54 protein-coding genes and 2 tRNA genes (1 of these 56 running past the window's edge) are annotated in these 57671 nt (G+C 57.3%); 19 read left to right on the forward strand and 37 right to left on the reverse strand.

The genetic code is table 11. The features are described from left to right. Positions 1–147: 147 nt before the first annotated feature. From RCH91_RS13105 to rnr, 13 genes are all read right to left on the reverse strand, one after another. Positions 148–411, reverse strand: coding sequence for a hypothetical protein (locus tag RCH91_RS13105; protein ID WP_306535411.1), 264 nt, complete (start codon positions 409–411; stop codon positions 148–150). Positions 412–417: 6 nt separating this feature from the next. Beyond that, the gene (locus RCH91_RS13110; RefSeq protein ID WP_306535412.1) at positions 418–1623 is read right to left on the reverse strand and encodes a hypothetical protein; all 1206 of its coding nucleotides are present in this window, start codon (positions 1621–1623) and stop codon (positions 418–420) included. A 5-nt stretch (positions 1624–1628) separates the two neighbouring features. Then, on the reverse strand, positions 1629–3512 hold the full coding sequence (locus RCH91_RS13115) for an amidohydrolase family protein (RefSeq protein WP_306535413.1): 1884 nt from the start codon (positions 3510–3512) through the stop codon (positions 1629–1631). Continuing rightward, on the reverse strand, positions 3509–3886 hold the full coding sequence (locus RCH91_RS13120; protein WP_306535414.1) for a hypothetical protein: 378 nt from the start codon (positions 3884–3886) through the stop codon (positions 3509–3511). The genes RCH91_RS13115 and RCH91_RS13120 overlap by 4 nt, the downstream gene beginning before the upstream one ends. Before the next feature lie 51 nt (positions 3887–3937). Further along, positions 3938–4318 (reverse strand): DUF4150 domain-containing protein, encoded by a 381-nt coding sequence (locus RCH91_RS13125; protein WP_306535415.1) that lies wholly within the window; start codon positions 4316–4318, stop codon positions 3938–3940. A gap of 40 nt (positions 4319–4358) precedes the next feature. After that, positions 4359–5402: a 3-oxoacyl-ACP synthase gene (locus RCH91_RS13130; RefSeq protein WP_306535416.1), complete on the reverse strand. Its 1044-nt coding sequence runs from the start codon at positions 5400–5402 to the stop codon at positions 4359–4361. Continuing rightward, positions 5399–6652 (reverse strand): TIGR02270 family protein, encoded by a 1254-nt coding sequence (locus RCH91_RS13135; protein ID WP_306535417.1) that lies wholly within the window; start codon positions 6650–6652, stop codon positions 5399–5401. Before RCH91_RS13135 ends, RCH91_RS13130 begins: the two co-directional genes overlap by 4 nt. A gap of 22 nt (positions 6653–6674) precedes the next feature. Beyond that, a complete protein-coding gene (locus tag RCH91_RS13140) occupies positions 6675–7175 on the reverse strand; it encodes a DUF6484 domain-containing protein (protein ID WP_306535418.1) in 501 nt (166 codons plus the stop codon). A gap of 39 nt (positions 7176–7214) precedes the next feature. Next, positions 7215–9350, reverse strand: coding sequence for a type VI secretion system Vgr family protein (locus RCH91_RS13145; RefSeq protein ID WP_306535419.1), 2136 nt, complete (start codon positions 9348–9350; stop codon positions 7215–7217). A gap of 10 nt (positions 9351–9360) precedes the next feature. Beyond that, the gene (locus RCH91_RS13150; RefSeq protein WP_306535420.1) at positions 9361–10287 is read right to left on the reverse strand and encodes a hypothetical protein; all 927 of its coding nucleotides are present in this window, start codon (positions 10285–10287) and stop codon (positions 9361–9363) included. A gap of 2 nt (positions 10288–10289) precedes the next feature. Further along, positions 10290–10712 (reverse strand): hypothetical protein, encoded by a 423-nt coding sequence (locus RCH91_RS13155; RefSeq protein WP_306535421.1) that lies wholly within the window; start codon positions 10710–10712, stop codon positions 10290–10292. A 73-nt stretch (positions 10713–10785) separates the two neighbouring features. Next, positions 10786–12510, reverse strand: coding sequence for a type VI secretion system baseplate subunit TssF (gene tssF, locus RCH91_RS13160; RefSeq protein WP_306535422.1), 1725 nt, complete (start codon positions 12508–12510; stop codon positions 10786–10788). A 119-nt stretch (positions 12511–12629) separates the two neighbouring features. Next, on the reverse strand, positions 12630–14978 hold the full coding sequence (gene rnr / locus RCH91_RS13165) for a ribonuclease R (protein ID WP_306535423.1): 2349 nt from the start codon (positions 14976–14978) through the stop codon (positions 12630–12632). Between the two features lie 300 nt (positions 14979–15278). Here rnr and RCH91_RS13170 point away from each other — a divergent pair, with 300 nt between their 5' ends. The 8 genes from RCH91_RS13170 (at position 15279) to RCH91_RS13205 (ending at position 25126) form a co-directional block, all read left to right on the forward strand. Beyond that, the gene (locus tag RCH91_RS13170) at positions 15279–16733 is read left to right on the forward strand and encodes an efflux transporter outer membrane subunit (RefSeq protein ID WP_306535424.1); all 1455 of its coding nucleotides are present in this window, start codon (positions 15279–15281) and stop codon (positions 16731–16733) included. Between the two features lie 17 nt (positions 16734–16750). Further along, a complete protein-coding gene (locus RCH91_RS13175; RefSeq protein WP_306535425.1) occupies positions 16751–17884 on the forward strand; it encodes an HlyD family secretion protein in 1134 nt (377 codons plus the stop codon). Between the two features lie 37 nt (positions 17885–17921). Beyond that, entirely contained in the window at positions 17922–19451 is a 1530-nt protein-coding gene (locus RCH91_RS13180; RefSeq protein WP_306535426.1) for a DHA2 family efflux MFS transporter permease subunit, read from the forward strand. An 11-nt stretch (positions 19452–19462) separates the two neighbouring features. After that, positions 19463–19945 carry a universal stress protein gene (locus tag RCH91_RS13185; protein ID WP_306535427.1) on the forward strand — a complete coding sequence of 161 codons (483 nt, stop codon included), beginning with the start codon at positions 19463–19465 and terminating at the stop codon, positions 19943–19945. Between the two features lie 346 nt (positions 19946–20291). Next, on the forward strand, positions 20292–20903 hold the full coding sequence (locus tag RCH91_RS13190) for a TetR/AcrR family transcriptional regulator (protein WP_306535428.1): 612 nt from the start codon (positions 20292–20294) through the stop codon (positions 20901–20903). A gap of 213 nt (positions 20904–21116) precedes the next feature. Continuing rightward, positions 21117–23276: a transglycosylase SLT domain-containing protein gene (locus tag RCH91_RS13195; RefSeq protein WP_306535429.1), complete on the forward strand. Its 2160-nt coding sequence runs from the start codon at positions 21117–21119 to the stop codon at positions 23274–23276. Between the two features lie 114 nt (positions 23277–23390). Further along, entirely contained in the window at positions 23391–23822 is a 432-nt protein-coding gene (locus tag RCH91_RS13200; protein WP_306535430.1) for a MarR family winged helix-turn-helix transcriptional regulator, read from the forward strand. Next, complete coding sequence (locus tag RCH91_RS13205; protein ID WP_306535431.1) at positions 23819–25126, forward strand: TolC family protein; 1308 nt, start codon at positions 23819–23821, stop codon at positions 25124–25126. The genes RCH91_RS13200 and RCH91_RS13205 overlap by 4 nt, the downstream gene beginning before the upstream one ends. A 188-nt stretch (positions 25127–25314) precedes the next feature. On the opposite strand, the gene RCH91_RS13210 is transcribed toward RCH91_RS13205, so the two are convergent. From RCH91_RS13210 to RCH91_RS13295, 18 genes are all read right to left on the reverse strand, one after another. Continuing rightward, complete coding sequence (locus tag RCH91_RS13210) at positions 25315–25971, reverse strand: TPM domain-containing protein (protein WP_306535474.1); 657 nt, start codon at positions 25969–25971, stop codon at positions 25315–25317. Between the two features lie 7 nt (positions 25972–25978). Then, entirely contained in the window at positions 25979–26857 is an 879-nt protein-coding gene (locus tag RCH91_RS13215; RefSeq protein WP_306535432.1) for a YgcG family protein, read from the reverse strand. A gap of 11 nt (positions 26858–26868) precedes the next feature. Beyond that, entirely contained in the window at positions 26869–27453 is a 585-nt protein-coding gene (locus RCH91_RS13220; protein WP_306535433.1) for a LemA family protein, read from the reverse strand. Then, positions 27450–27767 (reverse strand): SemiSWEET family sugar transporter, encoded by a 318-nt coding sequence (locus tag RCH91_RS13225; protein ID WP_306535434.1) that lies wholly within the window; start codon positions 27765–27767, stop codon positions 27450–27452. The genes RCH91_RS13220 and RCH91_RS13225 overlap by 4 nt, the downstream gene beginning before the upstream one ends. Continuing rightward, positions 27764–28510 carry an RNA methyltransferase gene (locus RCH91_RS13230; RefSeq protein ID WP_306535435.1) on the reverse strand — a complete coding sequence of 249 codons (747 nt, stop codon included), beginning with the start codon at positions 28508–28510 and terminating at the stop codon, positions 27764–27766. Before RCH91_RS13230 ends, RCH91_RS13225 begins: the two co-directional genes overlap by 4 nt. Positions 28511–28535: 25 nt before the next feature. Beyond that, positions 28536–29159, reverse strand: coding sequence for a DedA family protein (locus RCH91_RS13235; RefSeq protein ID WP_306535436.1), 624 nt, complete (start codon positions 29157–29159; stop codon positions 28536–28538). Positions 29160–29258: 99 nt separating this feature from the next. Next, positions 29259–29996: a hypothetical protein gene (locus RCH91_RS13240; RefSeq protein WP_306535437.1), complete on the reverse strand. Its 738-nt coding sequence runs from the start codon at positions 29994–29996 to the stop codon at positions 29259–29261. A 41-nt stretch (positions 29997–30037) separates the two neighbouring features. Then, positions 30038–30988, reverse strand: a complete 951-nt coding sequence (locus RCH91_RS13245) for a GTPase-activating protein (protein WP_306535438.1) — start codon at positions 30986–30988, stop codon at positions 30038–30040. Between the two features lie 76 nt (positions 30989–31064). Continuing rightward, positions 31065–32240 (reverse strand): HD-GYP domain-containing protein, encoded by a 1176-nt coding sequence (locus RCH91_RS13250; protein ID WP_306535439.1) that lies wholly within the window; start codon positions 32238–32240, stop codon positions 31065–31067. A gap of 148 nt (positions 32241–32388) precedes the next feature. Beyond that, positions 32389–32937: a 2-oxoacid:acceptor oxidoreductase family protein gene (locus RCH91_RS13255; protein ID WP_306535440.1), complete on the reverse strand. Its 549-nt coding sequence runs from the start codon at positions 32935–32937 to the stop codon at positions 32389–32391. 30 nt (positions 32938–32967) lie between these two features. Beyond that, positions 32968–33786, reverse strand: a complete 819-nt coding sequence (locus RCH91_RS13260; RefSeq protein ID WP_306535441.1) for a 2-oxoacid:ferredoxin oxidoreductase subunit beta — start codon at positions 33784–33786, stop codon at positions 32968–32970. A 2-nt stretch (positions 33787–33788) separates the two neighbouring features. Further along, a complete protein-coding gene (locus tag RCH91_RS13265; RefSeq protein ID WP_306535442.1) occupies positions 33789–34922 on the reverse strand; it encodes a 2-oxoacid:acceptor oxidoreductase subunit alpha in 1134 nt (377 codons plus the stop codon). Between the two features lie 24 nt (positions 34923–34946). Next, on the reverse strand, positions 34947–35141 hold the full coding sequence (locus RCH91_RS13270; protein WP_306535443.1) for a 4Fe-4S binding protein: 195 nt from the start codon (positions 35139–35141) through the stop codon (positions 34947–34949). 199 nt (positions 35142–35340) lie between these two features. Beyond that, complete coding sequence (gene mdh, locus RCH91_RS13275) at positions 35341–36294, reverse strand: malate dehydrogenase (RefSeq protein WP_306535444.1); 954 nt, start codon at positions 36292–36294, stop codon at positions 35341–35343. A 53-nt stretch (positions 36295–36347) separates the two neighbouring features. Beyond that, on the reverse strand, positions 36348–38573 hold the full coding sequence (locus RCH91_RS13280) for an NADP-dependent isocitrate dehydrogenase (RefSeq protein WP_306535445.1): 2226 nt from the start codon (positions 38571–38573) through the stop codon (positions 36348–36350). A gap of 263 nt (positions 38574–38836) precedes the next feature. Next, positions 38837–39448, reverse strand: coding sequence for a LysM peptidoglycan-binding domain-containing protein (locus RCH91_RS13285; protein WP_306535446.1), 612 nt, complete (start codon positions 39446–39448; stop codon positions 38837–38839). A 104-nt stretch (positions 39449–39552) separates the two neighbouring features. After that, on the reverse strand, positions 39553–41337 hold the full coding sequence (aspS, locus tag RCH91_RS13290; protein ID WP_306535447.1) for an aspartate--tRNA ligase: 1785 nt from the start codon (positions 41335–41337) through the stop codon (positions 39553–39555). 193 nt (positions 41338–41530) lie between these two features. Beyond that, a tRNA-Ala gene (locus RCH91_RS13295) sits at positions 41531–41606 on the reverse strand. A 126-nt stretch (positions 41607–41732) separates the two neighbouring features. Here RCH91_RS13295 and RCH91_RS13300 point away from each other — a divergent pair. From RCH91_RS13300 to RCH91_RS13345, 10 genes are all read left to right on the forward strand, one after another. Beyond that, positions 41733–41819: transfer RNA gene (locus RCH91_RS13300), tRNA-Leu, on the forward strand. Between the two features lie 178 nt (positions 41820–41997). Then, on the forward strand, positions 41998–43233 hold the full coding sequence (locus RCH91_RS13305) for an integrase arm-type DNA-binding domain-containing protein (protein ID WP_306535448.1): 1236 nt from the start codon (positions 41998–42000) through the stop codon (positions 43231–43233). 600 nt (positions 43234–43833) lie between these two features. After that, on the forward strand, positions 43834–44397 hold the full coding sequence (locus tag RCH91_RS13310; RefSeq protein ID WP_306535449.1) for a recombinase family protein: 564 nt from the start codon (positions 43834–43836) through the stop codon (positions 44395–44397). A gap of 26 nt (positions 44398–44423) precedes the next feature. Beyond that, positions 44424–44648, forward strand: a complete 225-nt coding sequence (locus RCH91_RS13315; RefSeq protein ID WP_306535450.1) for a hypothetical protein — start codon at positions 44424–44426, stop codon at positions 44646–44648. A 101-nt stretch (positions 44649–44749) separates the two neighbouring features. Further along, the gene (locus RCH91_RS13320) at positions 44750–45316 is read left to right on the forward strand and encodes a hypothetical protein (RefSeq protein WP_306535451.1); all 567 of its coding nucleotides are present in this window, start codon (positions 44750–44752) and stop codon (positions 45314–45316) included. A 99-nt stretch (positions 45317–45415) separates the two neighbouring features. Further along, positions 45416–45646 (forward strand): AlpA family transcriptional regulator, encoded by a 231-nt coding sequence (locus RCH91_RS13325; protein ID WP_306535452.1) that lies wholly within the window; start codon positions 45416–45418, stop codon positions 45644–45646. 37 nt (positions 45647–45683) lie between these two features. Next, positions 45684–45860 (forward strand): hypothetical protein, encoded by a 177-nt coding sequence (locus RCH91_RS13330; RefSeq protein WP_306535453.1) that lies wholly within the window; start codon positions 45684–45686, stop codon positions 45858–45860. A 12-nt stretch (positions 45861–45872) separates the two neighbouring features. Then, positions 45873–48329 carry a DUF3987 domain-containing protein gene (locus tag RCH91_RS13335; RefSeq protein WP_306535454.1) on the forward strand — a complete coding sequence of 819 codons (2457 nt, stop codon included), beginning with the start codon at positions 45873–45875 and terminating at the stop codon, positions 48327–48329. Then, a complete protein-coding gene (locus RCH91_RS13340; RefSeq protein WP_306535455.1) occupies positions 48326–48664 on the forward strand; it encodes a hypothetical protein in 339 nt (112 codons plus the stop codon). The genes RCH91_RS13335 and RCH91_RS13340 overlap by 4 nt, the downstream gene beginning before the upstream one ends. A gap of 13 nt (positions 48665–48677) precedes the next feature. Then, positions 48678–49532 carry a hypothetical protein gene (locus RCH91_RS13345; RefSeq protein WP_306535456.1) on the forward strand — a complete coding sequence of 285 codons (855 nt, stop codon included), beginning with the start codon at positions 48678–48680 and terminating at the stop codon, positions 49530–49532. Positions 49533–50389: 857 nt separating this feature from the next. Here RCH91_RS13345 and rlmB read toward each other — a convergent pair. From rlmB to RCH91_RS13375, 6 genes are all read right to left on the reverse strand, one after another. Continuing rightward, positions 50390–51136, reverse strand: coding sequence for a 23S rRNA (guanosine(2251)-2'-O)-methyltransferase RlmB (rlmB, locus tag RCH91_RS13350; protein ID WP_306535457.1), 747 nt, complete (start codon positions 51134–51136; stop codon positions 50390–50392). Positions 51137–51156: 20 nt separating this feature from the next. Continuing rightward, on the reverse strand, positions 51157–51876 hold the full coding sequence (pyrF, locus tag RCH91_RS13355) for an orotidine-5'-phosphate decarboxylase (protein ID WP_306535458.1): 720 nt from the start codon (positions 51874–51876) through the stop codon (positions 51157–51159). Positions 51877–51900: 24 nt separating this feature from the next. Beyond that, the gene (locus RCH91_RS13360) at positions 51901–53613 is read right to left on the reverse strand and encodes a proline--tRNA ligase (RefSeq protein WP_306535459.1); all 1713 of its coding nucleotides are present in this window, start codon (positions 53611–53613) and stop codon (positions 51901–51903) included. Positions 53614–53623: 10 nt separating this feature from the next. Next, the gene (gene ispG, locus RCH91_RS13365; protein WP_306535460.1) at positions 53624–54691 is read right to left on the reverse strand and encodes a flavodoxin-dependent (E)-4-hydroxy-3-methylbut-2-enyl-diphosphate synthase; all 1068 of its coding nucleotides are present in this window, start codon (positions 54689–54691) and stop codon (positions 53624–53626) included. A gap of 132 nt (positions 54692–54823) precedes the next feature. Next, on the reverse strand, positions 54824–56236 hold the full coding sequence (gene glnA, locus RCH91_RS13370; protein WP_306535461.1) for a type I glutamate--ammonia ligase: 1413 nt from the start codon (positions 56234–56236) through the stop codon (positions 54824–54826). Between the two features lie 48 nt (positions 56237–56284). After that, positions 56285–56623: a P-II family nitrogen regulator gene (locus RCH91_RS13375; protein ID WP_306535462.1), complete on the reverse strand. Its 339-nt coding sequence runs from the start codon at positions 56621–56623 to the stop codon at positions 56285–56287. Between the two features lie 333 nt (positions 56624–56956). Here RCH91_RS13375 and RCH91_RS13380 point away from each other — a divergent pair, with 333 nt between their 5' ends. After that, positions 56957–57671, forward strand: partial view of a M23 family metallopeptidase gene (locus RCH91_RS13380; protein ID WP_306535463.1) — the 5' portion only. The gene runs 11 nt beyond the window's last position; only the first 715 of its 726 coding nucleotides appear in the window; its start codon is at positions 56957–56959; its stop codon lies off the right edge, out of view.

A 57671-nucleotide genomic window follows, 5' to 3' on the forward strand; every position in this document is an offset into this window, starting at 1 on the left:
GATTGCATCGCCACCCTCCTGTGAAGTCAGAAAGGTAGCACCCGAAACGAATTCAAATCGAAAAAAGAACAATTATGTCAAAGAGCTATAAGAATCAGTTGGTTACAGAAGTACATTCGAACTTTACCGGACAGTAGTGAAGTGATTTTAACACAGGATATCCTTTATGATAATGGCTAGACTCAAAAGTATCCCTCTCAACCAACACAAGAAGGGTAAGCTGATCTTGAAGGTTTGTGCGGACAATGATACGGTTCTTGCTTGGTAATCTTTTTCTTCATATAAATACGTTGAATCCATTTTATTTCCTCCATGAACGCTGTCGGCAAGCACCACACCAAAGCAGGCAGCGATGGCCAGGTGGCGAAAGATGCGCCGGGCAACGCTCATGAAGTCTATTTTTATCGTCATAACAGACTACTTTCCCAGCCCCTGGCGCTTTTCTTTGGCCAGCTTTTCCAGGTCCTTCTGCACGACGTAATCGTGGAACGACATCTTGCCCTTTTGCGGGAAGTCCCGGATTTCCAGATCCCATCGGTAGATTTTGTCCAAACTCGATCCGACAAAACCCGTAGGGTTGGAGGTCCAGGCAAATTTCCCTTCATTGAAATATGTGTCTGCCAGCAGGATGGGCGAGCCCAGATAATGGGGGTATTTATCGGAGACGGGCATGAGGTAAGTCTGCTTAGGTTCAGGATAATCCTTTTGGAAGGCAACCCATTTGCCGTCAGGTGAGAATGAAACATAGTCCACGCCTCTAATTAACCAACGAGGCGCGTCGCTTCTATCTTTGTTCCAATTTATAAAGGTCGCTCCTTTCTTCCCTCCATAGAGATAGGCAAAAGGCAGATATGGATGGATGGCAATTCTTGAAAAGTCTATTTGGTCCTTGTACTTCTTTACCACAGCCTCCAGCGGATGATCAGCCGGTTCCAGCTTCATGTTGTAGACATGTAGTTTTTTTTCGTCAAATTCCCACAAAAAAACCCTGTCTTTGGTTGTTGTCCATATTGTACCAGCGGGCTTAAATACTTCCTTTATCACCTTGTGTTTGTCATCACTCAAATCAATCAATTGTAAAAAGTTGTCTGAATCGAATGGGTTTTTGGCATTACGTTTCTGCGATTCGATTTCAAACAGAAACCGTTTGCGTTCTGGATCGGCTAAAGCGATCTTTTGAATGTATTGTGTAATCGGAAAGACTATGCGGTACTCGCGGTGCAGTTTCTTTTTGAAGTCAAACAACAGGAAACGCCGAACCTGGCCGTAGCCCAAGATATCCTTTGCGGTTTGCGAAACAAACTCTCCGCTGCCGCTCATGTCGTCCGCTGCATTGCGGAAGTAGCGGTCGTAATCGATCTTCCCCTTGGGAAAGGAGATGATGGTAACGGCATTGCCCATATCGTTGCTCCCCACGGAATTGTCGAAGGGGACCGGAAACAAGGAGACATTGCGGTAACTACCGAACAGACCGCCGCTGATCTTGAATACTTGAGGTGGTAACGATGCGGCTTTTTTGATGTCTTCTTTTTCATACAAATGCGTAGATTCCATGCTGTTTCCTCCAAAAGCGTTAGCAGAAAGCAGAAGAATACAGGAAATTGTCCTGAAGATCCGTTTCATGCAGTTCATGGTGTCTCCTTATAAATGACATGGCCCTGATTGGCAGCTTTGATCCAGGCAGCCTCTTTGCGAATCTCGTCAATTTGTTCTTCATCAAAAGGCTTAAGCACTTCTCGAATCTTTTTATCCTTTGCCCGCATCTCAATGATATTCTCCGCAATCCGTCCAATCTGCTGATCCAGCCGATAGAAGCGGTAGGGGTTATACTGGGTGAAGGCGGGCCAGAGGCTTGTGTCGAAGTCATCCAGGAACTTCTTGGTCTCCGTGCAGTAGTCCCACAGATTCTTGCCCACGAAGGGAGCGCTGTAGACAAAGGTCATGTACCAGTCGGTGCCGAACAGGATGCGGTCTTTGATTTTGGGGTGTTTCTGGATAATGGCTTTGAAATCCTTGCGAAACCCGCTGTCGGCAAATGATGACGAGATGTCGGTGTAGAGGTTGGGATACTCCCCGCTTTCGATCATCTCGATGATTTGCCGGTTCCATTCCATGCCCAGGTCGGTGGGTCCGCCGAAGTGGGCCAGACAGAGGTACAGGTTATTAAACGCTACACACCCCTGTTCATCCTCCAGTTCAGCTCCTCCGTCCAGCAGCTTCTTCCAGGCCTGGGGGGAGACGAAGTGCCTGCTGAAGTAGTCCGATTTTTTGTCCTGCTTCTGTTTCCGGTCATTCTCCCCGTCGAGGGGGTGTTCAAAAGCGTAATATTCATCTCGCTCGTAGGCGGCAGCCCCTTTCGGGGTGCAGTGGTTCAGGATGGGAATGCCGCGCAGACAGCATTTGGCGTAGAAATCCTTCAGAATCGGCAACCGCGGATCCCAGGGGCGATACCCTTGGGCGGTGTACATCTTGAACCCCAGGTAGAGCCCCTTGTCTCCAACCTTGTCAAGCACCTCGGTGGCGTTTTTCTCCAGATGCCAGCGGCGGGGGTCGAAGTGGTACATGGGGAGAAGCTTCAGAGGATACTTCACGACCGCACGCTCGGTGTATTGCATCTGCTTTATCCAGTTTTCGTACAGCTCGGTTTCCTTGTCCTGCATCAGCACCGGCGCGGCGACTATTTTCAGTTCCCTGGCATTGCCTTTATCGTCCAGGTAGGCGGCGGTTATTCCCTCTATTTGTGCCTCTTCCTGGTATTTTTCAAATTCCTTCGGCATCAGGTGCTTTTCTGTGGTATCCGCCTGTTTGTCCCGCTTTACATAGACGCTTTTGTCACGCGGGGACTTCACCCACTCGCCGTGCTGCGGCGTCCAGTAAGCACAGGGCTTGTTCGCATCGATGTCTTCCCGTTTCTCGTAAAGAGGGTTGTAGACTTTGAGGCCGAAGTAGCCGTCAATGTGGCAGTATTCCATGTCCATGGTCATGACTACGCTGGTGAAGACAAGGTGGGGGACATCCTGGTAGAGGGCTTCCTTCATGAAATAGCTGGCAAGAACCTTCTCGCGCTCCAGAATGAAGTCTTCGGCAACATCGATGGTATTTTTCTTCTGCTCTGCAACCAGATCAATTACGGGCGAGGCTTGCAGGATGCCTTCATCCGGGTTTTTGGAACCATTATTGAACAACCGGGATGCCGCGCGCGCCGGTGCCCAGACAGGCTCGAACAAAAGCGTAAAGATAGCGCCAAGGGTCAGACCGCTCCATTCTATCCACCCCCGGGAAGCGGAGGTCGCCGTCTGCAGCATGGCCACGGGTTGCGGCCCCTGATCCCTGACGAACTGCAGAGGAGCGCAGCGCCCGCTCTGTATGTGCATGTGGGAATCGACAATAATGGTGGGCTTATAGATACTGATGGTGTGGACCTCGCCGCACATCATGTCGGGCTTGACGTGCTGGAGAACCTTTCCTTTGGGATCGTTTTGCTCTATTCGCTTGTTGCCGGCATTTGTCACGGGTTGTCCTCAGGGAGTTTGGTTTTCACTACTGCAGTCCGGTTGTAGAACAGGTTGTATTTGTTGTTAAGGGCGGCTTCTTCCGGTTCGAAGATGACCTCGAACTTTGCGTTGGCTTCCTGATCTACCAGTTCTAGTATTCCGTTGTCATCGGTAACCTTGTCCACGATGCTGCCATCCGGCATCTTGATTTTAAACTTTCTGCCTCCGATCGGTTTGTTATCTTCGTGACCAAGCTTGAAAGTACGGCTTTTCTCATCGTAGGTTTCCCACGAAAGATGTTCCACCACCTTAAGGCGAAAGGTATTTTTGTCGGGCACAACTTTCTGCTCGCCGGTCGACTGGCCGGCATTGGAATCGTTATTCACTCCCATGATTTGCGCTCTCCCGAAAACTGTGGCGATGCGGCCGAGGAAACCTCGTGCTTACATGGCGTTTTTATTGTTCTGCGTCATGGGGTCGGAGTTGCGGCATGCCCCTTTCCCCTCGATCTTGACATCGAATGAGTAGTTGATGAACTCGGCTTTGTCCTTTATGGTGCCGGACCTCACCCCTTTTTTGCTCCCCGGCTCATCGCCAGTGCTTGTCTTGTAGCAGCACCCGTCGATTGCGCCCATGGTACCGTCGATCTTCACCGTTTTTGTGCCATCGGCGAGACTGGCCGATCCGGCGACATTGGTATAGGGTATCGGCACTACGGAAGAGCCCATGGGGGTTAGGCAGACATCGGGGCCGCTCACAACTACCGCTCCGCTGCCTTTGTTGGTAATACCCTGCCCGTTAGCGAATACCGATGATTTTCCCATTTAGATGCTCCTCCTGCGTTATCACTCCAAGTTGCGCAGCTTACTGCCCCTTTTCCAATACCAGGGCGCCGCATGGCCCGTGGTCATCGGAACAGGACACGAGGACAGGAGAAGGCAGCCAGCCGCGGACAAACCCTTGCGTGGCAATGTTCGCCATAACCACGCCGCTGGCGGCGCCAATGTCGCCGTAACAATTGGCAGGGGTCCAAAGCCGCCTGTTTTCATCCGGCCTCTCGAAGCAGCGCATTTCGGCCATGCTCCATTCCCTGGCCCGGGAGTTTTCACCGTTAAGGTCGTTGAACACCGCGCCGACTTCCTTTTCCCGCAGCCCGTTCAGGGCAGCATGGCATGCCTCGGTCAGCCCGCTGTTTCGACCGAGGGAGCCCGATGCCCGCGGCACAGGTTCCCTTGCCACCCCAAGCCCCGCGACGTGTGCAAGGATTCGCCTCCCCGCCTCTTTTGCCCCCGCCCGGCCTTCAACGATCATAAATCCGACCGCCTCCCCGGCAATGAGGCCCTGATGGCGGCCATAGTTTCCGGATTTGAGGCGATTGTCTTTCTCGAACCAGTTCAGGGTTGAAGTTCTTAACAATGAATCGACCCCGCCGATGATGCACACTGTGCCGGGGGTGTTCCCGATCAGTCTACCGGCCTGGTCAATGGCGTACATCAACGATGCGTTTCCTCGGGGGACGACTTGATAATCAGCCTTGTCCGCCCATTTACCGATGATCCCGAACAGCGGAAACAGGCAGCTTTCTTCATAGCGCGGACCCGGCCGCTCTTCGGAGGCTACGCCCAGAAAGAGGTGGACGTGCGAAGGTCTTCGCCCGTCGTGCTGAAAATATTTATCCAGCATGCTTGCAAGACAAACACCGGCGATACCGGCCATACGCTGAGGAGTATCCCATCCCTCATTGATCCCCCTTATTTGCGCCACTGTTATCGGGTTGTCGTTTCTGTCGAGATACTCGTCGTACTCGGTAAAGCGCGAGATTCCCCCCCGGACGGAGGCTGCGGTCAATCGGCCGTCATGCCCTACGGCAGTTATGCTGTTTACCGCGGTGATCACAAGTTCGTTCATAGGACGGAAATCCCTTGGCGCTGCCTCGAAGCCGGTGCGCGGACTTCAAAAAGAGGCTTTCCCGGATTCAGCAGGGCCAGTTCTAAGGCGGCTGCTGCCCGCTGGCGCTGAAGGCCGACCTGGAGAATCACCCGGAGAGATTCTGCCGATACGGGCTTTCCAAGAAGGTGACGGGTACCGCTTGGGAAACGGCCGCTGTTCTTGTCCCACCATTCGAAAATCAGCTCAGTATCGGGCCAGGGAAGGTCGTCATCGGCATCCATGGCAACGTTATGGTCTTTCGGATCATCATTGGGTCCGGCATTGAATCCTTCGGGCCGCGTGCCGCTTAACTCTTCAAGTTCAATATCGACGCCTGTTATCATGGTGAACGCTTCACCTGCAACCCTTGCGAGCGCTGGTGTCTTCATCCGTTCTATGAGCCAGGGGATAAGAACAGGATCGCCTGCTGCTCCGGCGCCGATCGTTGCAAACCTGAAGGTTGCAAGCGATTGTGCCAGCTCCCGCTGCCATGCAAGGGCGTCTGCGCAGCGCATGCACCGAACTGAAACATCCAGGGCTTTTTCGGAATACGGGGATTCGGGAGTGACGAAACTTTTCAATACCTCCACGGCCTTGCCTGTTCCGGCAAGAGACGCGGACCAAGCAGCACAAAAGCGGATTTCGTCGTCGTCATCTGTCAAGTAGTCTTGCAGCCTTAAACCGTTCAGTTCACCGCCTCTTCCCAATTCTCCATACGCACGAAGCCCTCGGGCAATCAATGGCGGGAACGTATCGTTCACGGCCTTGTTCAGATGACGGCCAGGGGCATGGCGATGGACGGCGCCGGCAGCTATGCCGATGTAACGGCGAAACGAGGATTCATCGGCAAGGAATCTGCTTATATGGAGCTCGGCACGTTCAAACGGCAGCCATCCCAGAGCGGAAATAACAGCGCCGGCCTTGGCTCGATCCTCCCCCACCGTCTCCATGACTTCATGGATGCGGTCATTGTCTCCGCAGTCAAAGGCCAAAACTGCCGGAACGAACACCCCTTCGACAACGCCGCCCCCAAGCTGAGACCGGCAGATCTCCCACGACGCCTCTTCACCCACGCGCAATCCGTCGACCTGCGCCTCCAGCCTTTCATCGAACCGGTCGAGGTCGTCCAGGGAAAAGTGCGGCGCATGAACGACCTTGGCGCGAAGAAACCAGAGAAACGCCGCCTCATCGGCAAATTGTTGCAGTATGCCCGTCATTGTCGAATTCATCTATTGAGGGAGCCCTTATGATTCAGTTGATTCCGACGGAGGCGCCTCTGATTTTGTTCTCGCCCGATGACTGGCTGAGCAGGTAAGCCCCCTTGATGATCACCTTTCCGGCGCTGGTGAGAACGATGCTGGCTTTCCCGCATTTGAGTTCGATTTCTTCTTGCGCATCAAAGGTAATCCGTTTCCCGTCGATGGTCGCTTCGTTTGGAACGGCCGCCTCAGGCTCGACCGTTGTCGCCTCGGCAATCTCATCGAGCAGTGAGTACATGGTGTCAACAATGATAGGCTGTGCGGGATCGTTGTTCTCAAATGCCAACAGCACTTCCTTGCCGGCGGGGCTGCCGTTGCCCGTTATCCGACTCTTCGCTGAGCTGGTGATCCGGGCAGCGATAGGACCAAGGGAATTTTCCGGGTAATCGACAATAAAGCGGTTGTCCGCCACGGAAACGATGCGGCCGATGCGAAGCCCTTCCGACAGAGAGGTGTAATTTGCCGACAAAACAGCTGAATCCTTTTTTCTCAAATCGCTTCTCCGAATTATTGGGATAGCCCCGAACTCCGGTCAGTTTGTGAAGACCTTGCTCGCCTTGATTGTTATGCTGCTGCCATCCATGACAATGGTTGAAGAGCCGGCCTTGAGCGTAATTTTAGGGGCTTCGATGACATACTCATTCGCTTTAGCGTAATATTTCGCACTGGTGGTTTCCGTGTAATTGCCGCCGGTATTGGTGGTTCGGTCGCCTGTTACGTTTTCAATCATGTTATTGCCGACGAACACCGCCTTCGCCAGTCCGACCTCTTCCGTCTTTGCCCCGGCCACGGTCTCGTTCATGACGCCGCCAACCGCAACCTGGTAGAGCCCGCCGATAGCAAGTTCCTTCGCGCCGCCGATCATTTCAAGCGAATTTATGCCGACCCTCTCGTTTTTGAAGCCGCCTACACTCAGGGTCATGTTGGCGCCGATGGTTTCGTTGTGGTTTGCCCCCACCTGAATGGTCTTGTCGACGCCAATGGTTTCGCTCTGATTTACCCCGACCGTTTTTGAACGATTGTTGCCGACGGTCAAGCTCTCGTCCCGTCCGACAGTCTGCCCCTTGTCATTCTTGACCAGGATGTTCCAGTCCTTCTCGCTCTGGAGGTAGATCTCCTCGCTTCCCTTCTTGTCGTCGAAGCGGAGTTCGTGGTAGTTGTCGCGGCTGCCGTTGGGGTAGCTGCGGGTGCGGATGCCGCTCTGGGTCTTGTTGGCGGGGAGGTCGTAGTTGGGCCGCATGTTCTCGTTGACGTTGCTGCCGATGATGATGGGGTAGTCCATGTCACCGTTCACAAAGGCGACGAGCACTTCGTCACCTACCCGGGGGATGAACTGGCTTCCCTCGAAACCACTGTTCCAGAACTGGGCGACCCGGAGCCAGCACGAGGTCTTTTCATCTCCCTTTCCTTCACGGTCCCAGGGGAACTGCACTTTCACCCGGCCGTACTGGTCGGGGTAAATCTCCTCGCCCGGAGGTCCGGTGACCCGGGCGGTCTGGATGCCGGGAATTGTCGGCTTGGAGGTGATACGCTCCGGCCGGTAGGTGGCCGTTGCCGGGATGGCGAGGAAGGTGTTGCCGTAGTGCGTCGGTGACTGGCTGGCGTTTTCGCCAAGAACCTGGGGCTGGCGACCGGTGTGGATGACCTCGACGAGGAGATAGTTGTCGTTCAGAAGGTTTGTTGAGTGATCGGTCAGGGTGAATGTTGCGCCGGGGACGAGCCGTGGGCAAAAGCTCTGCCCCCTTGCCTTGTCTTTCAGGGAGTGGATCTCCTGCAGGCGCACCTTTGCAAGCTGATCTCCGCGGCCGGTTTCGCCGTAAGGCCCCGGGTATTCGTAGACTTCAAGGGCGGTTTCCTCTTCCCCTTCGTTCTCAGTGGATATATCAAGGGTCGGGGTTTTGAAATTGTAGTTGCGATGGGTGAACTTTCCGGAACGGACCCGCTCCGAGCGATAAAAGGCGAAAACGCTTTCATTCTCGGCGGCCAGGCCGTCGTTGGTGTTGAATGTAACTGCAGAATTCCCCCTGATCTCCTGGTAGTAGGCCGGGGTGTCGCAGAAAACGAGGACATGTTTATCCTCGCTATGCTCAAAAAAGTAAAAAATCCCTTCCTCTTCCAGGAGTCGGGAGATGAAGTGAAGGTCATTTTCCTCGAATTGGGTGCAGAACTTGCGGGGGATCTTTTCCCGCTCCAGACGGAATTCAAAGCGATCGCCGGCGATGCTGTGCTCCTTGAGGATGGTTGAAACGATTTCCTCGATGGTTGTATGCTGGAAGATCCGGCAGTTCGTCCGCACGGAGAGGAGCCACAGGTACGGCACCACCTGTGCCCTGTAGAAATGATGGACACCGTTACTTCCCGAGTGGCGAAGCTTGCGAATAACGCCGTGAAAATAGCGGTCGGGCTGATCCAAGATTTCCTGATGCCCTTTGATGGTGAGGACGGCCTCCTTGAGTTTAACCTCGGCAAAAGTGAGTTCGGTCTCGCTTGCCAGGGTCAGATCGACTTGAAAGAGTGCCGATATTTCCTCGCTGGCCTTGAAATTGAGGACTGCGACGTCGGCGTTTGCGCCCTGTATTTCAAAGAGGAACTTAGCCTCCGAGGCGGAGCGCATGAAGGTGAGAGCGGCTGAGGCGACACCGGCGGCTGGTTGATTGAATTGACTCATGGTGACTCCTCTATCTCGACAATTCTTTGAAGTTTTTCCAGAAACTTGATTCGTTCAAGAACTTAAGGTTTTTGGTTTTATGGTAGTTTTCGGCCGCCTGCATCGCTTCTTTGGCGGCGTTCTTAACTGAGGCAGCATATTTGACAGGACACTGATTTACACCGATTTCCGCCGGAGCTTTTCTGACGAGGTTTTCCGCGATAAGGAACAGGGAAGAACGGAGCAAGTCGAGAGATTGCTCTCTCCGATTCATATAACTGCACATCGAGTTGTAGAGCTGTTGCTTACTTGCCAGCTGTACTGTTCGATCCTTGTAGTAACCACGAGCGGTTTTCACAACATAGACTACCAAATCTTTTTCAAGAGTGATCTTCGGCCAGTAGACGTGGATAAAGAAGCAGTTATAGGCATTGAAGGAGTCGTTCGTTTTGAGAAAAGTGACCAGTCCCTTGGTGATAGACTCTTGATAGGCGGAAAAGCTCTTATTGCCACACCCTTCCTTGAAGGTTTCGTATGCCTTAGCGGATTGACCCAGGGAGTGTTCGACGTAAGATTTCATGAAGTAGAGGAGCGCATTGTCAGTATCATAATGGAGGGCCTTACCAATTGACTCAAGTGCTTCCTTCAAGTGCTTCTTGTCATTTGATCGTATGTAGCTAACGATCTTGTCGTTAGCCCGGTAGAGATACAATGCCTGGGGATTGCTCGACCGATCGACAGCTTTGGCGTCGAAATTGCCATTGACCATAAAATCAACGAGCAATGTTTCAAAATCATTAGGGCCAAATTTGAGAGAAGCTTTGATCTTTGCTTTGAGAAATTGGTTGTTTAGATAAGTTTCCTGTGCCGACGCAGAAGTTGGGGTGAATGCCGTCAGAGCAATAAAAAGGAGGAGGAATAATGCGAAAAACTTACTGAAAATTCGTTGATCGGTCATGATCATTTTCCCAGCCTGTCGATTTCGTTTTGTGTTTCCTGATTGTGGTTGTAGATACCCTGTGTTGCTTTCATCAACATGCCACTGTCTTCCACCTGCGGTATGTGAGGATCTAGCCCGGAATGCTTCTTAATTATGTCATTCATGCCTTTCAAAAGGTAATTAATGGCCTTTTTACCTTCTGGAGGGGTTGGTTGTGTCGGATCTTTCGCCTCGATGGTGTCCAGTTTTCTGAAAAATTCAACCTCGGGCGATTTAAGCATCCTTTTCCCGATCTCATATAATTCCAAAAGATCATCAATAAGGGACTCTTTTGATCCTTGCGGGTCGGGGTGACGATTCGGCGCGCGATGGCGCCCTCCGTATTCGTTGCTTCTCTTTACGTCACGAACCTTCGGATGTCCGTATTTGCCACCTCTTTCCATAAATCGCCTTCCTCTCCTTTTATCTCACAGAGTATTCGTCGGATGTCCACGTCACCTTGGGCAGCGTCGAGTCTCATACCAACGGCTGCTCGCCCGGCCGTGCCTTCCAGCAATATCGAAAATTGCCGCTTGAGTCTTCGACAATCAGCTGCACAAGAGTATTTCCCGTGGCAAAGCCGCCGATAAACCTCTCAAGAGCGCAACCGAACAGGTAGAGATCCCCAAGGCTGCCATAGTTGCTGCTGTCGAGCGTGACAATTACTTCCATTCCCCGCCACGGCCTGGCCCGGTACATAAAATCCCGCCCGCGGGCAGTGACTGCCACGATTCCGCGGATACGTTCCAGATTTCGGGAGACTCCCTCCCGATCACGCCGCGTTGCCGCCGCGCACGTTTCGAGGATACTACGCAGGTTTTCGGCGCTGGAAAGGGCCGCCTTGCTCATGGCGCTCAGGGAATAGAGGCTCCAGAGCCGATTCGCCTCCAGAGGCGGATCAGCGGCAGGTGTAAGGGAAGTTATGTTAGCGATTTGGATGCTTTCGGGGATGTCGGCAGTACGGACACAGACATCCCCCATCCCCAGGCGCTCCGGCAGACGGCCATTGGTGCAGATGAGGTGGGCGCTCACGGTTTCCTCAGCCGGTTCCGGACGATTCAACTCGATAAAGACGGCGGCGCCTGACGCCAGGGGACGACTTCTGACAATGGTCCGGAAGGTGGCCTCGTTGCTCCGACCGTAGCCGGGAACCTGCTGGAATTTGTAGGCCCGCTTGCGCATTCCGTTCTTGAGGAGCCCCGTGGCGCCGACAACGGACCAGACTTGATTATGCCCTTTCCCCTTGCCGGATGGCTGAATTGCGTAGACATGGGCGTCGTCCGAGACAGGGATCGGGTCCGAATCCTGGGGGAAGAGGTTCACCGCGTGGGCGGCGGAAAGGACAAAAACCGACTTGTCAACGACAGGAGGGGGGACTGGCAGTTCATTCTTGAGGGCGAACGTGATTTCGAATCTGGTGCCGTCGCCGCGCTCTTTCCAGCCCTCCAATCCCCCCAGCTCGACAAAGAGGAACTGTTCGGGGGAGGTGAAGTAATCGCTGAGGGCTCGCAGGCCTGGGAACGCGGAAGGGATGCCGGCGACACCATCTTCACTCTCTCCGGTACCGAAAGTCTTCAGCTTCTCGGGGGAGATAGAGCAAAGCTGACCATCATCAAGAGCTTTGATTGAAATGGATTCAAGATGACGGGTAAGCAGAAGATGAACATTCGCCGCATTGGCGAAGCTCCCTCCGAGGAAAAACCGCAATGACTCTACTTTCCAATCGGAAAGACGGATACCGTTCAATACGAGGGTAAGCCGAATCGAGGGGCGATATCCCGCGGGCTGGGTGAAAACCGCATCCGTCAGGATGAGGGGATGGACCATAACGTTGGAGCTGGTCCTGAAGTGACAGACCGTCCCCTCTACCGGCACGGAAGCAATGCATGCTCCGGCCGGTATGGCCAGAGATTGGCGCAAGGCAGGGCTCGGCGTGAAGGCGACAATGGTCGACGCGGGGGTCGGTCGCAGCCATTGAGGGTGAATCCTCTCGATCAGGGGATGGATGATCTCGGGATAGTCGTCATCAAGCCTTTCCCGCACCTGTGCCGAGAGGAACCCCGTCCCCTCCAAGAGCCGTTCGATATCGGGATCGGCCTGGGCTCCGTCCATGAGTGGCGCAAGTTCGGGATGGGCGGAGACGAAATCGTGTGCCCTTTCCTTGAGCTTGTGAAGTTCTTCCTGAAAACGTCGTGTGATCATTGAGAGCCGCCAGGGGGACCGGCACGGTGAAGTGCGTACTGTGGATTTTCAGGCTCTAAATGAGCGGGGCATAATGTGGTCTATTTTATGGCCGCTGTCAAGACCCGTTGCTGCTTCTTTCACCGACGTCTTCTGCGGGGTCCCCCGCCCGTGCCGCCCCCCTTCGCGCCTCCCGTGCCGCCCCCCTTCGCGCCTCCCGCGCCGCCACCCTTCGTGCTCCTCCTGCCGCCTTCCTTCTTTTCCCCCTTGCCCTGCCTTCGCTCCTGGAGGGCCCGGGGGCGTTTCCCCGTTACCTGAACCCGCGGGTATTCCTCCGAGCCGGGCGGAGGCGCCGCACCAGGGCGCCGTTCGTGGAGTCCGGCCAGGACAAACTCGACCTGTTTCCTCTCGATATTCACCGCCGCCACGGTTACCCGTACCTTGTCGCCGAGCCGGTAGGTTTCCTTCAACCGCTCCCCCACCAGGGAATGCTGCTTTTCAACGTAGCGGTAGTAGTCGTCACGCATGGTGGAGACGTGGACCATCCCCTCAACGAAGAGCTCCACCAGCTCCACGAAGAGGCCGAAGGAGGTGACACCGGTGATGTAGCCGTCGAAGTCCTCCCCGATCTTCTCCCGCATGAACTGGGCCTTCTTGAGGGCCACGATCTCCCGCTCCGCCTCCATGGCGACCCGCTCCCTCCGGCTCGTCTGCCCGGCCGTCTCGGGAAGCGTCGTCTCCAGCCGCTCGATCTCCTTCTCCGTAATCTTTCCCGCCAGAAGCCCCTTGAGGATGCGGTGGACGACGAGGTCGGGGTAGCGGCGGATGGGGGAAGTGAAGTGGGTGTAGCAGCGGGCCGCCAGACCGAAGTGCCCCAGGTTCTCGTGGCTATAGCGGGCCTGCTTCATGCACCGCAGGAGCACCTGGTTGATCATCCGCTCCTCTGGCGTCCCTTCGGTCTCGACAAGGATCCGCTGAATCTCCGCCGGCTCCACCCGGTCCCCTTCCATCCGGAAGTGGAAACCGAAATTGAAGATGAATTCCTGAAAGTCGATGAGCTTTGCCGGGTCGGGGGGCTCGTGGACCCGGTAGAGGGAGGGGATTCCCTTCGCCTCGATGTGAGACGCCACCGCCTCGTTGGCGGCCAGCATGAACTCCTCGATGAGCCGGTGGGCCAGGTTGCGCTCGGCCTGAATGATGTCGATCGTCTCACCCTGGAGGTCAAGAATGATCTGGGGCTCCGGCAGGTCAAAGTCGATGCTTCCGCGCTTGCGCCGCTTATCCGTAAGGCGCTGGGCCAGCTCCCGCATGGCTTCCAGGTGGGGGACCAGTTCCTTGTGGGCTGCAATGGCCTCGGTGTCGCCGTCCGCGAGGATCTTTTTAACAATGGTGTAGGTGAGCCGGGCGTCGCTCTTGATCACGCTCGGATAGAAGGACGCCTCCTTCATGGTGCCGCTGCGGGTGAAGAGCATCTCGGCAGTCATGGTGAGCCGGTCCACCCGGGGATTCAGGGAGCAGATGCCGTTGGAGAGCTCCTCCGGGAGCATGGGGATGCAGCGGTCGGGAAAGTAGACCGAGGTCCCCCGCAGGTACGCCTCCCGGTCGAGGGGTGCCTCAGGCTTCACATAGTGGGCGACGTCGGCGATGGAGACCCAGAGGCGGATGTTTCCCCCCCGCTCCTTCCGGACCGCGACGGCGTCATCGAAGTCCCGGGCCGTCTCCCCGTCGATGGTGACGGTCACGATGTCCCGGAGATCGGTCCGCCCCTTCAGGTCCTTCTCCCCGATGGCCTGGGGCACGGCCCGGGCCTCGGCCAGCACGTCGGCGGGGAACTCGAAGGGGAGGTCATGCTTGGCAATGATGGTCCGGACCTCCACCTCAGGGTCGTCGGGGAACCCCAGGACCTCCACGATGCGCCCCTCGGGCCTGCGCTTCTCCGTCGGATAGGCGGTGATCTCGGCCACAACCACCTGCCCCCCCCTGGCCCGGCCGATCCCCTCCCGGGAGATGACAATCTGCTGGCTGATGCGGGTTTCGTCGGGGACCACGACCCCGAACCCCTTGAGCTGCTCGAACCTGCCCACAACCCGGGCCTGCCCCCGCGCCACGGTCCGGACGATGCGCCCCTCCTTCTTCCCCCCGGCCTTGAAGGTCTCGATCCGCACCTCCACCGTGTCGCCGTGCATGCTCCCGGCAAGGGCCCGGGCAGGAATGTAGACATCGTCCCCTCCACCCTCGGGAATGACGAAGCCGTAACCGTCCGGGTGGCATGAGAGACGCCCGGTCACGAGGTTCTCCCCTTCAGCCAGGGCATAGCTGTTCCCCTTGAGCCGCACCAGGTGCCCCTCGGAGACGAGCTTGTCCACAAAGTCCTTGAAGCTCTTGCGCTCCCCCTTGGTCACCCCGAAGGCCTGCATCAAATCCCTAAAGGGGGCCGATCCGCCCCGCTCGCGGATCGCCGCCAGCACCGTTTCCCGATTCCGTTTCATGGCAAGTCCTTTCCCGTTGTCCAGCGCACGGGGCTACTATGCACAGCCCTGCCGCGGGTGTCAATGCGTATACATACTCGCTACTGTCCAGTTAACTGTTGAATAAACTCAGCCTATTGCTGCCTGCGACGGCTGGATTTCCCTGGTAGTTTCGCATTCAGCGATGAATCGGGCTCTTTCTCCACCAAATTGATTCGTGACCCAGTGGAATTTGCTGGTGAGTTTTGTGGCTTGACATTACCTTTTTAATTCTGTACCGTACGGTACAGTTTTAAATCAAGAGCGTGGGAGAGCTTATAGATGATTCTTGAATCACTACCGTCCACATCGTCTCCAAAACGGCTGATTATCACCATCGCGTTGCTCGTGGCGACAGGCCTTGGCGGCTGCGCCATGCTTCCGGAAACCGGCCGGCTCCACAGCATGAAACCTTCTTCCGACTATCAGACCACAGCATCATTTTCAGCACCCGCCGGCAATTGGCCGGCAGAACGCTGGTGGCAGTCGTATGGCGATCCTCAGCTCGTCACATTGATTGACGAGGCAATGCGCGATTCGCCGGACATGGCCGCGGCAGCGGCACGCATGCGCCGGGCCGAAGCATACATCAAGGTAGCCAGATCCGCCCTGATTCCGCAGGTAAGCGCCAATGCCTCGGTGACTGAGCAGAAGATCAGCTACAACCACCTGATTCCCCGATCCCCAGCCTCTGACGGCTGGCAGGATTACGGGCTGGGAACGATCAACCTGAATTGGGAGATCGATTTCTGGGGCAAGAACCGTGCGGGGTTGGCGGCGGCCACCTCTCAACTGGAGGCGAGCCGTGCCGAGGCAGCTCTGGTGCGGCTGAACATCGCGGCGGCCATTGCCATGAATTACTCGGATCTGGCCGGGCTCCATGCGCTACGGGATACCGCCGCCCGTACGGTGGATATCCGCGGCAAGACGGTTGAACTTTTTGCGGAACGATTCGCCAACGGCATGGAAACCCAGGGGAGCGTCAGTGAGGCCAAAGCCCGACTGGCCGGAGCCGAGGGTGATCTGTTCGCCATCGACGAGCAGATCGGCCTGACCGGTAACCGCCTGGCTGCCCTGGCAGGCGCCGGGCCGGACCGGGCACTTTCCCTGCAGCGTCCGACGGTCAATCTTAGCAGTAATTTCGGGGTGCCGGCAGAACTGGCGGCAAACCTGCTGGGGCGACGCCCGGAGGTGATCATGGCGCGTCTTTTGGCCGAAGCTCAATTGCACCGCATCGATCAGAAAAAGGCAGAGTTCTATCCCAACGTCAACCTGGCCGCCTTCATCGGTGTGCAGTCGCTGGGGCTGAACATGCTGACAAAAGCCGGATCGGATATCGGCGGGATCGGACCGGCCGTGTCGCTGCCGATCTTCACTGCCGGCCGCCTGCAGGGTGAACTTCGCGAACGGTCCGCGACCTATGACGAGATGGTTGCCAACTACAACGCAACGGTCACCCATGCCCTGGAAGACGTTGCCAATGCAGCCCTCAGCATCAAGGCACTGGCACGACAGCTGGAGAAAGGGGAGGAAGCTGTCACGCAAGCGGCTGAGGCGCATCGGGTGGCTCGCAATCGCTACGAAGGGGGACTCGCCAACTTTATCGAAGTCCTGTACGCGGAAGATGTCCTGCTGAACAATCAGCGTATCCTCACCAGCCTCAAATCCAGGGCACTGATACTGGATGTCTCCCTGCAGCGCGCCCTTGGTGGCGGATACCAGCACAATACTATTTAACAGGAGAAGATGCCGTCATGCCTGACACTGCCAAATCTGTTCCCACCAATGTAACCAAGACCAATCGCCGCAAGAAACTGCTTATTACGCTTGCGGCGGTCGTTGCCATCTCGGCTGTAGGCGCCATGGCTTACCGGCTATTGTACAGCTCCAACTTTGTCTCCACCGATAACGCCTATGCCGCGGTCGAGGTTGCCCAGGTGACCCCATCGGTCGGCGGGACCATCAGCGAGGTGCTCGTGACCGATACCCAGGCCGTCAGGAAAAGGGACGTTCTCGTCAGGATCGACCAGACCGACGCCAGGCTCGCCCTTGCCCAGGCGGAAGCCGACCTGGGGCGGGCGATCCGACGCGTCAAGGGTTTCATGGCCAATGACAGCAGCCTGAATGCCCAGATCACGGCCCGGGGGGCCGATGAGAAACGTGCAGATGCCCAGCTCCGTTCGGCTGAAGCTGATTTCGAGCGGGCCGAAATCGACCTGAAACGCCGGAAAGCATTGTCGACATCCGGTTCGGTATCCGGCGATGAACTCACCCGCGCCCAAAACGCCTTTGCCGCCGCCAAGGCCAGCCTGGACGCCACTCGGGCCGCCATTGCGCAGGCCAGGGCAAACCGCAGCACCGCAATCAGCTCTCGCGAAGCCAATGCCGTTCTCATTGCCGGCACGACCGTGGACACTAACCCCGAAGTCGCGCTGGCCCGCGCCCGCCGCGACCAGGCCGCGGTCGACCTGGAGCGGACGGTGATACGGGCACCGGTCGACGGCATTGTCGCCAAACGCCAGGTACAGGTCGGCCAGCGCGTACAGGCCGGCATGCCCCTGCTCTCTGTGGTCCCCGTGCAGGAAATGCATGTGGATGCCAACTTCAAGGAAGTTCAGCTCAAAAAGGTCCGTGTCGGCCAGCCGGTCACGCTCCACGCCGATATTTACGGAAAGTCGGTGACCTACCACGGTTCCGTCGAAGGCTTTTCGGGTGGCTCGGGAGCAGCCTTTTCCGCCATACCGGCCCAGAACGCCACCGGCAACTGGATCAAGGTAGTGCAGCGCCTGCCGGTACGCATCAAGCTCGAACCGGCTGAATTGCAGAAGAACCCGCTCAAAGTCGGTCTTTCCATGACGGCCAGGATAGATACTCGCGGCAAGAACTGAACAGGGACACATTATGCATCACGATTCATCACCAACCATGCCGGTCAACGGCGATACGCAGCTTTCCGGCGGCATGCTCTGGCTGGCGGCGGTCATTCTTGCAGCAGCCAACTTTATCGCGGTCCTCAACATGACGATCGCCAACGTTGCGGTGCCGAACATCGCCGGAAGCCTGGGGGCGACCGTGAGCCAGGGCACCTGGGTCATCACCTCCTACGCCGTAGGCGAGGCCATTACCGTACCGCTGACGGGCTGGCTGTCGGCACGGTACGGGGCGGTACGGGTCTTTGTCTGGGCGATGGTGTTCTTCGGCATTTTTTCTCTCGTGTCGGGCCTGGCCAATTCGCTGGGGCTGCTGGTGGTCGCCCGCATCTTTCAGGGCTTTTCCGGCGGGCCGCTGATGCCGCTGTCGCAAACGTTGCTGATGCGGATCTTCCCCAAGGAAAAAGCAGCCGCGGCCCTGGGGTTATGGTCGATGACGACCCTCGTGGCTCCGGTGCTGGGCCCCATTCTTGGCGGTTATTTCTGCGATGAATACAGTTGGTCATGGATTTTTTTCATCAACCTGCCGGTCGCTTTCGCAGGAGGATTCTTCGCCTGGCAATTATTGAAACGTTATAGCGAACCCCTGGTTCGCAACCCCATCGACCGGGTGGGCCTGGTCCTGCTCATCATCTGGGTCGCGTCACTGCAGCTCATACTGGATGAAGGGAAGAACCTCGACTGGTTTGCCTCCAGTAAGATCGTTGTCCTGGCCATTATTGCGGCCATCACCTTTGCCGCCTTCATTATTTGGGAACTCTATGAGGAGCATCCCGTAGTCGACCTCAAGGTTTTCCGCCATCGCGGATTTACCGCCTGCGTGCTGACCATCAGCCTGGCGTTTGCCGCCTTCTTCGGGGTCAGCGTATTGACGCCGCTCTGGCTGCAGAATTTCATGGGATATACCGCTACGCAAGCCGGCCTGGCCACGGCCGGCACCGGGCTGGCCGCGTTTTTCGTTGCCCCGCTGGTGGCCCAACTGACAACCAGGGTCGATGCCCGGAAACTGGTGTTCGGCGGCGTCATCTGGCTCGGAATCGACACCCTGTGGCGTACCGTGGCCACCACCGACATGACCTTCTGGAACATCGCCATCCCCTTGGTGTTTCTGGGATTCGGCCTGCCGTTTTTCTTCATCCCCACGCAAGGATTGGCCCTGGCCAGTGCCGAAGAGCGCGAAATGGACTCCGCCGCGGGGCTGATGAACTTCCTGCGCACCCTTTCCGGCGCCTTTGCCACCTCCGTTGTGACCACCACCTGGGCCAACCAGATTACGCGCAACCACGCCGAGCTGGTGGGGCTCGCCGATAGTGACCGAAGCGTGCGAACCATGCTTGAGAACTCGGGCGCCCCCGACGATGCGGTGAATCAGGTTATCGACTACGCAATTACCGGCCAAAGCGTCATGCTGGCCACCAACCAACTGATGTGGGCCATCGGTATCACGTTCTTTATTGCAGCTTCGGTTATCTGGATTGCGCCCAAGCCGAGCCGGGTTGTGGACCCGTCAGCCGGCGGGCATTGAGGAGGGTTTCCATGTTCAAGCACATACTTGTTCCAACCGACGGTTCTCCGCTTTCCCAGGAGGCTGTCACCCGCGCCGTTTCATTCGCCAGGGAAGCCGGTGCCCGTATCACTTTTTTCTGTGCCGTACAACCGGCTCCCAAGATGTACTACGGTGCGGGGGCCATCTTCGATACGCACACATTCGCCACGTTCCGCGAAAAGATGCTTGGCACCGCCAATGACATTCTGGATGCAGCCGGAAAGATTGCCGAGAAAGCGGGGGTTGAGTGCGGCACGGTGGCTCTGGTCAGTGAAGAACCCTATGAAGCCATCATCGAAGCGGCCAGCAAGAACGGATGCGACCTGATTTTCATGGCTTCCCATGGGCGCCGCGGCATCAGTGGATTGTTGCTCGGCAGCGAGACCCAGAAGGTACTTACGCACTCGACCATCCCGGTGCTGGTACATCGCTCCGGTTACCGTGAACTCCCGGTTGACAAGAACAGGGATTGAATGCCGCAGGAGTCGGCATTCTCATGCTTGGTGCTTGCTATGGAAACTTCCAGATTGTTGTTATACAGCGTGATTGCTCTTATCGTCCTGCTCATCTTTTACGTCATCCTTACTGCCGAACCATCTCAAGATTTCCCGACAAACATCATCCATCTGCTGTTCCGGCATTGACTTATCATATGGTATCGACAATCCTGTTGAAAATTATCGTATTCGGAGCAATGGTTTGTTGGGCCATAGTCGCGGTGATTTGTTTTCTGCCCCGCAGGAAATGAACATTCGAAGCAGATTTATGGCACAACGACCGTGTCGCTCATCCAAATACATAAGGAGAAACCACACGAGCATGGCAAAAAAATCCGACACAAAACGGCAACATATTCTCGCGGTGGCGGCAGAGGCTTTCCAGGAGTATGGGTTCGAGCGGACCTCGATGTCAGAAATCTGCGCCCGGGTGGGCGGTTCGAAAGCGACGCTCTACAATTATTTCTCGTCCAAGGATGAATTGTTTTTTGAGGTGATGACGCACTCCAATAACACTGAATTCGAGGCAGTCTTCCTTACGATAGATCCTGCCGCGAAAGATATAGCCGCATCACTGCGTGATTTCGGCAGACGTTGGCTGACGTTTCTATACTCGCCAACCGTTAGGGCAAATCGACATTTGGCTATCTCTGTGTCTGGCCGAAGCGATCTTGGGCGGCTTATGTTCGAGCGCGGTGTACTGCGCGGGCAGGATCTTGTTGCAGACCTCTTAAGGACGTCAATGGGACTTGGCAGGCTCCGGCAGGCCAATCCGGTTGTCGCGGCATTGCATCTGCTCAGCCTGCTGGAGTCCGAACTCATGGAGCGTTTCCTGTTTCAACTCCTCGGAGAAGTCAGCGAGAAGGAGATCAAACACGTTACTGATCGTGCCATTGATGTTTTCATGGCAGCCTACGGTCCACAGGAGGGTTGATTGATTTAAACCATGGTAACCTTTTGCAGCAGACTCATGGGTATACGGATTCAAGCAAACAGCCCCCTGCATTTCATTGCCTCTTCATGGTTGATTTTTGCCGGGGGGTACGGGTAGTATGGGTCAAACGCCGGCATGAAGCACTCTGGCCGGCTTTTTGCTCACCGAACGTATCTGCCCCATTCCATTTTTTTCCGTGAAGGTCCAATGCCCATGCCCCACCGTTTGATGCTTGCCACGGCCCTGCTCCTCTGCCTGGCGGTTTCCGCCTCTTCCCAGAATCTCACCCCTTCACTGGACGTGAAGCTGGCCAATGCAGCCCAGCGGCTCAAGCTCAAGGACTACCGCGGAGCGCTGGACAGTGCCAAAGGCGCGGCCGACACGCCGGAGAAGGACCTGATAGCCGGCGTCGCAGCCTACCGCCTCGAAGAGTGGGCCGAAGCCGCCGATCTCCTCGGCAAGGCGGCGAAGGAGCTCCCCCTCGTGGCCGACTACACCCTCTTCTGGCAGGCCGACGCATTCTACCGCACCGCCCGGTACGACGATGCCCTTGAGACCGTGAAGCGCCTGCTCCGCGACTGGCCCGAGAGCCCCCTTGTCCGCCGGTCCCGTATGCTCCAGGCTGATATACTCTTTGCCCGCAAGGATCTGAAGGATGCTCAGGCAGCCTACATTCGCTTCGTGGAGATCTACCCCTCGGGGAGCGACTCCATTACCGCCATACACCAAGCGGCCCGCTGCCGGGAAGGGCTCGGCGAAGCAGAGAAAGCGGCACAGGAACTGCGGGGCCTCTGGCTCGCCTACCCCGCCTCGCCGGTGGCCGAAGATGCCGAAGAGAACATGCGTGAGCTGGCAAACCGCGGGTTCGCCGCCGCCCCCTACACCGCCGATGAGCTCTTCAAGCGGGCCAACACCCTCTACAACCTCGGCCGTTACCAGCAGGCGGTCAAGGCCTTCGACGCCGTCCCCCTTTCAGACCAGCCGGCCGATTTTGTCGCAAAGGTCACCCTCAAGAGCGGCCAGGCCCTCTACAAGGCCCGCCGACGCAAGGATGCCGAGCTGACTTTCGCCCGACTCGTCAGGCAGGAGCTGAAGCCGGCCCTGGCCGAGGAAGCCCGTTTCTGGCATGCAATGGCCCTGGAGCGGACCGGCAGAAGCGAGGAAGCCTTCGCCGCCTACCTTTCTGTGGCCGGGGCCGTGCCGCCAGGCGAGCTGGCAGATGATGCGCTTTTGGAGGCCGCCTTCATCCGCAAGTTCCAGGGGCGGTATCAGGAGCAGTATGTCCTCCTCGACCGGCTCCTGGCCGTCACCACCGATGCGAAGCTCCGGCAGCGGGCCACATGGGAGGCGGCGTGGGCCCTGTATGGAATCAAGGATTTCCGGAGTGCTGCCAAGGCGTTCGAGAACCTCCACTCCTCCCCAGACTACCGGGAGCGGGCTCTCTACTGGCACGGCCGCGCCCTGGAGGCGGCCGGCGAGAAAGATGGGGTCACAGCAGCCTTTGCCCGTGTCCTTGAGGAGTTTCCCGTCTCCTTCTACGGCCGCCAGGTCCGGGCAGCGCTGAATATCGAAGAGCAAACCCCTTCTCTCGCGGCCGAACCGGCAGCCTTGTCCCTGCCGATACCTGCCGGGTTCGAACGGATCAAGCTCCTCATCACCGTCGGACTCCATGACGAGGCCCGGAGGGAGCTTGCCGCCATCCGGAAGAAAAACGGCCTGAAGCAGAAGTCTCTCCTGGGAGTGGCGCGCCTCTACCAGGAAATGGAAGACTTCAACTCGGCAGCGGCCATCTACCGGGGGAGCATCCCCAGCCGGGTCGACAGCGACTCCCTCACCCAGTGGGGGCTCCTCTACCCCAAGGCCTACCGGGATGCAGTGACGCGCCAGGCCGCGGACCACGGGGTAGCCGAAGAGCTCATCTACGCCGTCATCAAGGCAGAGAGCACCTTCTCGCCAACCGTCGTCTCCCCTGCCGGCGCGGTAGGACTCATGCAGCTCATGCCGTCCACCGCCAAGGCCATGGTGAACGCCAACGGCACCAGCATCTCCACACGCCTCACCGACCCCGGCTTCAACATCCGCCTCGGGGTGCGCCACCTGAAGGGACTGCTCCAGCAATACAATGGCAGCATTGTGGCTGCCGTGGCCGCCTACAACGCCGGCTCCACCCCCGTGGACCGCTGGCGCCGCACGCTCCCCTACCAGCGCGATGACGAGTTCATCGAAAACATCCCCTATCCCGAGACCCGCGAGTACGTGAAGAAGGTTCTCGCCAATGCGGAGATGTACCGCACCCTCTACCGGCCAATCCCCGAAAAGGAGCCGGCAACCGTGATGCAGAAGGCAGATTCAGGCATACGGAATCCGGAATAAGGACTTTCTCTGATTCTCGCGCCGCACTTCTGCCATCCATTATGGCGCCTAAATTGACAGCATACTGACTGTCCGTATAATGACCTCATTCCCGGCATAGCGAGGAGAGACTCCATGTACGATATCGAGAACAGCATCGGCTTTCTACTCGCCAAGGTCTACCAGCGGGGGTTCGGGCTCTTCAAGGAACAGCTAGACCGCTACGACCTGACCCCGCCCCAGTTCAGCCTCCTCGCCTTTCTCTGGATCGAGGACGGCCTCTCCCAGACCTGTCTCTCCCAGAAAACCCAGGTTGACCGGACCACCATCGGCGGACTCATCGACCGGCTCGAAAAGCTCGGCCTTGTGAAACGCCTCCCCACTCCGCAGGATCGCAGGGCTTACCGCATTTGCCTCACCAAAAGAGGGAAGAAACTGGAGTCTGAACTGTGCGCCATCTCTGCCCAGGTGACGGAAAAGTTCCTCTCACCCATTAGCATCGAGGAACAGAGCGCCCTGCGCTCCATCCTGAATAAACTGCGCCAACACCCGGAGGGTTCGCCATGAAGGGAAAACAGAACGCGCACATTCCTCAATCAGCTGTATTCAGGGTTATTCTGGGCGCAGTCGCGGCCCTCTCCCTCGTGGCAACGGCGGCAGCGGAGACACTCTCCCTCGAAGAGTGCCTCCGCAGGGCGGCCGCCGGCAACTACTCCCTGACCGTCACGGCCCATGACTCGCGGATCACCGCCGAGAATACCGCCCAAGCCAAAAGCGGCTACCTCCCCCGCCTCGATTTCCAGGGGGGATACACTGTCCAGGCCGCACCCCAGGCCGTCAGTATCCAGGATCGCGAGGTGGAGACCCAGGACGCCACCTACGGCTTCTTCGGCCTCACGGCAACCCAGACCATCTACGACTTCGGCCGCACCGCCTCCCGCACCCGGAAGGCGTCGCTCCTCCAAGAGGCGGTGGCCCACTCCTACAACGCCCGGGAAAAGGATGTCTTCCTCCAGGTGGTGGAAGCATACTACGGGATACTCGAAGCGAAGAGAGTCCTCGGCGCGGCCGACGAGGAGATCGTTCAGCGAACCGACCACCTGCGGGTTGCCCAAAACCTCTACGAACAGGGGGTAGTAACACGAAACGACCTTCTCCAGGCCGAGGTGAAGCTGGCCGACAGCCGGCAGAGACGTCTCGCGGCGGCAAACCTCATGGATAACCGCTGGCTCTTCCTCAACTATCTCACGGGACGCCCTCTCCCCTTCCGGGCCGACCTGGAGGAAAAGGAGTCCCCGGCGCCCCTTCCGCCAACTGAAACAGCTGAAGAGAAGGCCTTGGCGAACCGCCCCGAACTCGCCTCTCTCACCAAGACGGTGGAGGCAGGAGAAGCAGAGGTTTCCGAGTCTCGGGCCGGCTACTACCCGGAGCTCTTCGCCAAGGGAAGCATCGACTATATGGACAACAGCAAGGTGCGGGAGCAGGCCATCTACGCTGCAACCGTGGGGCTGCGCGTCAACCTTTTCGACGGCTTCGCCACCACGTCGCGGCACCGCCAGGCGGTGGAGAACCTGGGAAAGCAGCGCGACAACCTCCGCCTGGCACGTGAGCAGATCCGCCTTGAGCTGGCAACGTCGCTGAACGATGCCCGGGTTGCCGCCGAGCGGATCAGGACAGTGGAAACGGCAATCAAGCAGGGGGAAGAAAACCTGCGCATCAACCGCGACCGCTATCAGGCACAGGTGGGAACCGCCACCGACGTCATCGACGCCCAGACGCTCCTCACCCAGATCAGGACCGACTATTTCCGGGCCGTCTTCGACTTCCAGGTGGCGGCAGCGCGGGTCAGAAAAGCAATGGGGGAACTGTAGGCATGGCCGTGGAAGAATCAAACCGCCGACAAGGCATCCCTGGCCGCCATCTACGGCATGGTCCAGCGCCAGGCGGGGATGCTCGCCTACAACCATATTTGTTGGATTGACGTTTCTTGGCGTGATGCCGTGCCGTTCCTGCTCCTGCTTAGAAAGCAGAAAATAGGCGCGGGCACTGAAGGGGTGCACTAAGGAGAAAGGCGCTCGGTGAGAATCTCGTCCCGCAACTCGTTCCTGTCGTCGGCCCTGCGAGGGAAATGTCTGGCGAGTTCGGCACTGCACCCGGCAATGACCGTGCAGAGGGTTTCGCAGGCCCGCCCCTCCCGGAGCCCCCCGGCAAGTTGAGCGGCCAGTTTCTGCCAGAAATCGGGATTAATCTTTTCGTTGATCCCCCGGTCACCAAGAATCCAGACTTTGCGCTCCAGAAGAGAGATAAAGATGAGGATGCCGGTTTCCTCGCGGGTCCGGTAGAGCTCCTTTTCGTAGAAGGCCCGCACCGCCCGCTCCCGCACCGCTTCGGCGACCCTGCGGCGCCCCGCGAAGGGGAGCTTCAGACGCGGCACGAGGCGAAAGAGATACCAGGAAGGAAAATAAATCAGGATAACCAGGGGGATGTACGACCAGATGGTCACATGGTGAATCACCACGGCAATCATGACCGACAGGAGCCCTGACAAAAGCACCGCGCCGAGAATCTCCGCCTCCCGGTAGCTGTCGCTGGAATCTACGACCATGGTGGCAATCTCCCCCGAGGTAATCCCTTCGGCCTGCGCCACCGCGGCCCGGACCCGTTCCTGCTCCATTGGGGAAAAAAACTCCTCAGCCATTTTCACGCCTTCCCCCATGCCCGTATCACCAGTCACCCGACGCGCCGCCGCCGCCGAATCCGCCGCCGCCACCGGAGAAGCCTCCCCCCCCCGATGACCAGCCGCCGCCGAATCCACCGCCTAAACCGCCGCCATACGTGGTCCCGCCCCAGGGGCTCCCTCCTCCCCGTCCTCCTCCGCCCCCACCAAAGAGGAACGTCAGGAACATGCCGAGGAAAAACCCTGCCACCGCCAGCCCAGCAAGGGCCACCACCCCAAGTCCGGAAAAAGTGAGCGCGGCCACCAACGGCAGCCCCGCTGCCCCGGCCAGACCGCCAAGGACCCGCGAAAGCGCTCCGAGGACGATGCAGGCCACTCCAAGGAAAAAGAGAAGACCTACCAGGGGTGGGGCGCTCCTTTTACCCTGCTGGAGATCCCGAGGTGTGGCAGTGTACTCCCCCTTGACCGTGGCCATGATGGCAGCAACGCCGGCCATGACGCCTCCGTCAAAGTCCCCCTGCTTGAAGCGGGGCGAAATCTCGCCACGGATGATCCGTCCCGAGACGAGATCGGTAAGCGTTCCTTCGAGCCCGCGACCCACCTCGATCCGCACCTTCCGCTCCGCTTTGGCAACGAGAAGGATGGCGCCGTTGTCCTTTCCCTTCTGCCCGATCAGCCACGCCTCAGCGACCCGGATCGCGAATGTCTCCAGGTCATCCCCCTCCAGGGACGGCACCGTAAGGACCACGATCTGGGTCGAGTCGCTCCGCTCAAAGCCGGAGAGGGTCTCCTCCAGCTGCTGCACCGTCCCGGCGGAGAGGATGCCTGCGTAGTCGTTCACATACCCGCGCAGCTGCGGCACATCTAGGGCCGAGGCCAGAGCCGGGAGCAGCAGTATTACTATGGCGAGGAGGAGGCGTTTCATTCAGTCCACGGTTAGAACTTGATCTTGGGTGCCGTCTTTGCCCCCTCTTCAGCCTTGAAGGGTTCCTTGCGCTCCAGATGCAGAAGGAGCTTGTTGGTGAGGCTGTTGGGGAAGGTCCGGATGCTGGTGTTGAAATCCTGCACCGCCTTGTTGTACCGGGTGCGGGCCACGTTGATCCGGTTTTCGGTCCCTTCCAGCTGATTCTGGAGGTCGAGGAAGTTCTGGTTCGCCTTGAGGTCCGGATACCGCTCCACCACCACCATGAGGCGTGAGAGGGCGCTGGAGAGCTCCCCTTGGGCCTGCTGGAACTTGGCAAAGGTCTCGGGATTCGAGAGCATCTCCTTCGACACTTGCATGGAGCCAACCTTGGCCCGGGCCTCGGTCACCGCCGTGAGGGTTTCAGCCTCGTGCTTTGCGTACCCCTTCACCACCTCCACAAGATTGGGGATCAGGTCGGCCCGCCGCTGGTAGGTTGCCTCCACGTCGCCCCAGGCGGCAAAGACCGCCTCTTCCTGTGCCTGCATGACGTTGTAGCCGCACCCGGTCAGCCCTGAGAGCGTGAGCGCGGCAAGCACGAGCAGTATGATCCGTTTCATAGGTCCTCCGCTTGATTGGTTTGTCCTAAAGGATACTCACTGTCCACCCCGTTGTCACCCCTGCGATAACAAAATTTCATCGCGATCAGGATGCCGTTGCAGGCGATGGAGAAGATATTGGCAGCAATGAGGGGAATGTCCCCGATAATGACGCCATAGGCGAGCCAGAGAATCATCCCGACGACCAGGATCACCGGCTGCCAGACCGAGATGTCGCGCACGCGCTTGGTACGGTACGCCCGAGCCACCTGCGGCACCACCGCAATGCTCGTGACCGCGCCGGCCACCAGTCCCAGCACCGTTTCTCCATTCATTGTCCCTTTTTCCCCTTGAACTGGTCGGCGGCCCAGTCGATCTGGGTCATCATGCCGCGCAGGATGGCGACCTCACGGTCATCCAGCTCGGCCCGGGAGAAGATGCGGCGCACCGTCCGCATGAGGTGGGCCGGGTTCTGGGGGTTGAGGAAGCCGATCCGCAGGAGGGTGCGTTCCATCTGGCCGAAGAGGGCCTCCTGCTCGGCGCTGCCGGCCAGGGACCGCGCGTCCCCCTCCACTGGTCCATCACCCAGTCCCCTGAAAAACTCATAGCAGAAAATCATCACCGCCTGGGCCAGGTTCAGGGAGCCATACTCAGCAGAGGTCGGGATGGTGGCATGCCACCGGCAGAGGGAGAGCTCGTCGGTGGTGAGGCCGCTGTCCTCTCGGCCGAAGACGAGAGCCGCCCGGTTGCCGGCCAGGTTCGCGGCGATCTTCTCCACGATTTCCCCCGGAGAGTAAATCTCCTGCCGGTACTTGCCGTGGCGGCGGGTGGTGGCCACGGAGAGCTCGGTGTCAGCCAAGGCATCCTCAAGGGATGGAAAGACCCGAGCCGCCTCCAGGAGATCCTTGGCGGAAACAGCGAATTTATATGCCTCAGAATGGTCGAGGGAGCACCCCTTCACGATGCGGAGCTCAGCCAGCCCCATATTCTTCATGGCCCGGCAGACCATCCCCACGTTCCCCGGGCTCTGGGGTTCCACGAGCACAACCGCAATCCTGTCCTTCATTGAATCGGTCATCGAATTCTCCAGTACAGCACAATGCTCACTCATTGCGGGATTCCCGCCCTTCCCTCATCCTCTTGAGCCTCGTTCGGGCCGGTTTACGCCTGAACCAGGCGAGGACGAAATGGGAGAGCCACATGCAGAAGATCAGGCCGGCGAGAATCGCCAGCAGGTGCATCTCGTAGCGGCTCACATCCTCCACGAACAGCGAGGCGCTCTTGCCGAAAAAATAGCCGGCCAGCGAAAACACCGATGCCCAGAGAAAGGCGCTCGCCAGATTGAGCCAGAGGAAGCGGGCCGCGGGAAAGGTCGTCATGCCGAGAATGATCGGCAAAATGATCCGGAAGCCATAGGTATAGCGGGAGACAAAGGCGACGAAGGTCCCGTACTTCTCAATGAGCCGCAGGGCCTTGCGGAACTTGCGGGCAATGAGGGTGAACATCTTGAGGAGCCACGGCCCCTTCCAACGCCCGAGATAGAAGTAGAACTGGTCGCCGAGAAACGCTCCCCCGAAGGCCGTGGCGATCACGCCAGGGAGATAGAGATAACCCTGAAAGGCCAGGAAGCCGGCCAGGATGAGACCAGCTTCCCCCTCCAGGAAGGTCCAGAGGAAAAGAACCCAGTAGCCGTGATTTTGCAGGTACTCACCGAACAGGTGGTGCATGCAGCCCCCGAGCATCGGCGGAACAGCCTATTCGCCGGTCCGCAAATGAGAAAAGGGCTTTGCAGCCCTTTTCACGAATGGGTTGTCGCAAGTTGCCCGTTAACGCAGAAGCTTCAAGAGGTAAACGAATGTTCCCCCCACCGAAAACCCCGAAAGGAGACCGGCATAGTCATGCACCATGACCGAGAAGTTGCGGCGTCCCATATACGAGTCGGGGACAACTCCCCCCAGGTTCTGCATGATGATCCGCCAGTCCGCATCCCAATTGTAGACCTGGAGATAGAGCTCCGCACCCTTCCAGAGGAAAATGGTGATAAAAACAATACCGAAGCCGATGAACCCCTTGGCAATGACCGAGTCGCGAATCTGGGCGTAAATTTTCCGGACCATGTCGAGGTTGACCAGGGAGAGGAACACCCACGTGGTATTTTCGATCATACTGATGTTGCGGAGCACTGCGTACTGGGGCTCCGGGTTGATGAATACGAAAATAACCGAGGCTGCGACAACACCAAGTACCGTCAGATAGACCGCTGTCTTGGAGCCGCCGATCTCCAGGGTGCGGCTGAAGATGTAGTACTCCTGGAACCCGTGGGTCATGACCATGATCGAGACGGTACCGATGATGTAGTGGATGGCCTCCAGTTGGGTATAGGCAGTCCACGGCATATCGAGGGCCTTCTCAATAACGTAAAGCTGGCTCAGGAAAATGAGGAAGAACCCCATCGAGATACTGGTCCAGACCCGTGCGTTCCCGATACTGAAGTAGAAACTGATGCATCCCGCCAGGAACCAGAATGCTATCTGTACAAGGTCAACTGTGGTGATGTCCGCCATTGTCCCCCCACACTACTCGAAAAATCTCCATCAACAGCCTGTCAGGTCCGACTGGCGATTTCACTCCTCATGGTCTCCAGCATCTCTTTCGTCTTGGACATGCTGGTAAGGAGCTTGGCCCCCTTCTCCACCCCTGCCAGGAATGCACCAACAAGTGCACCGTCAAGGAGAGCCTTTCGCCCTCCGCGGTCATTAAGCTCCTTTTCCACGAGAGTGGCCCCCATCTTGCCCACGTAGGCCATGGCGACCTCCTTCAGGTCATCCTCCAACTCCCGGAGCTTCTCCTCCTCCTGATACCGGTCGACAACCGCGGCCTCCTTGCGAATCTTGTCGCGCTCAGAGGCAAACCTGTTGCTGGTCGACTCCCAGAGCTTCGTAACGTTCACCATCTCAAGGAGGTCATAGTGCATCAACTCGTCGACACTCTTGGTTGACAGGACATCAATCTTGGCCCCGGGAAGACCCGCAATCTTCTGGGACTCGGTAGCCGACGTTTCAATATCAGTGGAACCGTCATGGAAAAAGCCAAGGGGCGACCCTTCCTTGTAAAAGATAAGGGCCGTGCGGCTCTCGGTGTAGATTCTGAGACAACCGTTGAGGCGCTGGGCTTTCAGCTTCTCCAGAAGTCCCTTGATGTCGATCAGCTTTAACTCTTGCCCCCGATACAGGACATCCCCATGGATCATGGCATGAAGACACATGGCCAGGTCCTTGGAAAGCTTGTAGACGCTGAGACTCCCTCCCCCGCTGAAAATAAGGGTGCAGACACCGGCAATGGCCTCGAAACCGGTGAGTTTTTTCTCCTCCTGATCAAGTAAGGCACTGATCAACTTGCCACCCTCAAAGAAGAGGATTGCCGTCGCCGAGGGAAACGTGAAATTAAGGTAACCCGTGAAACCACCAGCCTTCAGCTTCTCGAACATATCGGGAAGCTTCACCTTGGCCGCGGCGATATTTTCATACAGTGGATTTCCCTTGGGAAGAAGGAACATCCGAGTCTCCTTGGTCAGAGGTTTTTCACAAAGTAATAGATTTCATGGTATGAGTCAAAGCCTAAGTAGAAGCTCTTCAGGTCCCCGCAGAACTCACACTCCGATAGATCTGTTCAAAGATATGCTCAATGCTGAAGAACGTCGCGAGGACAACCGGATCGAAGTGATGTACCGGGTCGACGCGCCCGTCTCCTTCCCTGAAAACAGCCAGCGTCTCTTCATGGCTGAGGGGATTCTTGTAGCTCCTTCGCGAGCGCAAAGCATCGTAGACATCGGCAAGCTTCACTATCCGGCCGCACAGGGGTATTTCCTCTCCGCCAATCCCCGAGGGATAACCGCTGCCATCCCAGTTCTCATGGTGGGTCATGGCTATTTCCCGTGCGATCTGGAGTCGGGGCGAATCACCAAGTATCATTTCACCGTAGACGGGATGCAGCCTCATAATCCGCAGTTCTTCCCCGTCCAATGGGCCTGACTTCAAAAGGATTTCGTTCGGCACTCGTATCTTTCCCACATCGTGCATCTGGGCCGAGTAGGAGATCACTTCCACAAGATCGACCGGCAACCCCATATTGGCAGCCAATGCACCGGCATAGCGGTTGACACGGACAATATGTTCGCCCGTACTCTCCTCAGCAGCCTCACAAGCCCGGGCCAGAGCCTCGATGGTATAGATGAATGCATTTTCGGTTTCACGGACGCCATTGGAGAGGGTAACCAACGAGCCGATCACAACCGCAAGGCTCAGAAGAACCCTGGCATCGTACTCGGTGGCCTCGCCAGGATAATTAAAGGCAAGAAGAGCACCCGACAACTCTCCGCCGATCTGGCAGCAGATAAAATTGGTAACGGGTCTGCCGATGAAGGACTTGATCTTGGGATGGAAATAGGACTGGTATTGCTCAACCGTTTCACAGGTGTCACGCCAGTTGGAAACAAGCATCTCGTCCGAGAGGCGCTGCGGTGAAAAGACTGATGCGGGGTCAATGACAATTTCCTCGGATCCCTCGACTACTTCACCAGAGATTAGATGGAATACCCGGCCCCGGCTCTCTCCCGACTTGCCATTCAGATGAATATAGATGCTGTCTGGTCCCCGCCTGCCCCGCCCGCCAAGGACGCGGCGAAGCGCCTCAACATAGAGCTCCCTGTCGGTGAACTTCCGGCAACAGATACTCCGAAGAGTTGTATTGGTAAGTCGCAACAACTCCTGAGTTTGCTGAAGCGATATTTGGCAGAGTTCTAACGTCATCATGCACTCTTGAACGACAATCGAACTGCACTGTGCGAACGTACGTTATACTCCTGAACACCCCATCCTGCAAGTGTCCAGACCCCAAATAACAAGAGGCCCGAGCCAATGGCGTCGGGCCTCCTGCATCATTCTAGCGTGAAAGGAATTACCCCTTCGCCGCCATTGCCTTTTCATAACCTAACTGGAAAGCCTTCTTGTTGAGCTCGACGAAAGCTTCGGGAACCCGTGCGAGAACGGCCTTTTCTGCGTTCTCCTTGGTAACCACTCCCGTGAGGGCAACCATGGCGCCAAGCGCCACGATGTTGGCGACGATCTCACGGCCGACATCATTCTTGGCCGTATTGATGATCGGGAAAGCAACAACATTGAAGTTGCCCTTGGGTTTAGTTTTCACCAGGTCGGAGTCGATGAGCAGAACTCCACCTTCCTTCAGGTCATGGGAATACTTGTCGCAAGCTTCCTGAGTCAGTGCCAGAAGCGCGTCGACAACGGTCGCCTTAGGATAGTCAATGGGATCATCGGAGATGACCACCTCGGACTTTGAAGCGCCACCCCGAGCCTCAGGGCCATAGCTCTGTGACTGGACGGCCTGAATTCCCTGAAAAATAGATGCTGCCTCGGCCATGATAACACCAGCCAGGATCAGACCCTGACCGCCGGCCCCGGAAAAACGAATTTCATATCTTCCAGCCATCTGTGTATTCTCCTTTTGCAATCAGGGTGTTTATTTGGCAGCCTGGGCCCGCTGAAGGACCTTCGCATATTCCTCGCAGTACTCAGGTTTTTCGACCTTGTGCAGAACACCCGTGAGGATCTTTCCTTCCAGTTGCTCGGCGGTCATCTTCTCGGCGGCTTTTACCGGCACGGCAACTTCCTTGAGACGGTTCATCATCTCAACAACCGAGCGGTACTTGTTCCGGCGACCATAGGTGGTCGGACAATCGTCAAGAATCTCCACAACAGAAAAACCCTTGTGCTGAATCGCTTCGGCAATCAGTTTGTCGATCTGGGCAGCATGGTATGCTGTTCCACGGGCAACAAACGAAGCACCGGCACCAATGGCCAGCTTTGCGATGTCGAAACCGGGATCAGGGTTGCCGTAAGGAGTCGTGGATGCCTTGGCTCCAGTAGGGGTACAAGGAGAGAACTGGCCGCCGGTCATGCCGTAGATGTAGTTGTTCATGATGATGTACGTCATATTGATGTTACGACGGCAAGCATGAATGAAGTGGTTGCCACCGATGGCGGTACCATCGCCGTCACCACCGACAAGAATGACGTTCATCTCAGGCTTCGCCATCTTGACGCCGGTGGCGAAAGCTGCAGCCCGGCCGTGGGCGGTGTGCAGCGTGCAGCAGTCCAAGTAGCCCGGCAGACGCGAAGCGCAGCCGATACCTGAGACGATGGCCGTCTCTTCCTTTTTCAGGTTGAGGGAGTCCATTGCACGAATGAGCCCCTTCATGACAATCCCGTGACCGCAGCCAGGGCACCAGATGTGCGGCAACTTACCGGGACGGATATACTTATCGTAATCAAACGCCATGGTTACTTGACCTCCTTCATCTTGTCGAGGATCTGTCCCGGATTGATGGGTTCGCCGTCAACCCGGAATATGCCGAGAACCGGAGCATTCCCCTCGATACACCCTTTAACCACGCCAGTGCACATACCCAGGTTCATTTCCGGGGTAATGAACCCCTTGACCTTCTTGGAGAACTCCAGAAGACGCTCCTCCGGGAACGGCCAGAAGGTGATGAGGCGGAACAGACCGGCCTTGATGCCGTTCTTGCGGGCCTCGTTAACTGCAAAACGAGCCGAGCGGGAGGTGGATCCGAACGCCACAACGATGATTTCGGCGTCATCACACAGATACTCTTCCCATTTCATGATGTCAGCCTTGTTGGCCTCCACCTTGCGGACTTGACGCTCTTCTTCGGCCTGTACGATCTCGGCCTTGGTGGTCGGGAAACCATCCTGCATCTTGTTGAGACCCGTCACGTGAAACTTGTAGCCGGAGCCGAAAGCGGCGAGCGGCGGCACATCACCAAAGGAAGTATCATAGGGCTTGTATTTCTCGGGCGGTACAGAGGGAGCCGTACGGTCAACAACTTCAAGCTCGCCCGGTTCGGGAAAAACAATCCGCTCACGCATATGGGCGACGATCTCATCCGGCATGATCATTACCGGCGTGCGATACTTCTCAGCCAGATTAAAGGCCCGTACCGTCTCCTCAAAGATTTCCTGCACGGATGCAGGCACGAGGCAGATGGCGGGGTGGTCGCCGTGGGTTCCCCACTTGGCACACATGACGTCCGACTGTGAAGGGCCAGTCGGCATACCAGTAGAGGGGCCGCCACGCATTACGTTGACAATTACGGAAGGAACCTCGGTAATGCATGCATAACCGATATTTTCCTGCTTAAGGGAAAGGCCTGGACCAGAGGTCGACGTAAGCACCTTAACACCGGTCAATGATGCCCCAATAAGAGCAGCCATGGCGCCAATCTCGTCTTCCATCTGAATGAATTTCCCCCCCACCTTGGGGAGTTCTGCCGACATTACCTCGGCAACCTCGGTGGACGGAGTAATAGGGTAACCGGCGAAAAACCGGCAGCCAGCGTAGAGAGCGCCGTGAGCTGCGGCCTCGTTACCCTGGAGAAATGCAACTTTCTTAGCCACGTCAAATACCTCCTCTTGGAATGGTTACGGGGTGACCTTGATTGCGAAGTCGGGGCAGCGCAGTTCGCACTGCATGCACTTGATGCAGGCCTCGAGGTTTTTCACCGCCACGACGAACCCTTTCATCTCCAGTACCTTGGTTGGGCAAAATTCGACGCAAATATGGCAGCCCTTGCAGTACTTCTCAATAATCTCGATAGTCGGAAGCTTTTTTTCCATCTAGATACGCTCCTTTACTAAAATGAAGCCGTTTCCGGCAAAACCTCTGTGGTATATAACACAGCCGTGTATACAATTTCAACGTCTTGGACAAAAAAACCACAAAATCAGCACTATTTTTTCAAAGTACAAAGCCCCAACAAGACAAAAGAAGGGCACAGGGCCCTTCTTTGCCTTGCTGCGGTAGTAGTCAAATCTCTTATTTAAGGCTGTCGACGAGGCTCTTGACCGCGGCAACCGACTTGTCCATCATTGCCTGCTCTTCTTCGTCGAGGGCAAACTCGATGATTTGCTCCACACCATTCTCGCCGAGAACTGCGGGTACACCCACATAGTAGCCGTTCACGCCGAACTCACCCTGGAGGAAGCAGCAGGTCGGGAGGACGCGCTTCTGGTCCTTGAGAATGGACTCGGTCATAGCAATGGCCGAAGAGGCCGGGGAGTAGAATGCCGAGCCGGTTTTGAGAAGGGCAACAACTTCACCGCCTGCGCCGCGGGTCCGCTTGACCATGGCTTCCATGACTTCCTTTGCCTTGGCCTTGTCCTTGTACTTACGCTCAAGAAGCTCCATCACCGGAATACCGCAGACGCTGGTATACCGGACCAGCGGCACCATATCATCACCATGCCCGCCGAGGGTCACGGCAACGACGTCCTTGACGGAAACGCCCAGTTCCCAAGCGATGAAAGAAGCAAACCGAGACGAGTCGAGGACACCGGCCTGGCCGATGACCCGGTTATAGGGGAAGCCGGTAATCTTCTGGCAGAGGGTTACCATGGCATCCAGCGGGTTAGAAATAACGATGATGAAGGCGTTGGAAGCGTACTGCTTGATACCCTCAGCCACCTGAGTCATGATCTTGGAATTGACTTCAATCAGGTCGTCGCGGCTCATGCCCGGCTTACGGGGGAGACCGGCGGTAACAATGACGATATCCGAACCCGCGATATCTGCGTAGCTGTTGGTACCCTTGAGAGAGACATCAAACCCATCCACCGGACCAACTTCGGCGATATCGAGCATCTTCCCTTGGGGAAGACCTTCAACGATATCAAACATCACCACATCGCCGAGTTCGCGCAGGGCGCAAAGCTGAGCAAGGACGCCGCCAATCTGACCACCACCGATAAGTGCGATTTTCTTACGTGCCATGTTTTCTTCCTCCGTAATGATTTGGGGTTGTCTACGTGGTGCAACAAAAATTATCAGATAGAGTCGATTATGGCATTCAAGGTAGCGCTGGGACGCATTGCTTTAGCTACCTTTGCCTTATCCGCGTGATAGTAGCCATTCATATCGACTGGCTTGCCTTGGGCACCAAGCAGCTCTTCATTGATCTTCGCTTCGTTTTCGGCAAGTTTCTTAGCCACAGGCGCAAAGCGCGCTTGGAGCTCCTTGTCCTTGGTCTGGGCCGCCAACGCTTCCGCCCAGTACAGGGCAAAGTAGAAGTGGCTACCGCGGTTGTCGATCTGTCCGACTTTGCGGGCCGGCGACTTGTTGTTGTCGAGGAACTTGGCGAGTGCCTGATCAAGGGTCTCGGCCAGCACCTTGGCCTTGGCATTGTTGAAGGTAGCGGCCAGATGCTCCAGGGACGCGCCGAAGGCCGAAAACTCACCCAACGAATCCCAGCGCAGATAGCCTTCCTTGACGAACTGCTGGACGTGCTTGGGAGCGGAGCCGCCGGCCCCGGTCTCGAACAGGCCGCCGCCGGCGAGTAGCGGGACGATGGAGAGCATCTTGGCGCTGGTTCCCAGCTCCATGATCGGGAAGAGGTCAGTCAGGTAGTCGCGCAGGACGTTGCCGGTGACCGAAATGGTGTCCTGCCCCTTGCGGATCCGGGCCAGGGAGAACTTCATAGCCTCGACCGGGGTCATGATATGGAACTCCAGCCCGGCGGTGTCATGGTCCTTCAGGTATTTCTCGACTTTGGCGATGACGTTGGCATCATGTGGCCGGTTCTTGTCGAGCCAGAAGACCGCCGGCGCGCCGGTGGCCCGAGCGCGGTTGACGGCCAGCTTGACCCAGTCCTGGATCGGGATGTCCTTGGCCCGCGACATGCGCCAAATATCGCCTTCTTCAACGGCATGCTCCATCAGCACCTTGCCGTCGGCCGCGACGACGCGGATGGTGCCATTGGAGGGGATTTCAAAGGTCGTTGGGTGGGAACCGTATTCTTCGGCCTTCTGCGCCATCAGCCCGACGTTGGGGACCGAACCCATGGTGACCGGATCGAAGGCGCCGTGCTTCTGGCAGTCCTCGATGATCTCTTGATAGAAGGTTGCATAGCAACGGTCGGGGATCATCGCCTTGGTGTCGTGCAGCTTGCCGTCCGCGCCCCACATCTTCCCGGCTTCCCGAACCACGACCGGCATGGAAGCATCGACGATGATGTCGTTGGGAGCATGCAGGTTGGTGATCCCCTTGTCGGAGTCGACCATGGCCAAGGCCGGACGCTGCGCGTAGACCGCCTTGATGTCCGCCTCGATCTCGGTCCGCTTGGCTTCCGGCAGGCTCTGGATCTTCTTGTAAAGCTCGCCCAGCCCCAAGTTGGGATTGACGCCCAGTTCCTTGAAGGTGGCAGCGTGCTTGTCGAACACGTCCTTGAAGAAGACCGTCACGGCATGACCGAACATGATCGGGTCGGAGACCTTCATCATGGTCGCCTTGAGGTGCAGCGACAGCAGGATACCGCTCTTCTTTGCATCCTCGATCTGGTCGGCATAGAACTTCCGGAGTGCCTTTGCACTCATGAAGGTCCCGGAGAGGATTTCGCCCTTGGATGCCGTCAGCTTGTCCTTCAGGATGGTGGTCTTGCCACCGGCGACCAGTTCGATCTTGAAGTCGCCGCCATTTTCCATGACCACCGATTTTTCGTTGCCATAGAAGTCACCGCCGGTCATATGGGCGACGTGGGCCTTGGAACCGGGCTCCCAGGGGCTCAAGGGCACGGTCTTCGGGTTCTTTCGCGCATATTCCTTGACTGCGAGCGGCGCGCGACGGTCGGAGTTGCCTTCACGCAGCACCGGGTTGACGGCGCTCCCCAGGCATTTGGCATAGCGCTCCTGGATCTCTTTCTCCGCGGCGTCCTTTGGCTCTTCCGGGTAGTCGGGAAGTTTATAGCCTTGGCTCTGAAGTTCCTTGATCGCCTCTTTCAGCTGCGGAACGGAGGCGCTGATATTCGGCAGTTTGATGATGTTGGCTTCGACCTTCTGGGTCAGCTCACCCAGCTGCGTCAGGAAGTCGGGGATGCGTTGGCTCTCGGTCAGGTACTCCGGGAAGTTGGCAATGATCCTGCCGGCGAGGGAGATATCCCGTGTTTCCACTTCAACACCGGTCCCTTTGGTAAATTTCTGAATAATCGGAAGCAGGGAATATGTTGCCAGTGCGGGTGCTTCATCAATCTCTGTCCAAATAATCTTGTGTGTCGACATGTTTCCTCCTTATTTATTTATGGCTATGCGCCAGAGGCTCACCAGAATGACACATGCAGCGGTCGAGATACCTACTGCAATCGGGCTTAACCGTGAACCAGCTTACATGAACCATCGCTAACACTTTACCCTAAAGTGTGTATACAGTATGCAAAATAGTAATTACTGTCAAGGAAAAACTATTTCACGTATACGACAAAATTCCCCGTATTTAGGCACAAAAAAAGCCGGGTCAATGACCCGGCATTCTTAAATTATTTACGCTACGGCAGCTGACGCTCCTGTGCATAACGCCGAGCTTCGGCAATATCCTCCCGTCCAATATTTCTCGGTATCCTGAGAACCTGACCTGGCCATATTCTCCTTGGATCTCGAATCTGATCCCGGTTAGAGCGATAAAGAATCGGCCACAGGGTAGCGTCACCATACACCTCGAGCTGTGCTGAAATCTGGGGCAGAGTCTCGCCACGTTTGACAGTGTGGTAGAGAGGGAGCGGCCGTACATCTCGTTCCTTTTCCTTAACGGGCAAAACCCTCTCGATCTTCTTCCGCGCTTCTCGAACCTCTTTCTCTTGCCGCTCAACCTGCTTTCTCTTCAGTTCCTGCAGAGCCTTTTGCTGCTCAGCTTCGCGACGCTCCTCGTCAGCCTTTAATCGCTGGACTTCCAACTGCTTCCGCTCGTCTTCAATCTGCCGCTCGACCAACTCTGCTTTTCTTAAAGCAAGAAGGTAAAATCGTTCGGCCCCTTCAACCTCATTATGGAGCAGGAATCGATCTCCAGCTTCAAGCGCATCAACAATACTCGCATACTCCTCTGGCTTACTCTGTTCTCCGCCTTGCATTCGAACGGCGTAGGACCTGTTCAGCGCCTCCATCCTGTAACGCGGAAGCCCCGAGGAGCAGCTCGCAAGAACCAAAGCCAGTAAAGCCAGCACTGCTGGCGCTGATAGCGTAGCCCCCCTCATTCACCCTTCCACTCTCATTGCTTTACGGTCACCTTGAGTGCAAGCTCCCTAAGCTGCTTTGCATCAACCGGGGAAGGGGCCTCGGACATAAGACAGGCACCCTTTTGTGTTTTAGGGAAGGCAATGACGTCTCGAATGGAGTCACTTCCCGTGAGAAGCATAATAAGACGGTCCATACCGAAGGCGATGCCGCCATGGGGAGGGGTACCGCATTCAAGGGCATCGAGAAGGAAGCCGAACTTGGCGCGTGCCTCATCGTCGGAAAGCCCGAGTAAACTAAACATAAGGGACTGAACGTGCTGCTGATGAATCCTGATACTCCCGCCGCCAATCTCGTTGCCGTTAAGAACCAGGTCGTAAGCCTTGGCACGGCAGCTTCCCGGGTCAGATCCGACTTTCTCCAAGTCCTCGTCCATGGGCGCAGTGAAGGGGTGGTGCACGGCTGCCCACCGTTTGTCATCCTCATCCCATTCAAGGAGTGGAAAGTCGGTAATCCAGACAAACTTGAAGATGTTTTTGTCCGCTAACCCGAGTAGACCTGCAAGATGATTGCGGAGCTTGCCAAGGGAATCATTGACAACCTTCGGCTTGTCGGCAACGAAGAGAAGAAGGTCTCCATCCTCGGCGCCAAATGCCTTGTTCATCGTTGCAATCTCTTCAGGAGAGAAAAACTTCGCAATAGGTGAATGCCATTGCCCCTCTTCGATCTTGACATAGGCAAGACCCTTTGCGCCGTAAATCTTGGCGAACTCAGTAAGGTCATCGATCTCTTTGCGGGAAAACTTCGCGCAACCCTTGGCATTGAGCCCTTTAATGATCCCGCCGGAGGCAGCGACGTCGGCAAAGACCTTGAAGCCAGCTCCCCTGACGATTTCGGTCAACTCCACGAGTTCAAGCCCGAAACGGATGTCGGGATTGTCGACACCGAAGCGGCGAATCGCCTCCGCATAGGTCATACGCAGCATGGGAAGCGGGACGCTTACTCCCTTAACCTCCGCGAATATCTTCGCAATAAGCCCTTCCATGACCGAGATGATGTCCTCACGATCGATGAACGACATCTCGCAGTCGATCTGGGTAAACTCAGGCTGGCGATCGGCACGCAGATCCTCATCGCGAAAACAGCGAACGACCTGGAAGTAACGGTCGAAACCGGAGATCATGAGAATTTGCTTGAAAATCTGGGGCGACTGGGGTAACGCGTAAAAGTTCCCCTGGTTAATCCTGGACGGCACGAGGAAGTCACGGGCCCCCTCAGGGGTGGACTTAGTGAGGAACGGAGTCTCGATCTCCAGAAAACCGTTTTCGGTTAAATATTTGCGGGTTATCTGGGCAACGTTCGAGCGAAGAATAAGATTCTGTTGAAGGGTCGGACGACGAAGATCAAGATAGCGGTACTTGAGGCGGAGATTCTCGGCCACGTCCACGTAATCATCGAGGGTAAAAGGAAGCGCCTTGGAACGATTGAGAATTTTGCACTCAGTAACAAGGACTTCGACTTCACCGGTTTTCATGGTGATGTTAACAGTCCCTTCGGGACGTGGTATCACTTCCCCTTTAACGGCGACGACGTACTCATTGCGAATAGCTTCGGCCTTCTGATGGGCATCTGCATTTTTCGCAGGATCGAAGACGATCTGGGCAAGCCCCTCGCGGTCGCGGAGGTCAGCGAAGATCAACCCCCCGTGGTCTCTTCGCCGCATGACCCACCCCATGAGGATGACCTCACGCCCCACATCGGCCTTTGTCAGCATGCCGCAGTAGTGGCTCCTCTTCCATGCACCAAGAATATCGTCCATCGGTACAAACCTCCTCGTATCGTCGCTAAAACCGGGTAAGTATACTGAATGCGAAAGGGTTCTTCAAGGAAAACAAACAAGAAAACAAACCAGGATATGCGCCATTGACTGGTCATTCCAGTGAAGTACTCCTGATGTCCACCACCAAAAAACGCAAAAAGGGGTTGGCCTTTCGGCCAACCCCTCAATGTTTTGGTGGAGCTGATCAGGATCGAACTGACGACCTCTTGAATGCCATTCAAGCGCTCTCCCAGCTGAGCTACAGCCCCGTTCAAAAGAGATTTGGTTTATATCAAAACGGCGGCAAGGGTGTCAACACATTTTTCCCGAAAAAATTATCCGGGTATTTGCCCTTGACGCTCCCCGACACATGTGGTTATAATCCGGACACTTTTGCCGGAGTGGTGAAATTGGTAGACGCAGCGGACTCAAAATCCGCCGGGAGCAATCCCATGTCGGTTCGATTCCGACCTCCGGCACCAACACATAACCCAATAAGGTTCGAGATAGTCCACGAAGCCCCGAGAAATCGGGGCTTTTTCTTTATCCGTTGTCCGGTAGCGTCTAACGCGGTATACTAAAATCCAGTTTTTTTGACGGTATCTTTGAGGGTATACCGTCAACCATGAAAGGTGGATACCGTCAAAAAGGGGGACGCCAATGCCAAAGCGGATTCAGCCGTTGACAGACGTTCAGGTGAAGACAGCCAAACCGAAGGAAAAGGACCACAAGCTGGCAGACGGCGGGGGGCTCTATCTCCTCGTTACCGTGACAGGCGGGAAGCTCTGGCGGTGTGATTATCGGTACGGGGGCAAGCGGAAAACGGTTGCCTTCGGTGCTTACCCGGCGGTTTCACTTGCCGATGCACGGCAACGCCGGGAGGATGCAAAGAAGCTCCTCGTTAACGGTGTTGATCCTGGTGACGTGAAGAAGGCTCAGAAGGCCGCACAGGGGGAGCAGTCGGCAAACACCTTTGAGGTGGTGGCGCGGGAATGGCAAGGCAAGTATGCAAAAACGTGGTCTGCCGTCCATGCCGATACCATCTTGCAACGGTTGGAGAAAGAGGTTTTCCCGTGGCTTGGCGCGGTTGACGTTGCAGAGATCAAGGCCCCTGCTTTACTGGCGGTCCTTCGCCGGATGGAGGAACGCGGGGCACTCGATACGGCCCACCGTGTCAGGAACCATTGCAGTAACGTCTTTCGGTATGCCATTGCCACCGGCCGCGCCGAACGTGACCCGGCGGCGGATCTGCGGGGCGCGCTCCCCCCGGTGAAGAACGGTCACCACGCGGCCCCCACGGACCCGAAACAGATTGCCCCCCTACTCCGGGCAATGGAGACCTTCGAGGGTTCCTTTGTGGTCAAGTGCGCTCTCCTCCTCACCCCTCTCCTCTTTGTTCGTCCTGGGGAACTCCGACACGCTGAGTGGTCGGAGATCGACCTTGACGCGGCAGAATGGAATATCCCCGCTGAAAAGATGAAGATGAAGTTCCCTCACCTTGTCCCCCTCCCCTCTCAGGCCGTGGCGATCCTCCAGGAGCTCCACGCTCTCACCGGTCGGGGGCGTTACGCGTTCCCCTGCAACCGTTCCACTCTTCGCCCCATGTCTGAAAATACCGTCAACGCGGCTCTCCGTCGCCTGGGCTTCAATCGTGATGAGATCGTCGCTCACGGGTTCCGCGCCATGGCCCGGACTGTCCTTGATGAAGTGTTGGGATTCCGGCCCGACTGGATCGAGTTGCAACTTGCCCACGCCGTCAAAGACCCCTTGGGGCGCGCCTACAACCGGACTACTCACCTTGCCGAGCGCAAGAGGATGATGCAGACCTGGGCCGATTACCTGGACGGGTTGAAAACGGGTGCAAAGGTGTTGCCGTTCAAGAAGTCTGACGGGTGAGAGTATCCATGAAGGGGAAGCATTAAGGCCACAAAAGCGCCTGGTTTCTACGTCTGGCGGGTATTTATTGTTACATACTATATATATTATTGAATGTTTTTTCTAATATTTTTATCAAAAGGAAAGAAGGTATTTAACGATAGTCCCTCCCCCGCGTTTTCATTTATCCCCGTATGTGGCATAGAAGGCATAGAAGGTTCAAAAGCCTATTCATAAGGGTTTACAGGTGATTATCCAGGGGGAGAAAGTGGCATAAAAGGTTCAAAAGCCAATAGGCGCGGTTCTTCACTTGGCGGTGAACCGCTATTGAACCACGTTGCGAGGGGGCCGGGATTCTTTGAACTGGCCCCGTGGCATAGAAGGCATAGAAGGTCCAAAAGCCAATAGGCGCGGCTGCACGGGTACCCGCCACGAACCGACCCGGCACGGGCATACTTCCAGGGGGATCGAACGCAACATATTCACTATCAATAGACCATGCCCCAGCGATAGGCAAAAAATCTGCAAAAAAGTCTATCACATAAGTTGACAAGTGGATTTTGATAGGTTATTATCAAAACATCTAAAACGTATGTGATAGTAATAAAGGGGGGGGCTGTTATGAATGCGATAGTGGGTTATGCGAGGGTGAGCACGGTCGAACAAGACTTGACGGCGCAACTCGAACAGCTCAGGGCGGCCGGGTGTGAGAGGATTTACCAGGAAAAGGCGTCCGGCGCTCAATATGACCGGCCGGAACTTTCCGCCATGCTTGATTTTGTCCGGGAGGGTGACACGGTTGTGTGTTGCAAGCTGGACCGGATAGCCCGGAGCACGAAACACCTTCTTGAGATCGTGGAGGCGTTGGAGAAAAAAGGGGTACGTTTCAAGGTGCTGAATATCAACCTTGATACGAAAGACCCGACGGGAAAACTCATGTTGTCCATGCTGGCGGCAATCGGTCAGTTTGAACGGGAGATGATGCTGGAACGGCAACGGGAGGGCATACGGATTGCCAAGGAGGCCGGAGCCTACAAAGGGCGCAAGGCCACGGCACGGGCAAAGGCCGTCGAAGTGATGCAGTTGATCGGCGAAGGGGTGACGCGTGAAGAGGTTGCCAGTCGCCTGGGTATCGGGGTTGCTTCTGTCTATCGGATCGTGAAGGACAACAAGGCGGCGAACTGAGGCCGCGACAAAAAGGGGGGGCTGTTATGTCGAGCAAACAAGAAATGACAAAGGGGGATGAAATGCGGAATCAGGGTGAAGAGAGGGTGTTGAAGCTTCTTTCAGAATTGGCAAAGGATATTGCTGATTTTCTTCCCGCTGCTTCGGAAGGAGACCGGGCGCGGCTGTTCTGTCACATGACTAGCCGTATTACTGGCGGCAGGATTTCCATTTGTGAGGCACAGGTGTTGTGGGGGCCGGCGTCGGCCTGACCTGAAGAGAAGTCGCGGGATAGTCTTGGCCTGACGATAAGCCGCCTTCCCTGGGGCGGTTTCCCGCGATCATTTACCAGGGCGCTACAGGGGGCGCGTTGATGGATGACGAAAAAGAGCTTGAACGGCTCAGGCTTGAATTTCTCAAGAGGGGGGAGGATGCAGGGGCGGTTTACAGGGCGCGCCTTGCTCTTGAGAATCAAGACGTTCCTGCGATAGTGGTTGATTACCCAACGGAATCAAGCGTGATTGATCGTGTCAAACTGCTGATAACGGTCAATATGTTTTCCACCCTAGAGGAAATTGAAAGGGCGCTCTGTAAAGAAGTGATGAACCATATCCGTTTTCACAAAGAACTTATGATGCTTGATTGTCCCGAGTCTGAGAAACCGCAATTCAAGAAAGGCAAGGGACAAAGCAAGTCACAGAGCCAGATTGAAGAAATACGAACCTGCTTAAAGGTCCACGACTTGATTGTCTCCGGACATTGCAGGAATGACATTGTAAGTATTGTTTACGGGAACCAAAGAAAAACAGAGAAAGAACTGGCTGCCTGGGGTTCTGATTATCAGAAAGTTGTAATCCATGGAAAAAAGGCACTGGACCTGATAGAGTCGGCAATATCTAGCAAGTTCCCCTCTACCCCCTCATCAGGTAAATCGAAATAGGGCCTTATCCGTCGATTTCAATTTAATGCAATGTCTGCAATGTCCCTGTAATGTCTCTTTGCATGAAAACAACGCTACCGTGCAAAGGAGACAATCACCATGAAAACGCGCTATCTGCGTATGTCTGACCTTGTGGGCAACCCGAAGGCAGACCCCCCCGTCCCTCCCATGATCCCCGCTGCAAAGTCCACCATTTGGGCCTGGGTAAAACAAGGCCTGTTCCCGTCTCCGTTGAAATTGGGGCCACGCGTCACGGTGTGGTCTGAATCTTCCGTGCTTTCCTATCTGGAGAAGAAAAACGAGCCTGTAAATCAAGACAGCCACCAATAGCCGTAAGACATCACTGTCGAGATGACAGAGAGAGGGAATGACCATGAAAACCCCGCCTGTAACGGCCGTTCAACGCCGTATCGTCGAAGAACATCGAAGAGAGTCACTCTTGAAAGCCCTTTCAGGGCAAGGGTTCAGGATTATGGGTATCCGGACCCGCCGGGAGAAGTATACCCGATATCTTGCCGTGAACTATCCAAACGCCACGAAGTGAGGCCGCTTACTTATGGATCATATTGAAGCCTTCCGTTCAGCCATGCGAGACAGGGGAATTGAGCCCCCGCCGGAGATCGTGGCCGATGGCAAGTTGCAACGTTTTACCGTCCCTGGCGACAGGGCGAAGAGTGAAAACGGTTTTTACGTTCTTCACGCCGATGAACCAATAGCCGGGAGTTTCGGAAGCTGGAAACTCGGAATCAATGAAACGTGGTGCTACCAGAACGGCGGAACCATGAGCCCCGAAGAGAAGGCCAAGTTCGCGGCAAAGATGGCAGCGGCGCGCCGGCAACAAGAAGAAGAGCGCAAACGGGTTCATGCCGAGTGCCGGGCATGGTGTGCCGATGCCTGGGCGAAGGCGAAAGAAGCCACCAACAGTAACCCCTATCTCCAGCGGAAGGGGGTGAACGCCTACGGACTCAGGGCCTTCAAGGATTCTCTGCTTGTGCCGGTCAAGGATATCGGCGGCACCCTCCACGGTCTACAATTCATCTCCCCTGACGGATCCAAGAAGTTCAAGACCGGCACCAACAAGCACGGGCATTTCTGCACCATGGGCAAGGCGAAGGGTGACACGGTAGTGATTGCCGAGGGGTACGCCACGGCCGCCAGTATCCACCAGGCTACCGGCCATTGCGTTCTGGCGGCCTTCGATGCTGGCAACCTGAAGCCGGTTGCCGAGGTGGTGCGGTTGAAGCGACCGGGGATCAAGATTATCATTGCGGCCGACAATGATCAGTTCTCCGAGGTGAACGCGGGAGTAACTAAGGGCACGGAAGCGGCGCGGGCTGTCGGCGGGTTCCTGGCCGTGCCGGTGTTCCAGGATACGAGCGAGAAGCCCACGGACATGAACGATTTGCACCGTCTGGAGGGGCTGGACCGAGTGCGGGAGATCATCAAGGGGGCCGCGCCGGTTGTTGATCCTGAAGCCCCCGCAAGTGAGACACGGCCGGACCAGGAACCGGAAGCGACGCCGGAAGCCGTAAAGGATGAAACGGAGTGGGAATGGCCTGAACCGCTCCATTTCTGCGACGTGGAGACGCCGGACATTTCGGCGGGGCTCCTGCCGGTCTGGCTTGGCGACTATGCAAGGGCGGTTGCCGATTCGACACAGACGCCGCCGGGGCTGTCGGTCATGTTCGCTCTTGCCACCGTCGCGGCCTGTTTGCAACGGCGGTTTGAGGTTTCCCCCTATGGTGATGACTATGTGGAGCCTCTAAGCGTCTGGACGGTCACGGCTCTTGACCCTGGCAACCGCAAGACGGCCGTCCGTAATGCCTTCACGGGTGTTCTGTCTGATTGGGAGCGGGACGAACTGCGCCGGTTGGGGCCGGAGATCAAGAAAATCAAGAACCGGCGGGACGTGGGACAGAAGACCATTGACCAGTTGAAGGCGAAGGCGGCAAAGCTAGCCGGAAGTGCCGAGTGTGGCGAGATTTTCAGGCAGATCGACCAGACAGAAAACGAGATGCCCGATGAACTGATAGCCCCGCGCCTCTGGACCGATGACGTCACGCCGGAGAGGTTGCAGGCCCTTCTTTCGGAGCATGGGGAGCGTATGGCGCTTCTTTCCGACGAAGGGGGCATTTTTGAGGTAATGGCCGGGCTCTACAGTAGCGGCCGGGCAAACCTCAACGTATTTCTTCAGGGCCACGCGGGGGCGGCTGTCCGTGTGGATCGTCAAGGGCGGAGTGTGACGTTGCAGCGTCCGGCGCTGACGTTCGGTCTCACAGTTCAACCGGACGTGGTAAGCCAGCTTGCACAGGGGAACAAGGCGCGGTTTCGGGGCAACGGCACCCTTGCCCGGTTCCTGTACTGCCTCCCGAAAAGCACCATAGGGGGGCGGGACGTAACCAGGCGCGCGCCGGTCCCGGAATCGGTCAAGGCCGCTTATGTCGCCGGGATCAAGGGGCTACTCGCCATAGGTCCGGAACATGACGAGAAGGGGCAAGAGCGGCCGCGCATTCTCACCCTGTCCGGTGATGCCCTTCCGGCCTGGCAAGCGTTCTCCCAGTATATTGAGGATAACCAGGGGCCGGAGGGGGAGTTTTACCACTTCCAGGACTGGACCAGCAAGCTACCCGGCGCGGCCTTGCGGGTTGCCGGGTTGCTCCATGTTGTCGAGCACGGGGCGGAAGTTTCCGCAATCGGGATGGGGACGGTTGAACGGGCGCTGAACCTGTGCGAGATTCTGATAAGCCACGCACGGGCGGCCTTTAACCTCATGGCGGACGATCCAAGTCTTGACGATGCAAAGACGGTGTTGGCCTGGATCAAGGCGAAGGGAGAGCGGGGATTCAGGCAGAATGACGTTTACAAGGAGTTGCGACGCTTCCGGAACGGGGGACAGCTCGAAAGGGCTCTGAAGGTTCTGACGGAACGCCACATGATAAGTGAACCATGCAAGCGGAAAACAGCGGGACGGCCGCAAATACTGTACGCGGTGAACCCGGAGTTGCTGAAATGATGGAGTGGAAACGGTACTTGAAGAAGGAGGCACCGCCGGCGGCCGGGAGCGGGACGGCTGAACCGTTCGACACCGGCCGCGCGGCTGTCGAGATACAGCGGCTAGTCAAGGAGGTTTCGGCGGTTCAGGTTCCCGGAGGATGGGACAGGGTGAAGGTGCGCCGGGCTGAAGAGTGGCGGCGACTTCAGGCGGCAATGGTTGCCGTGGATGATTCCTATTCTCGGCGGGATGCGGCCGGGGTGAACGGGGCCATAAGCGAGGCTCGCCGGGTGGTGATCGGGTTTCAATCCCCTCTCCATGGGGGGGAGGGAATAAAGCACAGTCGAGATGACTGAAAGGAGTTTGAAAATGGGCGATATTGTCAAAGGTGTAGGAAGTTTTTTCGGTGGCAACGCGCAGAAAAACGAGTACAAGAACGCACTGGAATCGGAACGGGCCTATTACCAGAAGGGGGCAGACGCCCTTACCAAGAATTATGGGGAGAGCTTCGGCCTTTACCAGCCCTATGTCGAATTGTCGAAGCTTGCCCTGCCGGAGTTCCAGAACGCCGTCCTTGGCTCCGGCAGCTATTTGAACGCCCTTGACCCCATGGCCACCGGCAACCAGATACGAGGGGCACTGTCAGACCGCAACGCCGAAGCGTCCGCGATCCTGAATCAGAAGGTAACGGCGGACCCGTCCTACACCTACCTTGCCGACCTGGCCCAGCGCAACCTCAACCAGCAGCTTGCCGCCCGTGGTAAATACTTCTCTGGCCGGGCCGTGGCCGAGGGGACGAACGACCTTCAGAACAAGATGGTTCAGGGCTTGTGGGACAGAAACGAGGCGGCAAAGCAGACGCGCCTGAGCGACCTCAACACCCGTTATGGTGAGTTGGCAAGCAGTTACGCCGATGACTTCAGTCGGGGAATGAACGTTGACAACACCCGTTACACCCGCCTGGGCGACCTGATGAATGTGGGGAGCAAGGGGGTTGACGCACTGGCATCCTCAAAACAGAACCTGGGGGCGAACCTCTCGAACCTCTGGGGCAAACTGGGGAGCAATCAGGCCGCCGGGACCCGTGCCCTGGGCGATGTCCGTTACAACCAGTGGAACCAGACCGGGAACAACATTGGGGAAGGTATCAGCAAGACTATGAATGTGGCGGGTAACATTCTATCGGGCGGGGAGTTCTTTAATAAAAATCAGGCAACGTGGTAACCATCGGCTAAACGGGAAAGGCCGCTACCTCTTGAGGGTAGCGGCCTTTCTCAGTAGATGGGAACGAAGGGGGGTGGAGTCATGGCTTTTTTGGACCGCAGCGCCGCAGATGTTGGGGCGCTCCTGGGAGGGTTTCCGTTGAAAGATTCCAAGTATAAGGCGAAGGCCGGGAATGTGATGACCGAAGCCGACTCTCCAAGTCAGAAAAACAGGGAAACCGCAGATGACGCGGGGGGGATATGCGCAAACCCGCATGAATAGGCTTTTGAACCTTTTATGCCTTTTATGCCAAGAGGAAGGGGTAAAAAAATAATGGATCAAAGCGGACCCGCCAGGCATAGAAGATCGAGGAAAGCATGGGCCATGCGCTGTAAACCCGCTCTGGTAGGCTTTTGAACCTTTTATGCCATTGCCCTACAATCCGTAAACCCGCATGAATAGGCTTTTGAACCTTTTATGCCTTTTATGCCAAGGGGGAGGGGTGGAAATATGATGATCGAAGCGAACACGCCAGACTATGAAAATCAAGGGATTCGAGGGAGGGAAAGGTTTGACAAGGTAAAGGCTGACGGGCCTCTCGTCGGCAGGGTGTGGCGGGTTGCGTTTTTGATTTCACTCTGGTTAACCATATGGGTCAACTTGGTTAACGGAAATGGTTAACAACCGTCTTCGGCAATGCAGACGTTGGAGCAGGGTGAAGGTGTTATATTTTGGCGGCAGTTATGACGGTACCAGTAAAAATCACAACCAATTAACATTAATAATATTGAGTTGTTACGCCTGATATTTGGTCCCGACCTTCGCACCAATTAATAATCAAGGGGCTTTCAGCACGGATGCTGAGGCCCTTTTCAGTTTTATTGCTTTACTGCAAGTCTCTGTCGAAGCACCTCAAAGAGAACAACCCCACCCGCAACCGAGGCATTTAGGGAACTGACACCCCCTCGGAGCGGGATAGCAACGAGAAAATCGCACTTCTTCCGCACCAGAGGTCTTACTCCCTCTCCTTCCCCGCCGATCACAACGACGACATTTCCGGTCAGATCATTACCATACAAGGGAGAGGCGGCGCTATCGGCCGTGCCATAGATCCAGAAGCCGACCTTTTTTAGCTCGTCGAGGGCCAGGGCCAGATTGGTAACCTGGGCGACAGGTATGGTTTCGGCTGCACCGGCGGCACTCTTTTCTACCGTGGCAGTTACACGAGCGGCACGATCCTTGGGGATGATGACGCCATGGGCGCCGGCACAGGCGGCGCTCCGGATGAGGGCACCCAGGTTGTGGGGGTCCTGTACCCCGTCAAGGGCAAGGATGAGCCCGCTCTCCCCGGACTCGCGCCACGAGGAGACGATATCGGCCACCTCGGAGTAGGGGAACCCCTCCAGCCTGAGGGCCACACCCTGGTGATGCTCGGAGCCGCAGAGGCGGCCGATATCGCGCTTGTCACGGCTTCTGACCGGCACTCCCTTCTCGGCGGCGAGCTTCAGGAGTTTCTCCATGCGGCGATCATTGGCATCCCGGGAGACAAAAAGCTCAAAGGCCCTCCGCTTGCCGCGCAGGGCCTCTATGACACTGTTTATCCCGTAGAGGATTTCTTCTTTCACACGTGCCCTTTCCAACCGGCTCAGCCGGCGACGATTTCGTCGAGAATCAACTCGGCTGCAGCAGCCGGATCCGGTGCGTCGCCGATGGGACGGCCGATGACCAGATAGTCGCTCCCTGCCTGCACCGCCTCGACCGGGGTCATGACCCGCTTCTGGTCGTTGAGAGCCGCGAACGACGGTCGAACGCCGGGGGTCACGATGAGGAAATCGTTCCCGCACGCCTCGCGGATAAGGGGAATCTCCCGGGGCGAAGCGACGACACCGTCGATGCCGGCCTTTTTGGCAAGAATTGCGAGCTTTACAACCATCTCGGGGACGGCGTGCTCAATCCCCACATCCCGCAGGGTTTCCTCCGTAGACGAGGTAAGGATGGTGACAGCAAGAACCTTCGCCCGTTTTTCGCCCTTGAATTCCCTGTCAAGGGCCTCCACCGTTGTTGCCATCATCTCGTAACCGCCGAGAGCGTGGAGGTTGAATAGCTTAACTCCCATGCGGGCCGCTTCCACCGATGCCATGGCAACGGTATTGGGAATATCGTGGAACTTGAGGTCGAGGAAAACCTCGCCGCCAATCTTCTGAATCATACGGACCGCGGCGGGTCCGCAGGCGGTGAAGAGTTGTTTGCCGACCTTGAACATCCCGACCTTGTCGGCAAGGGTTTCGGCCCAGTACTGGACATGGGCGAATTCTCCGGTGTCGAGGGCAAAGATGACCTTTTCGCGGGCCTGGTCTCTTGTCATTGCGTGCAGTGTCTCCTTGGATAGTTACTGGTTGAGGGCCGCGACGACCAGTGCCTTGACCCTTTCCACCGCCTCGGACAGCGGCAGGAGGGAAACATCGCCCCCTTTGCGGACCTTGAGCTCCACCTTCCCCTCTGCCAGGTTCTTGCTCCCGACAACCAGCCGCAGCGGAATGCCGATGAGGTCGGCGTCCTTGAACTTGGAGCCGGGACGCTCGTCGCGGTCGTCGAAGAGGACCTCTACACCGGCGGCGGCGAGGGTGCGGTAGAGCTCTTCGCACGCAGCCAAGACCTCCGCATCCTTGGTGCTGACCGCCGAGATGATGCAGTGGAACGGGGCAATGGGGATCGGAAAGATGATGCCGTCGGCGTCGTGGTTCTGCTCGATGCAAGCAGCCACGGTCCGGCTGATGCCGATGCCGTAGCACCCCATAAAGATGACCTGCTCCTTGCCGTCGGCATCCAGGTAGGTGGCCCGGAGGGCCTCGGAGTACTTGGTCCCGAGCTTGAAGACGTGCCCCACCTCGATGCCGCGCCACATCTCCAGGTGCCCCCCCTCGCAACGGGGACAGGGGTCGCCGTGGACCACATTGCGAATGTCGGCAATGCGTGCCGGCTTGAAATCACGGCCAATGTCCACGTTTTTGAAATGGAGATCGCGGGCGTTACCGCCGGCGACGAAGTTTTTCATTCCCTGGACTGCCAGGTCGGCGACGATCCTGATCTTCAGCCCCACGGGACCGGCGAAGCCGACGGGGGCGCCAGTCACCCGCTCCACGACATCCTCCCCGGCCATCTCCAGCTCTTCACACCCCAGCAGGTTCTTGAGCTTGATCTCGTTCAGATCGTGGTCACCCCGCACCAAGGCCGCCACCGGCTCGCCGTCGGCCACATAGAGAAGGGTTTTCACCAGCGACGAGGCGGGAATGCCGAGGAAAGCGGTCACCTCTTCGACGCTCCGCTTCTGAGGAGTCTCCACCTTTTCCAGGTCACGGGGCTCGGCATGCTCGGCCGGGAAGAGCCGGGCCTCGGCCTTCTCCACGTTGGCGGCATACTCGCAGGCGGAGCAGGAGACGATGGCGTCCTCACCCGAATCGGCAAGCACCATGAATTCATGGGACGACGAACCGCCGATGGAACCGGTATCGGCCTCAACGGCCCGGAACCTGAGGCCACAGCGCTGGAAGATGCGGCGGTAGGCCTGGTACATCTTGTCGTAGGAGCTGTCGGCCGCCTCGGAGCTCACATCGAAGGAATAGGCGTCCTTCATGATGAACTCGCGGCCCCGCATGAGACCGAATCGGGGACGGATCTCGTCCCGAAACTTGGACTGGACCTGGTAGAGATTCAGCGGCATCTGCCGGTAGCTCTTCACCTCGCGACGGACGAGGTCGGTAATCACCTCTTCGTGAGTGGGGCCGAAGCAGAATTCGGCGTCTTTCCTGTCCTTGAAGCGGAGAAGCTCCTTGCCGTACTGCTCCCACCGCTTCGACTCCTGCCAGAGTTCTGCCGGTTGGACGCTGGGCATGAGGAGTTCGATGGCGCCGGCCCGGTTCATCTCCTCACGTACGATCTGTTCCACCTTGCGGATGGAGCGAAGCCCCAGGGGAAGATAGTTGTAGATGCCGGCAGCAAGCTTGCGGATCATGCCGGCCCGGAGCATGAGCTGGTGGGAAACAACCTCGGCGTCGGAAGGGGTTTCCTTGACCGTGGGAACAAAGTACTGGGAATAACGCATTAACGAACCTCTAAGAGTGTGTGTTTTTCTTGGCCATCTGCTCAACCTCGGCCACAAGGGCATCAGCCATCTCGCCCTCGGGGACCTTCCGGACGATCTCGCCGTGGCGGAAGAGAAGCCCTTCGCCCCGGCCTCCGGCGATCCCCACGTCGGCCTCCCGGGCCTCGCCCGGACCGTTCACCACGCACCCCATGACCGCAACGGTGAGGTGGGCATCGATGGCGGCAAGACGGTTCTCCACCTCTTCGGCCACGCCGATCAGGTTGATCTGGCACCGGCCGCAGGTGGGGCAGGAAACAAAATTGATTCCCCGCTGCCGCAGCCCCAAAGCCTTGAGGATCTCGAAGCCGACCCGCACCTCGTCCACCGGGTCGCCGGTGAGCGATACCCGCATGGTGTCGCCGATGCCGTCGGCAAGCAGGATGCCGAGCCCGACCGATGACTTTATGGTGCCGGAGAAGATGGTGCCCGCTTCGGTTATGCCGATGTGGAGGGGGTAATCGACCTGTTGGGCCAGGAGCCGGTAGGCTTCGACGGTCTTCATGACGTCGGAAGCCTTGAGGGAAATCTTGATCTGATCGTAGCCGATCTCTTCGAGGATGCGGACGTGGCCCAGGGCCGACTCCGCCATTGCCTCGGCGGTGGGGTGGCCGTACTTTTCGAGGAGTTCCTTCTCCAGGGAGCCGGCATTGACGCCGATCCGGATCGGCACGAGGCGCTCCCGGGCTGCCTTCACTACTTCCTCCACCTTCCACCGCTCGCCGATGTTGCCGGGGTTGAGGCGCAGGCCGTCGATCCCCCCTTCAAGAACCCTCAGGGCGAGGCGGTAGTCGAAGTGGATGTCGGCAATGACCGGGATCGGGCTCTGCCCCTTGATCTCGCCCAATGCTTCGGCGGCCGCCATGTCGGGGACGGCGCAGCGGACAATCTCGCAGCCGGCGGAAGCCAAGGCCCGAATCTGGTCGAGGGTGGCTGCCACGTCGCGGGTGTCGGCGCTGCACATGGACTGCACCGAGCAGGGGGCTCCCCCGCCGACGGGGACGTTTCCTACGTGAATTTGCCTGGTTTGGCGTGTCATAACGGAGCATAGTAGCCGGAACGGCTGCGGAAAGTCAAGAACGGTTTGGCTTCGGGATACGGGGAAACAGGGCAAAAGAGAAAGGCGGGATCGCTCCCGCCTTTCCGTGTTGGCGCCGTGGTGACGAACGGCCTAGATGTCGTAGTAGAGGGCGAACTCGATGGGAACCGGGCGCATCCGGACCGGGTTGACTTCGGCCTCGGTCTTGTATTCGATCCATTTCTCGATGACGTCGGGGGTGAAGACGTCACCCTTCAGGAGGAACTCGTGGTCGTCCTTGAGGGCGTTGAGGGCCTCCTCAAGGCTCCCCGGAGCCGACGGGATGTCCTTGAGCTCTTCGGGGGAAAGACCGTAGATGTCCTTGTCAAGCGGCTGCCCCGGATCGATCTTGTTCTCGATGCCGTCGAGGCCTGCCATGAGCATGGCGGCGAAGGCAAGGTAACCGTTGCAGGAGGGGTCGGGAGTCCGGTACTCGATCCGCTTGGCCTTCGGGTTGGAAGAGAGCATCGGGATCCGGATGGAAGCCGAGCGGTTGCGGCTGGAGTATGCCATGTTCACCGGAGCCTCGAAGCCCGGCACCAGACGTTTGTAGGAGTTGGTGGTCGGGTTGGTGATGGCGCAGAGGGCCTTGGCGTGCTTGATGATGCCGCCGATGTACCAGAGAGCCATCTGGGAGAGCCCACCGTACTTGTCGCCGGCGAAGAGGTTCTGACCAGCCTTCCAGATGGACATGTGGCAGTGCATGCCGGAACCGTTGTCGCCGTAAAGGGGCTTTGGCATGAAGGTAACGGTCTTGCTGTTTCTGTTGGCAACGTTCTTGATGACGTACTTGAACCACTGGAGCTGGTCGGCCATGTCCACCAGGGAGGAGAAGCGCATGTCGATCTCGGCCTGGCCGCCGGAGGCAACTTCGTGGTGCTGGCACTCGACCCGGATACCGACCTTCTGGAGCTCCATCACCATCTCGTTGCGGAGATCATTCTGGGAATCGGTGGGAGAGAGGGGGAAGTAGCCCTCCTTGTGGCGCGGCTTGTAGCCCAGGTTCGGGAACTCCTCGCGGCCGGTGTTCCAGGCTCCCTCCACGGAGTCGACCATGTAGAAGGACTGGTTGGCGCTGGAGTCGTAGCGGACTTCGTCAAAGATGAAGAACTCGGCCTCGGGGCCGAAGAAGGCGGTATCGCCGATGCCGGTGGACTTCAGGTACGCCTCGGCCTTGCGGGCGATGTTGCGGGGATCGCGGGAGTAGTCTTCCTTGGTGATCGGATCGAAAACGTTGCAGATCAGCGACAGGGTCGGAACCGCCACAAAGGGGTCCATCTTCGCCGTTTCAGGATCGGGAAGAAGAATCATGTCTGAAGCATGAATCGGCTGCCAGCCGCGGATGGAAGAGCCATCGAACCCCTGCCCCTCCTCGAAGGTATCCTCGCTGAACTCCGTAATGGGCACGGAAATATGCTGCCACGTCCCGACAAAGTCCATGAATTTGAAATCAACCATCAGAGCGCCGTTTTCCTTGGCGAAGCTTACTACTTCTTGAGGTGTCATCTACACGTCTCCTTTCGTGGTAACTGCTAGTTTTGTATTAATAAGGCGCTACAGCGCGTCCTCGCCCCGTTCTCCGGTGCGGATGCGGATAACTTCCTCCACCGCCGTCACGAAAATCTTGCCGTCACCGATACGCCCGGTCTTGGCTGCCTGCTCGATGGTCTCCACGACCTTTCCGACAATGTCATCGCTGACAATGATCTCCATCTTGATCTTGGGAATGAAATCAACCACGTATTCAGCGCCGCGGTAGAGCTCAGTGTGCCCTTTCTGCCTGCCGAACCCCTTCACCTCGGCAACCGTAATCCCCTGGATGCCGATCTCGTTCAGGGCCTCCTTGACCTCGTCCAGCTTGAACGGCTTTATGATCGCTTCGACTTTTTTCAAGGCACAGTACCCCCTCTTGGAAATAGTTTAAAACGGGCCGATTATAGGTGTGTCGGGGTTTAAAAGCAAGATTCCAGGGGGACCTTGCCTGCCGGTGATGTCATGGGCAAAGCAAATACTTTGCCCAAAACGAAACGAGGTGATTAGCACAGCAATTATAACATGTTGCCAGACAATACAACTCTCGGACCCCGCTGACGGCAAAACATCAGCCTAAAAACAAGGCACAAACTGAATCCCGATGCACAAAACAGAGGCACGCAAAGAAAGAAACTCTCTCCTCAAGCTTGCGGGCCGGGATGCCGATAGGTATAGTACCGGTGAGTCCAGACCATGAGAATAAACACCATCATAATCGCTGCTCTCGTTATCGCCCTCCCCCGGGAAGGGCTCGCCGACATCTATCGCTACGTGGATGAAGAGGGGGTGGTCTGCTTTACCGACGCCCCCGGGAAAAACGGCGCGACACTGGTCATGAAGGAGCGGTCTGCCGCCCGCCGCAGCGGAAAAAGGAGCATCCCGGGGCATCTGACCGCCACCGGCATCGGCGCGAAGCCTTCGCTGGCATCAACGCCCGCGCTTTCCCCCTCCCTCCCGGTCCAGGGGAGGATCTCCTCCCTGGTGGGGCTGCGCCACGATCCCATCAACGGCACCCTGCGCGAACACCACGGAATCGACATCGCCGTTGCCGAAGGAACCGCGGTCCGGCCGGTGGCGCCGGGAAGGGTGAGCTTCGCCGGGGTGCGCGGCGGCTACGGCAACATGGTCATAGTGGACCACGGAGACGGCACCATAACCCTCTATGCCCATAATTCAGTCAACCTGGTGGCGGAAGGGGACGAGGTTGACGGCAGCTCTCCCATTGCCCTCTCGGGCTCCACGGGACGCTCGACGGGCCCCCACCTCCACTTCGAGGCGTGGCGGGGCGACACCAACATCACCTCCACCTTCCTTGCGGGGGGACCGGCCGCGGGGAGCGCCGGCAGCCGCCGCACGGCCGATGCCATTCGCCGGATCGTCCAGGCGGACGGCACCCTCTATTTCAGCA

Source organism: Geobacter sp. (assembly GCF_030834625.1).
Lineage (GTDB): Bacteria > Desulfobacterota > Desulfuromonadia > Geobacterales > Geobacteraceae > Geobacter.

Excerpts from the sequence above, each read along its gene's own strand:
- pyrF (WP_306535458.1), bottom strand. The coding sequence starts at position 51,876 with ATGACAAGAGACCAGGCCCGCGAAAAGGTCATCTTTGCCCTCGACACC.
- RCH91_RS13195 (WP_306535429.1), top strand. The coding sequence starts at position 21,117 with ATGCCCCACCGTTTGATGCTTGCCACGGCCCTGCTCCTCTGCCTGGCG.
- RCH91_RS13330 (WP_306535453.1), top strand. The coding sequence starts at position 45,684 with ATGACCATGAAAACCCCGCCTGTAACGGCCGTTCAACGCCGTATCGTC.
- RCH91_RS13285 (WP_306535446.1), bottom strand. The coding sequence starts at position 39,448 with ATGGAGGCGCTGAACAGGTCCTACGCCGTTCGAATGCAAGGCGGAGAA.
- tssF (WP_306535422.1), bottom strand. The coding sequence starts at position 12,510 with ATGATCACACGACGTTTTCAGGAAGAACTTCACAAGCTCAAGGAAAGG.
- RCH91_RS13280 (WP_306535445.1), bottom strand. The coding sequence starts at position 38,573 with ATGTCGACACACAAGATTATTTGGACAGAGATTGATGAAGCACCCGCA.
- RCH91_RS13200 (WP_306535430.1), top strand. The coding sequence starts at position 23,391 with ATGTACGATATCGAGAACAGCATCGGCTTTCTACTCGCCAAGGTCTAC.
- RCH91_RS13360 (WP_306535459.1), bottom strand. The coding sequence starts at position 53,613 with ATGCGTTATTCCCAGTACTTTGTTCCCACGGTCAAGGAAACCCCTTCC.
- glnA (WP_306535461.1), bottom strand. The coding sequence starts at position 56,236 with ATGACACCTCAAGAAGTAGTAAGCTTCGCCAAGGAAAACGGCGCTCTG.
- RCH91_RS13310 (WP_306535449.1), top strand. The coding sequence starts at position 43,834 with ATGAATGCGATAGTGGGTTATGCGAGGGTGAGCACGGTCGAACAAGAC.
- RCH91_RS13155 (WP_306535421.1), bottom strand. The coding sequence starts at position 10,712 with ATGGAAAGAGGTGGCAAATACGGACATCCGAAGGTTCGTGACGTAAAG.
- RCH91_RS13185 (WP_306535427.1), top strand. The coding sequence starts at position 19,463 with ATGTTCAAGCACATACTTGTTCCAACCGACGGTTCTCCGCTTTCCCAG.
- RCH91_RS13125 (WP_306535415.1), bottom strand. The coding sequence starts at position 4,318 with ATGGGAAAATCATCGGTATTCGCTAACGGGCAGGGTATTACCAACAAA.
- RCH91_RS13205 (WP_306535431.1), top strand. The coding sequence starts at position 23,819 with ATGAAGGGAAAACAGAACGCGCACATTCCTCAATCAGCTGTATTCAGG.
- RCH91_RS13320 (WP_306535451.1), top strand. The coding sequence starts at position 44,750 with ATGGATGACGAAAAAGAGCTTGAACGGCTCAGGCTTGAATTTCTCAAG.
- RCH91_RS13210 (WP_306535474.1), bottom strand. The coding sequence starts at position 25,971 with ATGGGGGAAGGCGTGAAAATGGCTGAGGAGTTTTTTTCCCCAATGGAG.
- RCH91_RS13105 (WP_306535411.1), bottom strand. The coding sequence starts at position 411 with ATGACGATAAAAATAGACTTCATGAGCGTTGCCCGGCGCATCTTTCGC.
- RCH91_RS13250 (WP_306535439.1), bottom strand. The coding sequence starts at position 32,240 with ATGACGTTAGAACTCTGCCAAATATCGCTTCAGCAAACTCAGGAGTTG.
- RCH91_RS13345 (WP_306535456.1), top strand. The coding sequence starts at position 48,678 with ATGGGCGATATTGTCAAAGGTGTAGGAAGTTTTTTCGGTGGCAACGCG.
- RCH91_RS13225 (WP_306535434.1), bottom strand. The coding sequence starts at position 27,767 with ATGAATGGAGAAACGGTGCTGGGACTGGTGGCCGGCGCGGTCACGAGC.
- RCH91_RS13315 (WP_306535450.1), top strand. The coding sequence starts at position 44,424 with ATGTCGAGCAAACAAGAAATGACAAAGGGGGATGAAATGCGGAATCAG.
- RCH91_RS13135 (WP_306535417.1), bottom strand. The coding sequence starts at position 6,652 with ATGAATTCGACAATGACGGGCATACTGCAACAATTTGCCGATGAGGCG.
- ispG (WP_306535460.1), bottom strand. The coding sequence starts at position 54,691 with ATGACACGCCAAACCAGGCAAATTCACGTAGGAAACGTCCCCGTCGGC.
- RCH91_RS13245 (WP_306535438.1), bottom strand. The coding sequence starts at position 30,988 with ATGTTCCTTCTTCCCAAGGGAAATCCACTGTATGAAAATATCGCCGCG.
- RCH91_RS13270 (WP_306535443.1), bottom strand. The coding sequence starts at position 35,141 with ATGGAAAAAAAGCTTCCGACTATCGAGATTATTGAGAAGTACTGCAAG.
- RCH91_RS13130 (WP_306535416.1), bottom strand. The coding sequence starts at position 5,402 with ATGAACGAACTTGTGATCACCGCGGTAAACAGCATAACTGCCGTAGGG.
- RCH91_RS13220 (WP_306535433.1), bottom strand. The coding sequence starts at position 27,453 with ATGAAACGGATCATACTGCTCGTGCTTGCCGCGCTCACGCTCTCAGGG.
- RCH91_RS13190 (WP_306535428.1), top strand. The coding sequence starts at position 20,292 with ATGGCAAAAAAATCCGACACAAAACGGCAACATATTCTCGCGGTGGCG.
- RCH91_RS13175 (WP_306535425.1), top strand. The coding sequence starts at position 16,751 with ATGCCTGACACTGCCAAATCTGTTCCCACCAATGTAACCAAGACCAAT.
- RCH91_RS13240 (WP_306535437.1), bottom strand. The coding sequence starts at position 29,996 with ATGGCGGACATCACCACAGTTGACCTTGTACAGATAGCATTCTGGTTC.
- RCH91_RS13305 (WP_306535448.1), top strand. The coding sequence starts at position 41,998 with ATGCCAAAGCGGATTCAGCCGTTGACAGACGTTCAGGTGAAGACAGCC.
- RCH91_RS13170 (WP_306535424.1), top strand. The coding sequence starts at position 15,279 with ATGATTCTTGAATCACTACCGTCCACATCGTCTCCAAAACGGCTGATT.
- RCH91_RS13260 (WP_306535441.1), bottom strand. The coding sequence starts at position 33,786 with ATGGCGTTTGATTACGATAAGTATATCCGTCCCGGTAAGTTGCCGCAC.
- RCH91_RS13145 (WP_306535419.1), bottom strand. The coding sequence starts at position 9,350 with ATGAGTCAATTCAATCAACCAGCCGCCGGTGTCGCCTCAGCCGCTCTC.
- RCH91_RS13120 (WP_306535414.1), bottom strand. The coding sequence starts at position 3,886 with ATGGGAGTGAATAACGATTCCAATGCCGGCCAGTCGACCGGCGAGCAG.
- RCH91_RS13150 (WP_306535420.1), bottom strand. The coding sequence starts at position 10,287 with ATGACCGATCAACGAATTTTCAGTAAGTTTTTCGCATTATTCCTCCTC.
- rnr (WP_306535423.1), bottom strand. The coding sequence starts at position 14,978 with ATGAAACGGAATCGGGAAACGGTGCTGGCGGCGATCCGCGAGCGGGGC.
- mdh (WP_306535444.1), bottom strand. The coding sequence starts at position 36,294 with ATGGCACGTAAGAAAATCGCACTTATCGGTGGTGGTCAGATTGGCGGC.
- RCH91_RS13255 (WP_306535440.1), bottom strand. The coding sequence starts at position 32,937 with ATGGCTGGAAGATATGAAATTCGTTTTTCCGGGGCCGGCGGTCAGGGT.
- RCH91_RS13325 (WP_306535452.1), top strand. The coding sequence starts at position 45,416 with ATGAAAACGCGCTATCTGCGTATGTCTGACCTTGTGGGCAACCCGAAG.
- RCH91_RS13215 (WP_306535432.1), bottom strand. The coding sequence starts at position 26,857 with ATGAAACGCCTCCTCCTCGCCATAGTAATACTGCTGCTCCCGGCTCTG.
- RCH91_RS13235 (WP_306535436.1), bottom strand. The coding sequence starts at position 29,159 with ATGCACCACCTGTTCGGTGAGTACCTGCAAAATCACGGCTACTGGGTT.
- RCH91_RS13340 (WP_306535455.1), top strand. The coding sequence starts at position 48,326 with ATGATGGAGTGGAAACGGTACTTGAAGAAGGAGGCACCGCCGGCGGCC.
- aspS (WP_306535447.1), bottom strand. The coding sequence starts at position 41,337 with ATGGACGATATTCTTGGTGCATGGAAGAGGAGCCACTACTGCGGCATG.
- RCH91_RS13230 (WP_306535435.1), bottom strand. The coding sequence starts at position 28,510 with ATGACCGATTCAATGAAGGACAGGATTGCGGTTGTGCTCGTGGAACCC.
- RCH91_RS13110 (WP_306535412.1), bottom strand. The coding sequence starts at position 1,623 with ATGAAACGGATCTTCAGGACAATTTCCTGTATTCTTCTGCTTTCTGCT.
- RCH91_RS13335 (WP_306535454.1), top strand. The coding sequence starts at position 45,873 with ATGGATCATATTGAAGCCTTCCGTTCAGCCATGCGAGACAGGGGAATT.
- RCH91_RS13180 (WP_306535426.1), top strand. The coding sequence starts at position 17,922 with ATGCCGGTCAACGGCGATACGCAGCTTTCCGGCGGCATGCTCTGGCTG.